The 57,671-nt window shown below is 43.7% G+C and carries 50 protein-coding genes, 1 tRNA gene and 1 pseudogene (1 of these 52 running past the window's edge); 31 read left to right on the top strand and 21 right to left on the bottom strand.

The window, feature by feature from the left end; translation table 11 throughout:
* Nucleotides 1-29, bottom strand: partial view of a DUF885 domain-containing protein gene (locus NO989_RS13525; RefSeq protein ID WP_287498387.1) — the 5' end (the start) only. The gene continues 1,723 nt to the left of window position 1, outside the view; only the first 29 of its 1,752 coding nucleotides appear in the window; its start codon is at nucleotides 27-29; its stop codon lies off the left edge, out of view.
* 38 nt (nucleotides 30-67) lie between these two features.
* Entirely contained in the window at nucleotides 68-403 is a 336-nt protein-coding gene (locus tag NO989_RS13520; RefSeq protein ID WP_061438894.1) for a DUF1820 family protein, read from the bottom strand.
* A gap of 189 nt (nucleotides 404-592) precedes the next feature.
* On the opposite strand from NO989_RS13520, the gene NO989_RS13515 reads away from it, so the two are divergent.
* Entirely contained in the window at nucleotides 593-2,230 is a 1,638-nt protein-coding gene (locus tag NO989_RS13515; RefSeq protein ID WP_014947750.1) for a M28 family metallopeptidase, read from the top strand.
* A 257-nt stretch (nucleotides 2,231-2,487) separates the two neighbouring features.
* Here NO989_RS13515 and slmA read toward each other — a convergent pair whose 3' ends face one another.
* Nucleotides 2,488-3,075, bottom strand: a complete 588-nt coding sequence (slmA, locus tag NO989_RS13510; protein ID WP_012516568.1) for a nucleoid occlusion factor SlmA — start codon at nucleotides 3,073-3,075, stop codon at nucleotides 2,488-2,490.
* Nucleotides 3,076-3,190: 115 nt separating this feature from the next.
* Nucleotides 3,191-4,420, bottom strand: coding sequence for a bifunctional phosphopantothenoylcysteine decarboxylase/phosphopantothenate--cysteine ligase CoaBC (gene coaBC / locus NO989_RS13505; RefSeq protein ID WP_371342731.1), 1,230 nt, complete (start codon nucleotides 4,418-4,420; stop codon nucleotides 3,191-3,193).
* Nucleotides 4,421-4,629: 209 nt separating this feature from the next.
* Here coaBC and radC point away from each other — a divergent pair, with 209 nt between their 5' ends.
* The 9 genes from radC to mutM all read left to right on the top strand — a co-directional run bounded on the left by radC (nucleotide 4,630) and on the right by mutM (nucleotide 11,667).
* Nucleotides 4,630-5,307: a DNA repair protein RadC gene (gene radC, locus NO989_RS13500; RefSeq protein WP_014947752.1), complete on the top strand. Its 678-nt coding sequence runs from the start codon at nucleotides 4,630-4,632 to the stop codon at nucleotides 5,305-5,307.
* A gap of 92 nt (nucleotides 5,308-5,399) precedes the next feature.
* Nucleotides 5,400-5,753, top strand: coding sequence for a hypothetical protein (locus NO989_RS13495; RefSeq protein WP_039226972.1), 354 nt, complete (start codon nucleotides 5,400-5,402; stop codon nucleotides 5,751-5,753).
* Nucleotides 5,754-5,847: 94 nt separating this feature from the next.
* Nucleotides 5,848-6,537, top strand: a complete 690-nt coding sequence (locus NO989_RS13490; RefSeq protein ID WP_014947754.1) for a YjbF family lipoprotein — start codon at nucleotides 5,848-5,850, stop codon at nucleotides 6,535-6,537.
* The gene (locus tag NO989_RS13485; RefSeq protein WP_039236677.1) at nucleotides 6,537-7,286 is read left to right on the top strand and encodes a capsule biosynthesis GfcC family protein; all 750 of its coding nucleotides are present in this window, start codon (nucleotides 6,537-6,539) and stop codon (nucleotides 7,284-7,286) included. Before NO989_RS13490 ends, NO989_RS13485 begins: the two co-directional genes overlap by 1 nt.
* The gene (locus NO989_RS13480) at nucleotides 7,283-9,385 is read left to right on the top strand and encodes a YjbH domain-containing protein (RefSeq protein ID WP_278343614.1); all 2,103 of its coding nucleotides are present in this window, start codon (nucleotides 7,283-7,285) and stop codon (nucleotides 9,383-9,385) included. Before NO989_RS13485 ends, NO989_RS13480 begins: the two co-directional genes overlap by 4 nt.
* 337 nt (nucleotides 9,386-9,722) lie before the next feature.
* Complete coding sequence (rpmB, locus tag NO989_RS13475; protein WP_014947757.1) at nucleotides 9,723-9,959, top strand: 50S ribosomal protein L28; 237 nt, start codon at nucleotides 9,723-9,725, stop codon at nucleotides 9,957-9,959.
* 11 nt (nucleotides 9,960-9,970) lie between these two features.
* A complete protein-coding gene (rpmG, locus tag NO989_RS13470) occupies nucleotides 9,971-10,126 on the top strand; it encodes a 50S ribosomal protein L33 (protein ID WP_012516577.1) in 156 nt (51 codons plus the stop codon).
* Between the two features lie 266 nt (nucleotides 10,127-10,392).
* Nucleotides 10,393-10,857 carry a hypothetical protein gene (locus NO989_RS13465; RefSeq protein ID WP_039226967.1) on the top strand — a complete coding sequence of 155 codons (465 nt, stop codon included), beginning with the start codon at nucleotides 10,393-10,395 and terminating at the stop codon, nucleotides 10,855-10,857.
* Nucleotides 10,858-11,667 carry a bifunctional DNA-formamidopyrimidine glycosylase/DNA-(apurinic or apyrimidinic site) lyase gene (gene mutM, locus NO989_RS13460; RefSeq protein WP_014947759.1) on the top strand — a complete coding sequence of 270 codons (810 nt, stop codon included), beginning with the start codon at nucleotides 10,858-10,860 and terminating at the stop codon, nucleotides 11,665-11,667. It abuts the gene before it with no gap.
* Between the two features lie 18 nt (nucleotides 11,668-11,685).
* On the opposite strand, the gene coaD is transcribed toward mutM, so the two are convergent.
* Together coaD and NO989_RS13450 are read right to left on the bottom strand one after the other, a co-directional pair.
* Nucleotides 11,686-12,174 carry a pantetheine-phosphate adenylyltransferase gene (coaD, locus tag NO989_RS13455; protein WP_131138286.1) on the bottom strand — a complete coding sequence of 163 codons (489 nt, stop codon included), beginning with the start codon at nucleotides 12,172-12,174 and terminating at the stop codon, nucleotides 11,686-11,688.
* A 98-nt stretch (nucleotides 12,175-12,272) separates the two neighbouring features.
* Entirely contained in the window at nucleotides 12,273-13,004 is a 732-nt protein-coding gene (locus NO989_RS13450; protein ID WP_371342730.1) for a 3-deoxy-D-manno-octulosonic acid kinase, read from the bottom strand.
* Nucleotides 13,005-13,483: 479 nt separating this feature from the next.
* Here NO989_RS13450 and NO989_RS13445 point away from each other — a divergent pair, with 479 nt between their 5' ends.
* The 7 genes from NO989_RS13445 (at nucleotide 13,484) to glpG (ending at nucleotide 21,280) form a co-directional block, all read left to right on the top strand.
* Nucleotides 13,484-13,957: a hypothetical protein gene (locus tag NO989_RS13445; protein WP_014977891.1), complete on the top strand. Its 474-nt coding sequence runs from the start codon at nucleotides 13,484-13,486 to the stop codon at nucleotides 13,955-13,957.
* Nucleotides 13,954-15,129, top strand: a complete 1,176-nt coding sequence (locus NO989_RS13440; protein ID WP_371342729.1) for a hypothetical protein — start codon at nucleotides 13,954-13,956, stop codon at nucleotides 15,127-15,129. The genes NO989_RS13445 and NO989_RS13440 overlap by 4 nt, the downstream gene beginning before the upstream one ends.
* Nucleotides 15,130-15,138: 9 nt before the next feature.
* The gene (locus NO989_RS13435) at nucleotides 15,139-17,583 is read left to right on the top strand and encodes a putative bifunctional diguanylate cyclase/phosphodiesterase (RefSeq protein ID WP_371342728.1); all 2,445 of its coding nucleotides are present in this window, start codon (nucleotides 15,139-15,141) and stop codon (nucleotides 17,581-17,583) included.
* 163 nt (nucleotides 17,584-17,746) lie between these two features.
* Nucleotides 17,747-18,943, top strand: a complete 1,197-nt coding sequence (locus tag NO989_RS13430) for a glycine C-acetyltransferase (RefSeq protein WP_371342727.1) — start codon at nucleotides 17,747-17,749, stop codon at nucleotides 18,941-18,943.
* Nucleotides 18,940-19,965, top strand: a complete 1,026-nt coding sequence (tdh, locus tag NO989_RS13425) for an L-threonine 3-dehydrogenase (RefSeq protein ID WP_014947766.1) — start codon at nucleotides 18,940-18,942, stop codon at nucleotides 19,963-19,965. The genes NO989_RS13430 and tdh overlap by 4 nt, the downstream gene beginning before the upstream one ends.
* The gene (gene glpE, locus NO989_RS13420; protein ID WP_014947767.1) at nucleotides 19,965-20,276 is read left to right on the top strand and encodes a thiosulfate sulfurtransferase GlpE; all 312 of its coding nucleotides are present in this window, start codon (nucleotides 19,965-19,967) and stop codon (nucleotides 20,274-20,276) included. Before tdh ends, glpE begins: the two co-directional genes overlap by 1 nt.
* A 140-nt stretch (nucleotides 20,277-20,416) precedes the next feature.
* Entirely contained in the window at nucleotides 20,417-21,280 is an 864-nt protein-coding gene (gene glpG / locus NO989_RS13415) for a rhomboid family intramembrane serine protease GlpG (RefSeq protein WP_371342726.1), read from the top strand.
* Between the two features lie 55 nt (nucleotides 21,281-21,335).
* On the opposite strand, the gene NO989_RS13410 is transcribed toward glpG, so the two are convergent.
* Nucleotides 21,336-21,749: a flagellar basal body-associated protein FliL gene (locus NO989_RS13410; protein ID WP_014977897.1), complete on the bottom strand. Its 414-nt coding sequence runs from the start codon at nucleotides 21,747-21,749 to the stop codon at nucleotides 21,336-21,338.
* 148 nt (nucleotides 21,750-21,897) lie between these two features.
* Between NO989_RS13410 and NO989_RS13405 the strand changes: the two genes are divergently transcribed.
* Both NO989_RS13405 and ubiA read left to right on the top strand, forming a co-directional pair.
* A complete protein-coding gene (locus NO989_RS13405; RefSeq protein ID WP_371342725.1) occupies nucleotides 21,898-22,467 on the top strand; it encodes a chorismate lyase in 570 nt (189 codons plus the stop codon).
* On the top strand, nucleotides 22,464-23,321 hold the full coding sequence (ubiA, locus tag NO989_RS13400) for a 4-hydroxybenzoate octaprenyltransferase (RefSeq protein ID WP_371342724.1): 858 nt from the start codon (nucleotides 22,464-22,466) through the stop codon (nucleotides 23,319-23,321). Before NO989_RS13405 ends, ubiA begins: the two co-directional genes overlap by 4 nt.
* Before the next feature lie 101 nt (nucleotides 23,322-23,422).
* On the opposite strand, the gene NO989_RS13395 is transcribed toward ubiA, so the two are convergent.
* On the bottom strand, nucleotides 23,423-23,674 hold the full coding sequence (locus tag NO989_RS13395; RefSeq protein WP_014947772.1) for an accessory factor UbiK family protein: 252 nt from the start codon (nucleotides 23,672-23,674) through the stop codon (nucleotides 23,423-23,425).
* Nucleotides 23,675-23,786: 112 nt separating this feature from the next.
* On the opposite strand from NO989_RS13395, the gene rep reads away from it, so the two are divergent.
* On the top strand, nucleotides 23,787-25,802 hold the full coding sequence (gene rep, locus NO989_RS13390; RefSeq protein WP_039226949.1) for a DNA helicase Rep: 2,016 nt from the start codon (nucleotides 23,787-23,789) through the stop codon (nucleotides 25,800-25,802).
* Between the two features lie 45 nt (nucleotides 25,803-25,847).
* Here rep and NO989_RS13385 read toward each other — a convergent pair whose 3' ends face one another.
* Together NO989_RS13385 and NO989_RS13380 are read right to left on the bottom strand one after the other, a co-directional pair.
* Nucleotides 25,848-28,448 carry an EAL domain-containing protein gene (locus NO989_RS13385; protein WP_014947774.1) on the bottom strand — a complete coding sequence of 867 codons (2,601 nt, stop codon included), beginning with the start codon at nucleotides 28,446-28,448 and terminating at the stop codon, nucleotides 25,848-25,850.
* Nucleotides 28,449-28,551: 103 nt separating this feature from the next.
* A complete protein-coding gene (locus tag NO989_RS13380) occupies nucleotides 28,552-28,959 on the bottom strand; it encodes a cytochrome c5 family protein (protein WP_014947775.1) in 408 nt (135 codons plus the stop codon).
* 264 nt (nucleotides 28,960-29,223) lie between these two features.
* Here NO989_RS13380 and NO989_RS13375 point away from each other — a divergent pair.
* Nucleotides 29,224-29,300: transfer RNA gene (locus NO989_RS13375), tRNA-Arg, on the top strand.
* Between the two features lie 17 nt (nucleotides 29,301-29,317).
* Here the strand turns inward: NO989_RS13375 and NO989_RS13370 are convergent.
* The gene (locus NO989_RS13370) at nucleotides 29,318-30,511 is read right to left on the bottom strand and encodes a type II toxin-antitoxin system HipA family toxin (RefSeq protein WP_049587545.1); all 1,194 of its coding nucleotides are present in this window, start codon (nucleotides 30,509-30,511) and stop codon (nucleotides 29,318-29,320) included.
* On the bottom strand, nucleotides 30,501-30,791 hold the full coding sequence (locus NO989_RS13365) for a helix-turn-helix domain-containing protein (protein ID WP_371342723.1): 291 nt from the start codon (nucleotides 30,789-30,791) through the stop codon (nucleotides 30,501-30,503). The genes NO989_RS13370 and NO989_RS13365 overlap by 11 nt, the downstream gene beginning before the upstream one ends.
* A 303-nt stretch (nucleotides 30,792-31,094) precedes the next feature.
* On the opposite strand from NO989_RS13365, the gene nhaC reads away from it, so the two are divergent.
* The 3 genes from nhaC to NO989_RS13350 all read left to right on the top strand — a co-directional run bounded on the left by nhaC (nucleotide 31,095) and on the right by NO989_RS13350 (nucleotide 35,149).
* Nucleotides 31,095-32,507: a Na+/H+ antiporter NhaC gene (gene nhaC / locus NO989_RS13360; protein ID WP_371342722.1), complete on the top strand. Its 1,413-nt coding sequence runs from the start codon at nucleotides 31,095-31,097 to the stop codon at nucleotides 32,505-32,507.
* Nucleotides 32,508-32,610: 103 nt separating this feature from the next.
* Nucleotides 32,611-34,380, top strand: coding sequence for a BCCT family transporter (locus NO989_RS13355; RefSeq protein ID WP_371342721.1), 1,770 nt, complete (start codon nucleotides 32,611-32,613; stop codon nucleotides 34,378-34,380).
* 139 nt (nucleotides 34,381-34,519) lie between these two features.
* The gene (locus NO989_RS13350) at nucleotides 34,520-35,149 is read left to right on the top strand and encodes a hypothetical protein (RefSeq protein ID WP_371342720.1); all 630 of its coding nucleotides are present in this window, start codon (nucleotides 34,520-34,522) and stop codon (nucleotides 35,147-35,149) included.
* A 136-nt stretch (nucleotides 35,150-35,285) separates the two neighbouring features.
* On the opposite strand, the gene NO989_RS13345 is transcribed toward NO989_RS13350, so the two are convergent.
* Nucleotides 35,286-35,534, bottom strand: coding sequence for a DUF2960 family protein (locus NO989_RS13345; RefSeq protein ID WP_014947779.1), 249 nt, complete (start codon nucleotides 35,532-35,534; stop codon nucleotides 35,286-35,288).
* 89 nt (nucleotides 35,535-35,623) lie between these two features.
* Between NO989_RS13345 and NO989_RS13340 the strand changes: the two are divergent.
* The 6 genes and pseudogenes from NO989_RS13340 to NO989_RS13315 form a co-directional block, all read left to right on the top strand.
* Nucleotides 35,624-35,806: pseudogene (locus NO989_RS13340) on the top strand (hypothetical protein); the annotation flags it as partial.
* Between the two features lie 169 nt (nucleotides 35,807-35,975).
* Nucleotides 35,976-37,568, top strand: a complete 1,593-nt coding sequence (gene dptF, locus NO989_RS13335) for a DNA phosphorothioation-dependent restriction protein DptF (RefSeq protein ID WP_371342719.1) — start codon at nucleotides 35,976-35,978, stop codon at nucleotides 37,566-37,568.
* Nucleotides 37,569-37,572: 4 nt separating this feature from the next.
* The gene (gene dptG, locus NO989_RS13330) at nucleotides 37,573-38,877 is read left to right on the top strand and encodes a DNA phosphorothioation-dependent restriction protein DptG (RefSeq protein ID WP_371342718.1); all 1,305 of its coding nucleotides are present in this window, start codon (nucleotides 37,573-37,575) and stop codon (nucleotides 38,875-38,877) included.
* Nucleotides 38,858-43,960, top strand: coding sequence for a DNA phosphorothioation-dependent restriction protein DptH (gene dptH, locus NO989_RS13325; protein WP_371342717.1), 5,103 nt, complete (start codon nucleotides 38,858-38,860; stop codon nucleotides 43,958-43,960). Before dptG ends, dptH begins: the two co-directional genes overlap by 20 nt.
* A 158-nt stretch (nucleotides 43,961-44,118) precedes the next feature.
* The gene (locus tag NO989_RS13320) at nucleotides 44,119-44,670 is read left to right on the top strand and encodes a hypothetical protein (protein ID WP_371342716.1); all 552 of its coding nucleotides are present in this window, start codon (nucleotides 44,119-44,121) and stop codon (nucleotides 44,668-44,670) included.
* A complete protein-coding gene (locus NO989_RS13315) occupies nucleotides 44,670-45,830 on the top strand; it encodes a DGQHR domain-containing protein (RefSeq protein WP_371342715.1) in 1,161 nt (386 codons plus the stop codon). The genes NO989_RS13320 and NO989_RS13315 overlap by 1 nt, the downstream gene beginning before the upstream one ends.
* Before the next feature lie 13 nt (nucleotides 45,831-45,843).
* Here the strand turns inward: NO989_RS13315 and NO989_RS13310 are convergent, their stop codons facing one another.
* The 8 genes from NO989_RS13310 to NO989_RS13275 form a co-directional block, all read right to left on the bottom strand.
* The gene (locus NO989_RS13310) at nucleotides 45,844-46,155 is read right to left on the bottom strand and encodes a DndE family protein (protein ID WP_371342714.1); all 312 of its coding nucleotides are present in this window, start codon (nucleotides 46,153-46,155) and stop codon (nucleotides 45,844-45,846) included.
* Nucleotides 46,155-48,146 (bottom strand): DNA sulfur modification protein DndD, encoded by a 1,992-nt coding sequence (dndD, locus tag NO989_RS13305; protein ID WP_371342713.1) that lies wholly within the window; start codon nucleotides 48,144-48,146, stop codon nucleotides 46,155-46,157. The genes NO989_RS13310 and dndD overlap by 1 nt, the downstream gene beginning before the upstream one ends.
* Nucleotides 48,143-49,768, bottom strand: a complete 1,626-nt coding sequence (locus tag NO989_RS13300) for a DNA phosphorothioation system sulfurtransferase DndC (RefSeq protein ID WP_371342712.1) — start codon at nucleotides 49,766-49,768, stop codon at nucleotides 48,143-48,145. Before NO989_RS13300 ends, dndD begins: the two co-directional genes overlap by 4 nt.
* Nucleotides 49,765-50,850 carry a DNA sulfur modification protein DndB gene (gene dndB, locus NO989_RS13295; RefSeq protein ID WP_371342711.1) on the bottom strand — a complete coding sequence of 362 codons (1,086 nt, stop codon included), beginning with the start codon at nucleotides 50,848-50,850 and terminating at the stop codon, nucleotides 49,765-49,767. Before dndB ends, NO989_RS13300 begins: the two co-directional genes overlap by 4 nt.
* 150 nt (nucleotides 50,851-51,000) lie before the next feature.
* A complete protein-coding gene (locus NO989_RS13290; RefSeq protein ID WP_371342710.1) occupies nucleotides 51,001-52,869 on the bottom strand; it encodes a DNA phosphorothioation-associated putative methyltransferase in 1,869 nt (622 codons plus the stop codon).
* Nucleotides 52,869-53,549 (bottom strand): hypothetical protein, encoded by a 681-nt coding sequence (locus NO989_RS13285; protein WP_371342709.1) that lies wholly within the window; start codon nucleotides 53,547-53,549, stop codon nucleotides 52,869-52,871. Before NO989_RS13285 ends, NO989_RS13290 begins: the two co-directional genes overlap by 1 nt.
* A gap of 20 nt (nucleotides 53,550-53,569) precedes the next feature.
* On the bottom strand, nucleotides 53,570-54,649 hold the full coding sequence (locus NO989_RS13280; protein WP_371342708.1) for an HNH endonuclease domain-containing protein: 1,080 nt from the start codon (nucleotides 54,647-54,649) through the stop codon (nucleotides 53,570-53,572).
* Entirely contained in the window at nucleotides 54,636-55,265 is a 630-nt protein-coding gene (locus tag NO989_RS13275; protein WP_371342707.1) for a class I SAM-dependent methyltransferase, read from the bottom strand. The genes NO989_RS13280 and NO989_RS13275 overlap by 14 nt, the downstream gene beginning before the upstream one ends.
* 191 nt (nucleotides 55,266-55,456) lie before the next feature.
* Here NO989_RS13275 and NO989_RS13270 point away from each other — a divergent pair, with 191 nt between their 5' ends.
* Nucleotides 55,457-57,550: a TonB-dependent siderophore receptor gene (locus NO989_RS13270; protein ID WP_014947783.1), complete on the top strand. Its 2,094-nt coding sequence runs from the start codon at nucleotides 55,457-55,459 to the stop codon at nucleotides 57,548-57,550.
* Nucleotides 57,551-57,671 lie beyond the last annotated feature (121 nt).

Genomic DNA, 57,671 nt, shown 5'->3' with positions numbered 1-57,671 from the left:
AATAATGCTGCTAAAACATAGCGATACATAAGGGTCTCCGGCAACCTTCACCGGAATGACCCGGCGGTTACTCTTTCGTTGGTGTATATATTGGACTAGGGAAAGCAGTTACTTTATCAGATTTATTTTCTAATTTAGTAATTTTGGCTGAACCTTTTTTATTTACGGCGTCAATGCGCAAAATGTTGTGCATCGGTACATAAGTTTTTGTTACTTCAGAAAATTCGGTTTTCAACCTTTCATGACTAGGGTCTACAACAACACTTGTGTGAGTATCCCACACAAAGTCACCTATCTCGATAAAGCCAAACAAAGCGCCCTGCATAAGACTTTTCACGTATAACTCATAGCGCTCACCGTTGCTGATGAACTGAACGCGGTAAAGAATGTCGTCTTTTGACATAGATGCTGCTCTTCACTAAAAAAATATAAAAACACCCGGAAGCTGAGCCGGTATGTGGCTGGCAATTTTACCTTGCTCATAAAATGCGAGCAACGGTAGGAAACACATGGTAAACGTTAGTAGTTTAATGGTATTCCGCCTATCAACTGCGTTACCATGATGCATACTTAGTTATATGGTGAAATTAGAATGATAAAAAAACTCCTTATAGGTAGTGCAATGACAGCAATGACCTTTGCTGCTACTGCCCATAACCACGCATCGACAGACAATGCTTTTAACCCTGATACACAGCGAATCAAATCGCACCTGTTTTTCCTAGCAGATGATTTGCTTGAAGGTCGTGACACGGGCTCTCGTGGCCATGAAATTGCGGCGCTATATATTGCGACCGAATTTGCTAAATATGGTTTGAAGCCAGCGGGTACAGACGGCTACATGCAAAACGTAGCGTTTCGCAAAGCGAATCTGGTTCAAGAGTCTCCCAAGTTTACTTTCACGCAAAACGGCGAAACCGTCGATTTTGACTACCCGAAAGAATATCTAGCTAGCCCGAGCTTGCTTAGCACCGAGGCTAATGTAAAAGGTGAAATGGTCTTTGTGGGCTACGGCATTGTGGCAGACGAGCTATCTCACAACGATTACAAAGACTTAGATGTAAAAGGTAAGGTTGTTGTAGCGCTTGCTGGTAAGCCAAGTGACTTTCCATCAGAAGAGGGCGCTCACTTTGCGTCTGGCTATCAAAAGCAAAAGTATGCGGTAGACAATGGCGCTATTGGCATGATCACTATCACAACGCCTAAAAATGAAAAGGTACGCCCTTATCAAAGCCGTTTGAACTACATCCATACGCCGCGTATGGCATGGTTAGACGACAGTGGTCAGCCTGCAAACAGCTTTTCTCAGCTTAAAGGTGGCGCTTACATGAGTGAAGGCGCTGCGCGTAAGTTATTTGAAGGCGCAGAAAAGAGCCTTGATGACGTTTATGCACAGCTTGAAGCCGACAAAGTACCGCAAGGCTTTGCGTTAAACGGTGTGGTTGATATCAGTAAGACGAGCGTACACGACACCATCACTAGCCCAAATGTTGTGGGTGTACTTGAAGGTTCTGACCCAGAGCTTAAAAACGAGTATGTGGTTTTCTCTGCTCACTCTGACCATATTGGTTTTGCCAAGACCGTGAAGAAAGACAACATTAACAATGGTGCCATGGACAATGCGTCTGGTACGTCAGTGATGTTAGAAACTGCACGCCTGTTTAGCGAAATGGAAGAAAAGCCAAAGCGCTCAATTCTGTTCGTATCGGTAACGGGTGAAGAGAAGGGCCTGCTAGGTGCAGACTATTTTGCTCGTAATCCAACTGTACCGGTTACTTCAATGGTGGCGAACGTAAATCTAGATATGCCAATTTTGACTTACGAGTTTGCAGACGTTATTGCGTTTGGCGCGAACCACAGTGATTTGCAAGAGTCAGTGGAAAAAGCGGCGGCGAATGCCAACATTGAACTAAGCCCTGACCCATGGCCTGAGCAAGCGTTATTCACTCGCTCAGATCACTATGCGTTTGTAAAGCAAGGTGTGCCTTCAGTGTTTATGGTGCCGGGTCTGAAGTCTAAAGATCCTAACGTAGATGGCAGCAAGGTGTTTGGTCAGTTCTTATCTACGCACTACCATAAGCCTAGCGACGACATTAACCAGCCATTCAACTGGAATGCGGCAGAGACTTTCACCAAGGTTAACGCGCAAATTGGTTGGACACTAGCAAACCAAAAGAACAAGCCTAAGTGGAACGACGGCGATTTCTTTGGAAACACGTTTAGCAAGTAAGTCCATATTTATTAAACGTTAAAAAGCAGCATTTTTATGCTGCTTTTTTTGTGCCTGTAGCTTACGAATAGTAAGTGAAGTAATGAATTATGTGCATGTTGGAACGCTGAGAGCTGAACTCGACAGCTGTCTGATTTAATTGAACTTTTTGCATTAATTTTGAAAAGTGTCAACGCTATTTAGGATGGGGCAAAAGCAATAAAAAAGGCGCTTGAAAGCGCCTTAGTCGTAACCCTTCGTCGTAACTTAATTGGGTTCTAAACAAACATTTGCTTGAAAGCAGCCCATTGTTCATTGAACTGCTCTGTTGGCTTACGCGTAAATCCACTACGGATAAAGCCATTAATACGGCCATCGGTGTAGCAAATCATCATGTTGGCGATAATCGCTTCATCTGCAGAAAGGGTTTTACCTTCCCGTAGCTTGCGCTCTCTTAGCACTTGCTTAAGCTGCGTTTCTAAACGCTCGAAAAGCTTTGCTATGCGCGCGCGCAACCGGTCTTGTTCACCCATTAACGCATCACCATTTAATATTCGAGTAATGCCCGGGTTCTTCTCAGCAAAGCCCAAAATAAGATGAAGAATAAGCTGACAACGCGTAAGCGAGTCTTTCTCTTCATTCACAATCTTATTGATGCGCGTGAAAAGTGTTTCTTCAATAAACTCGATAAGCCCTTCAAACATTCGCGCTTTACTTGGAAAGTGACGGTAAAGTGCCGCTTCAGACACTCCCACTTTTTCCGCTAATTTAGCAGTAGTGATACGTTGACCTGGGCTGGTTTCTAACATTCCAGCAAGTGCTTGCAGAATTTGAGCTCTGCGATTTGTTTTTTTGACAGCAGGCATGACGAAAGTATTTCCTCCGCTACCGAGTTATAGCAACTCGGGCTCCATGTTAAGTTGGCTTACACCAAAGCGTTTATATTTATCGTTTTTATTATCGACACTTAATAAGCATCTGTTAGTTTTTATTGTTTAAAGTGTAGCGCTCTGCAATAAGTGCAAGTAATTGACCCGCTAACTCGTTTTTACTGGTTGCAGGTAATCGTTTATCACCATCTTGCCATATTACGTGCAGTGCATTTTTATCACTGTTAAACCCCAGACCCTCGGCAGTAATATCGTTAGCCGCAATCATGTCTAGCTTCTTTTTGGCTAGCTTCGAACGCGCATAATCTTCTACATTTTGGCTTTCGGCCGCAAAGCCCACACAAAATGGTCTGTCTTGGCTGGTGGATATAGTTGCTAGAATATCAGGGTTTTTAACAAAAGTAAGTGTTAACTCATCACCGGTTTTCTTAATTTTATTATCGGCAACGCTCACGGCCTTGTAATCTGCTACAGCAGCCGTACTAATAAATATATCTGTGGAGGCTTTAAGCGTTTGACAAGTATTAAGCATTTCCTCTGCGGTAGTGACATTAATACGGTCACAGCGTTCGGGCGTTTCAAGCGACACAGGACCTGCCACTAAGGTTACATTTGCCCCCGCGAGTGCTGCTGCCTGAGCGATGGCAAACCCCATCTTTCCTGAGCTGTGATTTGAAATATATCGTACAGGGTCCAAAGGCTCTCTGGTTGGTCCCGCTGTTATCGTAATATTCTTTCCCGATAACGCCTTTAGCGACGAAGAAAGGGATAAAGCGTCTCTCTCTGCGTCATTTATTACATTGGCAATATCAACAGGCTCAACCATTCGACCTGAACCCACATCGCCACAGGCTTGTTCACCACTTGCCGGGCCAATAAAGGTTACGCCGTGCTCTTTTAAAATATCGATGTTGCGCTTTGTTGCTACCGCTTTCCACATTTGTTGATTCATGGCAGGAGCAATAAAGAGTTTCGCTGTTGTTGCAAGGTACAGTGTAGTCAGCAAGTCATCTGCCATACCGTGAGCAAGCTTAGCAATGGTGTTTGCGGTTGCGGGTGCAACAAGTAGGATATCAGCCCACTTTGCCAATTCAATATGCCCCATTGCGGCTTCAGCAGCAGGATCAAGCAGCTGGCGATGCACTGGATTTCCTGACACAGCCTGAAGTGATAGTGAACTAACGAACTCTGCGGCAGAGTCTGTTAGAACCACACGCACGTTTGCGCCTAACGCAGTAAGCTTGCGCACAAGATCGGGTGCTTTATAAGCGGCAATCCCGCCAGTAACACCTAGCAAAATATTTTTATTAGCAATAGACATAGAAGAACACAAAATCTCGAAATTAGCGTTAGCCTACCATGGTGACAAAAAATCGGATAGCTGAACGAAAGTAGGTCTTGTTTCGACAGTGGCATGTAAACAGTGCCTACAGGTGTCAAAAATCAATAATAAACCCGCCTTTTATACAGTCGTTTCTTTGTCACCATTCATCTATAAACAACCTTTTATAGAATAGTCGGGCTAGATGAATGTCGATAAAAGTATGGCCAAAGAATGAAAGGCCAAGAGAAAAATTATTGCAGCACGGGGCTGAAAGCTTAAGTGATGCTGAACTCATCGCTGTCTTGCTGGGAAAAGGTGTGAAAGGAAAAAGCGCTGTGTCTGTAGCACATGAACTTCTCAACGAGCTAGGCTGCTTAAGGGGTGTGGTAACAGCAACGAAAGAACGGTTTGCCAAAATAACGGGAGTTGGACCGTGCAAGTATGCGCAGTTTCAGGCGGGCTTTGAAATATTTAAACGCAATTTGGAAATAAAGCTGAAGCGTCAGGACGTTTTTAATAATGTAGATGATACTAAACGTTATCTACAGGCAAAGCTAAGAGACTGTGAACGTGAGAAGTTCGCGCTTTTAATGCTTGATAGCCAACATCAGCTTATTGCTTTTCGCACTATGTTTAACGGTACGATAAACAGTGCAGCGGTCTATCCAAGAGAATTGATCAAACAAGTAATGATCGATAATGCAGCCGCGATCATTTTGGTTCATAATCATCCTTCAGGCGTTGCTGAGCCTAGTCATGCGGATATACGATTAACCGCAGAGATCAAAAGCGCAATGGCGTCGATCGATGTGCCAGTTTTAGATCATTTTGTGGTTGGTGATAAAGAAACTGTTTCATTCGCACAGCGAGGCTTGTTAAGATAAGAAATCTAAGTCATTTGTCGATTATAATCTAGTCAAATGGTTGAAAATGATTTAGCATAGGATTTAGTGGGTTATTTTATTAAAGGACTGTTATGAAAAAGTCAATCATTGCATTATTTGCAGCTGCAACTATGGTTGCAGGCGTTAACGCACAAGACGGCCAAGGTGGTGATGGTACCACTGGTGCTGGTGGCGTAAGCGGCGGTATGATCGCGTCTGGTGTTGTTGTTGCGGGTATCGTTGCGGGTGTTGTAAACAACAACTCTGCTGATGCACCAGGAAATGGCGGTACTGATCCAGGTCAACCTACTTGTGAAGGTGACGACCAAATCGTTGATGGTGTGTGCGTAGGTACAACCGAAACTGTTACTGTAACTACCTCTGGTTCTGTAACAAAAACCATCACCGTACCTGTTACATTTACTTACGCACCGACCGTACAGTAAATTTAAGAGTATTCGAAAAAGCCGCTTTTTTTAGCGGCTTTTTTTATTTTTATAGCAAAGTTCATTTGTTTTTAGTTTTTGTCGGCGCATTTTAATGAAACTACACACTTTATTTGCCCTTTCGGGTGTTGTTTGCCTTTTTCTTTCCGGATGTTCCACCACGTCACTAGCGTATTACAACACGCTGAAGCTCGCGCTAAAAGATAGAACAGTTAGTTATACCGTTGAAGAGATTGCTGCTAGTAAAGCTGATCTTATGCAAATTAAAGCGGGCGGAAGAGATGCAGCCTCGCTTGCCCTTGCGTATATCGATGGTGAAAAGTACCGATGGGTATCTGGTGATAAAGTCATCTTCACCATGCACCATGGCATTATCGTTAAAACTGAAGGTTTGGATCACGACCTATACTACACGGGAAATCTTCAGCACAACCCGCTTGCCACCAACAATGTTCTACCATTCAATTGGAAACGCAAAGTTGATATTGCTTCCATAGGTTACGGTGTGCCGGTTGACTCATCTTGGCGAATAGAAGGGGAAGAAACTCGCGAATATTTAGGTTTTTCTGTTCCGGTAATTAAGGTTATCGAAACCGTAGAATTTTCTGAATACACGCCATTTATCGACGTAGGGTTGTCGTGGGAAAACACGTATTTCTTGCACAAATACTCGAAGGAACTTCTGGCCTCAAAGCAGCAGTTCAGCCCTGAAGGAGACGTTTACGATATGGTTTATTTAAGCCGAGTAGTACGTGAGATGAAGACACAAGGAGCAACGCAATAATGAAGTATATCTATACGCTTTTTATTGCCCTAGGCCTTACTGCAGCTACCAAGTTATATGCAAATGATAACCTTGTTAGTGTCATGATAAACAAGCAAACCTATCAGTTCGACAGGCCAATACGACTATCAAGCGTACTGTCCATTGTCGCTGATAATGGTGATTGGTACTGGCCTTCAGCTTCAGCCTTTGATTTAGCTAACCCTAAAGCTGAAGAAGAGAAAGAGATAGCGCTATCTCAAATTAGCGGACTGCTCAATCAATTTGATGCCGATTCTGAAACACATAAAGCCCTTCAAAATCTCTATGATCAGGTAAGCTCATGGACGGTGTCTACACGCATAGACATGCCAATTTCCTACAATCGAGCAAGGTTGTTTTTTGAAGACAACCCTATGTTTCAGCCAGGTAAATATTGGATTCGACTAAATGGAAGACCTGACGTTGTGCATTTCTCTGGCGCTGTTGTAAAGCCTGGTGCGTACAAGCATCAAAGCGATACGTCGGTTTATACGGCTGTTCACACGGTGAAAAAAGCGGTTGATGCCGACAGAAGTCATGTCTACGTAATTGATCCAATGGGAAATATTGAAGAAAAAGGTATTGCTTATTGGAATTTAGATTTTGGGCAGCTTATGCCGGGCAGCCAAGTCTATGTTCCTATCTCATCAGAACTCTTTAGCAATAAACTTAAGCAATTAAATGAGCGCGTAGCCGCTTTAGCAGTACATAGGGTTTTACCTCAATGAGTGCGCCACTACTTTCTAAGAAAAAAACACTCGCGCTTGTAATTGGCAGCGCGCTTTCTTCTACCGCTTTTGCTGATACTCAAGTTCGCGTTACTCCTTCGCAGATGGTGCAGGGCGGAAATGGTCTTATTCAAACACCAACGGCTCGTATGCGAGACGAAGGTGGAATGGCCATTAACTATACCGACAACGGCGAATATCGCTTCTGGTCAGTTAACATTCAGCTTTATGATTGGATGGAAGCAACTGCCCGTTATACTGACGTGCGCACAAGACTTTACAGTCAAGTTGAATCATTCAGTGGTGATCAAACGCTGAAAGATAAAGGCTTAGACGTTAAATTCAGGTTGTGGAAAGAAAGCTACTATCTGCCAGATATCAGTGTCGGCTTCAGAGACTTTGGTGGAACAGGCTTTTTTGAAAGTGAATACGTCAACGCCAGTAAATCTATCGGTCCATTCGACTTTCACCTTGGCTTAGGCTGGGGATACCTTGGTACAGCCGATGACATCAGCAACCCGTTTTGCGAGCTTAAAGACAGCTTCTGTGAACGCCCAGGGGGCTTCTCTGGCCGCGGTGGTAAGGTAGACTACGACCAGTTTTTTAAAGGAACAACCGCATTTTTCGGTGGTGTGGAATACCAAACACCATGGGAGCCGCTAACGCTAAAGCTTGAGTTCGAAGGGAATGACTATTCGCGTGACAGAGCTGGACAGCTAGAGCAAGATTCTCGATGGAATGTTGGTGCAGTGTATCGTTATAAAGACTTCGATTTCACGTTGAACTATCAACGAGGTAATACTGTTGGTTTCGGCGTTACGTATCGCTTTAATATGAATACGGCTTCGCAAATAAAGTTCGATGAACCACCTAAGAACCTGATGGGTAGAAAGGTGCCACAAGACGTGAAAGATGTTGATAAATCCCGTCTTTACAACGACCTTTACCGGTCGGGGGGCTTTGTACTGTCTGATGCTGAAATTAAAGAGGACAGCGCTACGTTTTACGGTACACAGGTTGCCTATCGTGACCAGGATGAAGCTATTGAGCGAATTGGTCGCGTGGCGGCCTCAGAGCTTCCAGATTCCGTAAAAACCTATCATGTAGTAGACAATCGCGCAGGTCTTCCTTTAGTAGACACGCAGGTGGATGCCGAGGCCTTTATTGCTGCAGCGCGTTACGAATCTCTTGACGCAGATATCACTGAAACCTACGTCAGAACATCACCCTCAAAAGAAGTGCTCGACGCCTATGATCCTGCCAATACATCTGGCTTCTACTACAGCGCAGATTTCTTCTTTACCCAATCATTCGGTAACCCAGAAGATTTCTACCTGTATCAAACCGGATTATTGCTAAACGGCGGTTATGCCTTTAACGAAAACTTCGCAATCATGAGCAGCGCCAGGGTTACGCTTCTAGATAACTTCGACAAGTTTAACTACTTGGTAGACAATGAAGAAGTGTCGCTACCTCGCGTGCGTACTCGAGTTCGTGAATATGTGTCAGCAAACGATGTATGGCTAGATACAACATTCTTACATTACAAAGACACCATTGCAGAAGACCTCTATGCTCAAGCGTACGCGGGTTATCTAGAAACCATGTTTGCTGGTGTAGGCGGTGAAATACTGTATCGTCCCGTTGATAGTAATCTAGCTTACGGACTTGATATCGCTTACGTAAAACAGCGCGATCCTTACAGTCAAACAGGTCTGGAAGACTACACAGCGGTCACTGGACACGCCAGTGTCTATTGGCAGCCAGAATTCTTAGACGACACGCAAATTACCGTAAGTGCTGGACAATTCTTAGCCAAAGATAAAGGCGTGAATATCGATTATGCGAAGCGTTTCGATAGCGGTATCATTGTTGGTGCATATGCGGCATTCACTGATGTATCGTCAGAAGAATACGGCGAGGGAAGCTTCACCAAAGGCTTCTACATTTCCATACCTACAGATCTGTTCTTGTTAGAACCTACCAAAGGTCGCGGATTATTCCCATGGGTGCCGATTTCTCGTGATGGCGGTCAAATGCTGCGTCGACCCACTCGTTTGATTGACATGACTGAAATAAGGTCACCATTTTTTGATTAAATAGAAATACGCCGCGTTCGCGTGGCGTTTATTCTCGTGCGGATATCTTAGATGCTGCAATGCGAATATAAAATTAAAGCGTAGATTGCGTATTTATTCATAGCCTAACCGCTTAGGGAAAAGTACAATACGGGCCGTGAAAAATGAGAGCTGGTAGTTTTTCGAGCAAAAAAAAGCCAAAAAGTAACCTTTTTGTACTTTCTTATTGAAATGATCCTGCCTTTGCTGTATAAAATGCGCCCTCTAATTTATAGTAATACGTCATTTGACCCAACCACTGTTTGAGCGCTTGGGATTAACTGACGCGACAGTTATCGTTGTTCTGGAGACAAATACAATGTCAAGAGTATGCCAAGTAACAGGTAAGCGTCCAACGGTTGGTAATAACCGTTCACACGCAAGAAATGCGACTCGTCGTCGCTTTTTGCCAAACCTTCAAACACACCGTTTTTGGGTTGAGAGCGAAAACCGTTTTGTAAAACTACGTTTGTCTGCAAAAGGCATGCGTATCATCGACAAGAAAGGTATTGATTCAGTACTAACTGACATCCGTACCCGTGGTGAGAAAATCTAAGGAAGCCGACAATGCGTGATAAAATTAAACTAGTTTCTTCAGCAGGTACAGGTTTCTTCTACACTACTGATAAAAACAAGCGTAACATGCCTGGCAAAATGGAGATCAAAAAGTATGATCCCGTTGTGCGTAAGCACGTTATGTTCAAAGAGGCCAAAATCAAGTAATTAGCTTGCTTTTGTCTCCACGAAAACCCAGCCCTTGCTGGGTTTTTTGCTTTTTGAAGAAGATATTTCTACTTCATCACGTCACGATCCCACCGGATCCCATATTCGACTGTCCACGATCCCTTGAGTTTGTCTTGCGATCACTGCTTTCTCCCACTTACTTTTTTCCAGCAGGTCCTAGGTTTTCTTTGAATTGAATTAGCTTATATATTGGCTAGGTATTACTATATTCCTAATATCAGGACTCATATTTAACGGAAAGTCAGGTGGCTAGAATTTCTCAGCGAGCAATGAATAACGTGGTCATTATTGCCATGCTTATCATGATTGCACTGTTCAACTTAGACAGTCTTGTACCTAAGAAGGATGTTGTTCAATCTCGTAGCCTGTTACCTGAAGACGCTTATGTGTTAAAAATAGAGCACGATGGCCATAGCTTAGAGCGAGTTGGGCAGCAGTGGCGCCAGTCAGGTCAAAATACAGTCCTCGCCATCAAGCCGGATGTTCAGTTTTCACATTGGCAACGGGCAAGGCTTGAGCCGGCCACTGACGTACCCGAAGCGATTACCAACGTACAGCCTTACATCGTCGTAGTATGGCTCGCAGGCAATAATAACGGCAATGTTTACGCCATCTATCCGAATACATCACCTGTTGTGATCAAATTTGAAAATAATTGGTACACATTAACCAACACCGAACTTGATAATCTTTTACCTTGGATACTGTAAATGCCTGAACTACCAGAAGTTGAAGTAAGCCGTTTGGGCGTTTCTCCACATCTTATTGGCAATACCATTACGCAGGTGGTGGTGCGTGAGCGAAGAATGCGCTGGCCCATTCCACAAGAGGTAGCGAACGTTGAAGGTCAGAGCGTTATTGCTGTAAAACGCCGCGCTAAATATCTACTTATTGAAACAGCCAAAGGCACGTTAATTTTGCATTTAGGCATGTCGGGTAAATTACGCGTTATCGATGCGTCGACACCAATTATTAAGCATGACCACGTAGACATTGTTTTAAACACCGGTAAGTGCTTACGTTTTAACGACCCACGGCGCTTTGGTGCTGTGTTATTTCAGGCCCCTGATATGCAAATAGCCATGCTTGATAACTTGGGCCCAGAGCCGCTTACAGACGACTTTGACGATAAGCGCTTATTTAAACTATCGCGCAATAGAAAAGGCCCCGTTAAAAACTTCATTATGGATAACGCCATTGTGGTAGGTGTAGGAAACATCTACGCGAACGAAGCACTGTTTTTAGCTGGTATAGACCCGCGAAGAGCCGCAGGAAACATTAGCGCTGCTCGCTATCAGTCGCTAACTGCAACCATTAAGCAAGTATTGGCCAAAGCCATTGAACAAGGCGGCACAACATTAAAAGACTTTGCGCAAACTGACGGTAAGCCTGGGTATTTTGCACAGCACTTGAATGTGTATGGGAGAAAAGGCGAGCCTTGTGAAGTGTGTGGAAAAGCCATCGAAAGTAAGGTTATTGGGCAGCGAAATACCTTTTTCTGTACTCACTGCCAACGCTAATACACTTACTATTGGTGCTTAACCTTTCTTGCTCAGCCGGTCTTTTAAAGCTTTCTCAACTACTGGGTGGCAAAAGCCACTCACTGCACCGCGGTGAAGAGCGACTTCTTTTACTAGGGTGGACGAGATAAATGAATTCTCCTCAGCAGGAGTAAGAAAGACACTTTCTAGTTTGGGGTTTAAACGGCGATTCATATTTGCGAGTTGAAACTCGTATTCGAAATCAGAAACTGCGCGTAAACCACGAATGAGAATTGTGGCATTTTGTTCGTCAGCAAAATCAGCCAATAAACCAGTAAACCCCACTACTTCAACATTTGGTAAGTCAGCAGTGACTTTTTTTATCATTTCTACGCGCTCTTCTAACGTAAACAGTGGCTTTTTACTTGGGTTAGAAGCAATCGCTACAATCACATGAGAAAATAACTGAGATGCGCGTTCAATAAGGTCGGCATGACCGTTAGTGATCGGGTCGAAAGTACCAGGGTAAAGTGCTCTAGTGTGCATAAAGTCGAATCTTTTCGTTGTAGAGGGTTTATGTGTTCAACGTGGCTAATGTAACACATTATTAGCTTATACCAATCCGCTTACCACATGTGCTTTTATTACTTCACTGCCTCGCGGTAACCATTCATACACGCTGACCAGTCGCTCTCTTGCCAGTGAAAGACAGGGTTCTTCGCTTTCTCTTTATGTAAAGAACGCAACAGACGGTCTAAATTACCTTGTTTCCAGCTGTTACCTTGACGCTGCTCGCAGCGATCGAAATCAATAAGCCATATTTGCTTATCGCTATCAATCATGATGTTTCGAACGTTGGCATCATGATGGTACACCTGACAATTGTGCATAGCTGCCAGCGCTCGGCCAACCTCATACCACTCACCTTTATCCAGTGGTTTATCGCACAGTGCGTGGTGTAAATCTTTGCTATTTGGAATACTTAAAGTAATTAAATCGCCGCGGTAAATCAGGCCTCGGCGGTGTATACGCGCCGCAACAGGAACAGGCACAAGAAGACCTTGTGCTCGCATATATTCGAGCAGCCTGAACTCTTCAAACGGGCGAGAACGCCCAACACCAATAAACAGATATTGGTCGCTCAGCACTTTGCCCACCAAGCCACCACGTTTGAAATGGCGTAAAACCCAGCGCTGACCCTCATGCTCAATGAAAATGGTTGTACCACGTCCCTTGGCTTGACCTGTTATTTTGTCTTGAAGCTGCCAAAAGTCGGAGGTAAACATCTCCGCGTTGGGATGACTGACTAAAGTGTCGTCGAAAATAAAGTGGTGCCCAGCACCTATGTCTCGTCGTATTGTCGCCATGTCGCCCACAACTTATGGTAAATTCTTTATTCTAATGATTTATTTTGGTTTTTCAGCAACGACCGCGTTTCAGAGGTAAAAAAGTCTGTTTACGCGCTCATAGTTTTTACGTACTAAGATTATTTGTTGAAATAATGAATCTAATTCAACGTCTTAAGTATAAAAACCTAAGTCGTTATGCTCATACGCGAGTATCGTTGACCATATTCATCATTTTGTAGTGAGCGTGTTAAATTGCGGCGGCCCGGAGAGTTCTATCTGAAAAATAAGCATTTATTTGGCGCGAAAAGGTAATACTCGAGCAAATAGGCTTCACCTAGCGCGTGCTAAAAGATACGAACAATAGGAAAAAATACAGTTGATAGACCAGGGCACCATCACAAGCTAATTGTCGCTTAATTTACTTAATTGTAAGGTAAAACTATCAACTATTATCTACACTTAGCGTTGCGAAGTGTTCCTTTGAAATAACAGGGAGTCGTTACTGAATGAAAAAGCCCGCTTTGCGATGGCTATCCACTGTTCTTGCTTACACTCAATTTAGACTGGTGCTATTACTGAATATCGCACTGTTTTCAGGCATGCCTGCGGCACACGCAGCAGAACTAAACGTCATGGTTAATGAGAGTGTCATGGTTTCAGAGCTAAACCGCTCTGAGCTTCGTCAGATATTTACCGGCCATCGCCAATATTGGAGCGATGGTACTAAAATCACGGTATTTGTATTGCAAGATAACGATGAGCTCCACAAGCAGTTTTGTCGTGAAGTACTTCAGATGTTCCCTTATCAATTATCTCGCTTATGGGATCAAATCACCTATTCTGGGCAGGGCGTTACACCCGTTAGGGTCACGTCTTACCAAGCGTTGATAGAGGCGTTAGAAAGTACCACAGGCGCTATCGGCTATGTTGAACATACCGAAATTGTGAAATTAAGACGCGTAGAGGTAGGAACAGAATGAATAAATACATCGCTCTCGCGTTTGGCATGATAAGTATGCCTGTCCTTGCTTCACAAGGAGATTTTTCGTGGCATGGTTATGTCTCTCAAGGTGTTACTCAGTCACATGGAAGTAACTTTATTACTGACGATAACGCAATAACAGGTGAGCTCACCGAAGTTGGGCTAAATGGTTACTATCGAATAGCGGAAAACATCTCTGTTGCCGGCCAAATTAACTATTTAGACGGCGGGAATCGCTTTGAGCAGGGTGCTCGTTTAGATTATTTGTTTATTGACTGGAAATTGCCTGACTTGCCCGGTAAATGGCAAGGACAAGTCCACATTGGTCGCTTCAAAAATCGCCACTGGCTGTACTCAGTGACCAGAGATGTGCCACAAACACGTTACACGTCTGTTCTTCCCCAGTCTGTGTACTTTGACGGGTTTCGCGACGTTGCTTTGGGAAGCAACGGTATCCAAACCAGTTTCTCACACTACGGTACTCGGAATATCTGGGAATTAAACTGGAGTTACGGTCGCTCTAATATTAACGACTCCCAGCGAGATTTTTTACTCGGCGACGAAGCAAAAGGCGACATCAAGCAAGACTTTGTCCATCAAGCCAGCGTGTTCTGGCAACCGGCTACCATGACATGGAAACTAGGTGCCAGTTGGTTGAATTCTGATTTCAGATACACACCTTCTCAGGATGACAACCGAGTAGCTGGCGGAGCAGATATAGAGCGTATTATGTTGTCTGCGCAATACTTTGCAGAAAATTGGGAAGTGTCAGCGGAGCTAGTTAGGGAAGTTCAGGATAATAAAGGGCTATTCTTCCCTGGTTTTGCCTTTAAACGCACGGGCGAAGGCGGTTTTGTTCAGTTTAGGTATTTGTTTAATAACAATGTAAGTGGTCTTATTGGCTACGACACATACATTAACGACAGGTCAGATCGAGACGGAAGGCAATTAGAGGCTATGACAGGCGGCGTGATCCCCGCCTACTTTGGCTATCAAGATACGTATACCCTAGGCTTGCGTTGGGACATTGCACCGAAGTGGCGACTTCAAGGTGAGTATCATTGGGTTGAAGGTGCGACAAGGGTAGTGAGCTTACTGAACTTAGATGTAGCGTCTCATGCCGATAAGCATTGGGAAATGTGGTCAGTGCAATTGATGTATTGGTTTTAAGGGCATTAGATGAAGGTTCAGGTATCTTTCACCACTAAAACCATCACAATTCTATTGGCTATGGTATTAACTGTGGCTGTAGTTATATCAACGGTTCTTATTCAGGAGTCTGACGCTCGAATTCTGCTCCAGCAACGGGAAAACCAAGTCAGTAATCAACGACGGGTTCAGCTTTTTGAAGACATTCTGCACGGCAGAATGATCACGCTTATTGATATCATCAGCCATAAGAGTGGAGGCAACGCAGATAGCCTTGAATCGCTACAACAAACGCTTAGCGGTCTTAGTGAATACCTGACCCTTAACTTTCAAGTTGAATCGCTGTATTTGTTTGACGAACACGGCGTTGTTGGCAACCCGCTACAGCCAGTAAATAAAACCATTGAAAAGCTAGTGAATACCACTCGGGCGTCGTTTGAAAGCCGCTCTCTATTGTCCTGCGATTCGGTATGCACGCACTACATTTCAATTCCAATTATGGCAAACGGTGAAACCTTGCCTGTCATCGTTGTGTCCACGTCGATGAGAGAACTGCTATACCTGTTTAGTCGCGCTACCGATGTGCACAAAGTTGCTGTCGTCCAACACAAAGAAACCTCATCTGAGCTGTCAGAATTAAGGGTGGCAAGCCAAGTGTCTGCGGCTAATCGACAGTACTTTCAATCTCTATTTGATGCGTTACCCGATAATTGGCGAGTTGACGATTTAGTTATTAGAGGCATGAACGTTGCGTTGGACAATCAGCAGTTGCTGGTTAGTTTATTGCCTTTTAATCACGCATCAGGTGATCATCCTTACTTGCTTATTGTACAAGACGTGTCGGCCATGGTGCGTCAAAACGAACAATACCAGTACATCGTTATTTCTAGCGCTGTTGCGCTATTTTTTATCTTCTCTTCGCTGCTTTACCTTTTTCTAAATCAATACAGAATACGCTTGTTAGATGTAAGCGAACGTTTGCCTATGCTGGCCGAACACAAGTTTAGCGAGTTTTACACCATTGCAGCTAAACGAAGGAAGTCGCCTATTTTCAAATTCACAGATGAATTGGACGTAGTTGAAGACGCGGCAAATAATCTGGCGCGCCAGCTAGAAAGCTTTGACGGACAAATGGCTATTAACACCGCGAAGCTTGAAAAAATGGCGATGTTCGATGTGTTAACCGGACTTCCCAACCGTAATATGCTGACGTTTCAAATAGAAAAGCAGCTAGCTAGTTCAATTCGCGACGATAGGTTAGTGGCACTGATGTTCATGGACCTTGATGACTTTAAAAAGGTTAACGACAGTCACGGTCATGACGTCGGCGATAAACTCTTAAAAGCTGCTGCTATGCGTATTTCTAAGCCGATCAGAGAGTCGGATATTGCATCTCGATTTGGCGGTGATGAGTTTGTTATTTTACTTTCAAATATCGAAAGCAAAAAGCACGTAGATACGGTAGCCAAAAAGCTGATAGAAGAGTTTAAAGAGCCAATCATTGTAGATGGTGTAACCTTTTACGTTTCTATCAGTATCGGTATTGCTATTACCAACCACTCTCGCGCCACGCCAGTAGAACTGCTGCGTCATGCTGATATTGCGATGTACGAAGCCAAAGCCAAAAAAGGGGCGGAGTATCGCGTGTATGACGCCACCATGAACCTTAAAGTAATGCAGAAGGTTGAGCTGGAGTCAGAGGCGCGTGAAGCCCTTAGAGACAACCAGTTTAGCTTAGCGCTTCAGCCCCAAATTGAGATGCACACGGGAAGGCTGGTGGGCTTTGAAGCGCTATTGCGTTGGCAACACCCTAAAAAGGGTAATATTTCCCCAGCCGATTTCATACCGCTTCTTGAAAACACGTCATTCATGCTTGAGCTTGATTACTGGGTAATTACGCGCTCAACTTATTTAATCAGAGAGCTTAAAAATAGCGGCTACCCCGACGTGAAGATGGCGATTAATTTATCTGCGGGTCAGTTCTTAGACCCGAGTTTGCCTGAATTCTTGCAGCAGCAAATTATCAAAAATGACATAGCGCCCGACCAAGTTTGCTTAGAGTTAACCGAAACGGTATTGGTATCAGATATCAAGCGTGCAACCACCATCATGCAAAATATTCGCGACATGGGGTGCATGCTGGCTATCGACGATTTCGGCACGGGCTATTCGTCGTTGAGTTACCTTAAATCGTTACCCGCCGACTACATCAAAATTGACCGCTCGTTTGTGGCAAATATCGCCAGCAGTGCTGACGATAGAAACATTGTTCACTCTACGATTTCTATGGTGCGCAACATGGGAATGCAAGTGGTGGCAGAAGGAATTGAAACCAGTGAACAGTACGAGTTGCTGTGTCATTTCGACTGCAACCTGGGTCAAGGCTACCTTATCAGCAGACCTATTCCTGAGGTTAACATTTGGGACGTGTTAAGCGACAAAGTAGAGTTTGGTTTTTGGAAAGAATCCGCCTAGGGCGACTTTACCGTTTCAAAAGGTACACGCTTCATCAATGTAGTGTGCTGAATAATTTACAAACTTAGTCGACAAACCCATTAAATACAGCGCAAGGGTGTGTACCCTTTACCGCGCTTTCATTAAACTAACGGTTTTAATATACCTACACTCGGAGAATGGCATGTCTGCGGCATTTATTTCTCATTTGCAATCGCAAATTGAAGCCACGAAAGAAGATGGTTTGTACAAAAAAGAGCGTGTTATCACGTCGCAACAACAAGCGGATATCGGTGTTGCTAACGGCGAGCACGTAATTAACTTTTGTGCCAACAACTACCTTGGTCTTGCAAACAATGAAAGCTTGATTGAAGCAGCAAAGAAAGGCCTGGATAGCCATGGTTTTGGTGTAGCATCTGTACGATTCATTTGCGGTACACAAGACATTCACAAGCAGCTGGAAGCCTCTATCAGCGACTTCCTCGGTACAGAAGACACCATTTTGTACCCATCGTGCTTCGACGCGAACGGCGGTTTATTTGAAACGCTATTGGGCCCTGAAGATGCCATTATTTCTGATGCGTTAAACCACGCCAGTATCATTGACGGTGTGCGCCTGTGTAAAGCTAAGCGTTATCGCTACGCCAATAACGATATGGCAGCATTAGAAGAGCAGTTAAAGCAAGCTGATGCCGATGGCGCGCGTTTCAAAATTATTGCCACCGACGGTGTGTTTTCAATGGACGGCGTGATTGCCGATTTAGCCTCTATTTGCGACCTGGCCGACAAGTATGACGCCATGGTAATGGTAGACGATTGTCACGCAACGGGCTTCCTTGGCGAAAACGGCAAAGGCAGCCATGAGTATTGTGGCGTTATGGGTCGTGTAGACATCATCACCGGTACTCTAGGTAAAGCACTAGGCGGCGCGTCTGGCGGTTACACCTCGGGCAAAAAAGAAGTCGTAGAGTGGTTACGTCAACGCTCGCGTCCTTATCTTTTCTCAAACTCGGTTGCGCCACCTATCGTTTCAGCATCGCTTAAAGTGTTTGAAATGATGAAAGAAGGTGACGAGCTTCGCGCTAATCTATGGCGCAACGCCAATCATTTCCGTACGCTTATGGAAGAGGCGGGCTTCACATTAGCTGGTAAAGATCACGCTATTATTCCTGTTATGCTAGGCGATGCCCGTTTAGCTAGCGAAATGGCAGACAAGATGCTTGAGAAAGGCATTTATGTTATCGGTTTCTCTTACCCTGTTGTGCCGAAAGGTCAGGCCCGCATTCGTACGCAAATGTCAGCAGGTCATAGCCTTGAACATGTTGATAAAGCGGTAGATGCATTTATTGAAGTTGGCCGTGAATTGGGAGTAATTTCATGAAGTCGCTAGTTAAAGCGAAAGCAGAAAAAGGCATTTGGCTACAAGACACGCCAGAGCCTGAAGTAGGACACAATGACCTACTGATTAAAATTCGCAAAACCGCCATTTGCGGCACCGACATGCACATTTACAACTGGGACGAATGGTCACAGAAAACCATTCCGGTACCTATGGTTGTAGGCCACGAGTATGTGGGCGAAGTCGTAGGTATGGGCCAAGAAGTGAAAGGGTTCAAGGTTGGCGACCGTGTTTCGGGCGAAGGCCATATTACCTGTGGCCATTGCCGTAACTGTCGTGCAGGTCGTGTACATTTGTGTCGCAACACTGAAGGCGTAGGGGTAAACCGCCCGGGCGCTTTTGCTGAATACTTGGTAATTCCTGCATTTAACGCGTTTAAAATTCCAGACAACATTAGTGACGACCTTGCGTCTATCTTTGACCCGTTTGGCAACGCTGTTCACACTGCACTAAGTTTCGACTTGGTGGGTGAAGACGTGCTGATAACTGGTGCCGGCCCAATAGGTATTATGGCTGCTGCAGTTGCAAAGCATGTAGGTGCTCGTCATGTCGTGGTTACCGATATTAATCCTTACCGTCTTGAGCTTGCTAAAAAAATGGGTGCAACCCGCGCCGTTGACGTAAGCAAGGAAGACTTGAAAGACGTAATGAACGAACTTGGTATGACAGAGGGCTTCGATGTGGGTCTGGAAATGTCTGGTGTGCCGGTGGCTTTCAGAGACATGCTGAACAAAATGAACCATGGCGGCAAAATTGCCATGCTGGGAATACCTCCACAAGATGTTGCCATCGATTGGAACCAGGTTATTTTCAAAGGCTTGGTGATAAAAGGTATTTACGGCCGTGAAATGTTCGAAACGTGGTACAAAATGGCGAGCTTGCTGCAGAGTGGCTTAGATCTATCGCCTATCATCACACACACCTTTTCTATTGATGACTTTCAGAAAGGGTTTGATACCATGGGGTCTGGACACTCAGGTAAAGTTATTCTGGACTGGCAATAATGACAACATTCTCACACATTAGCGTAAACGACGTTGCAAACTTTCAAGGTGACGTAACCATTGTGGATATTCGCGATCCTCAATCGTTTGCTAATGGACATATGCCTAACGCAGCGCAGCTGAACAACGACAACTTTGCAGCGTTTATCGACCAAACGCCCAAAGATATCCCAGTGGTTGTAGTGTGCTACCACGGCGTAAGCAGCCAGCAGGCGGCCCAAGTGATTGCACAGCAAGGCTTTGAAACCGTTTATAGTATGGACGGTGGCTTCGAAGCATGGCGACTGGCAAATCCGGTAGTCACGGCATAGCGATTTGATAAAGGTGCACAATGTGCACCTTTATTTTTTGCAGCTACTGCAGTATTTCAGTATAAAGAGGTTATATACCGCGCCCTTGGTATATGTCATATCGCATTCATATTCTTCTGCTTCGGGGTAACAACTAGCTTATGGCTCATCCTTTAATTGCGTTCAATCAGCAAAGTCCTGCACATCTTCTCGCCAATTATTTAACCAGTCAGCACATTCAGGCCGCTGTAGTACAGCACGATAAAGAGTTCGTAGTGGTATTAGATAATCACGATCATCTCGACCGCGCAAAAATTATTGCAGATGGCTTTTTGGCAAACCCTACCGATCCGAAGTACCAGCAAGCAGCATGGGATAATGGCAAGAACGTACGGCTGGCGCCTTCGGGTAATGGCTTTTCCATGGGTAATATCATTGCCGATGCTGTGAAAGCGCCTTTTACCTCGGTGGTATTTATTCTGTGTGTTGCGGTTTATTTACTGTCGTTGTTTGGGCTGTTTGCCCCTATCGCACAGCATTTATTGATGCAGCCATTTTCCATTTTGTCGCAAAATCACGAATGGTGGCGATTACTAGGCCCTGCGTTCATTCACTTTTCGGCGCTACACATTATATTTAACCTACTGTGGTGGGGCATGTTGGGAGCTAAAATTGAACGCATCCTTGGCATGAGCATGCTGCTTATTGTGTTCTTAGTGTCGGCCACTATTTCGAACGCCGCACAAGCGCTATTTAGTGACCCTGTGCAAGGCAATCTGTTCTTGTTTGGCGGCTTGTCTGGTGTGGTGTATGCCGTAATGGGCTTTGTGTGGTGGCTAGGCTGGTTGCGACCAAGTTGGGGCTTGTCGCTGCCAAATTCAATTGTAGGCTTTATGTTGGTGTGGTTGGTACTAGGTTATGCCGATATTTTGTGGGTAAACATGGCGAATGCTGCGCATACAGCCGGGCTTATTTCTGGATGTTTGCTCGCCGGAGCCTTAAGTCTTGGGTCGGGTAAACGCTAGTGGCGTTTTATGTAGCTAAAAGGCGTACGTTAGCCTTTTAGCCCGTTATCTACTTTTAACCGCCTTGGTATAAGTATTTGGTGAAGATAACGTTCTTCACCACTTCGCCGCCTGTCTCTTGCTTCATGTGCTCTTGCAACGCTTTAAGAATAGCGCGGCGAATATCTTCACGACCAGTTAGTGATTTAACCTTCTCTGCCGGTTGCTGGCCGAATATTTCAATGGCAGTAGAGCGCAGTAACGGCATGTGGTGTTCAGCAATTTCAAGCTGGTTAACATCGTGGATCATCAATTCAACCGACACGCGTACATAGCCTAGCTTTTGTGCGCTATCGCTAATGTAGTTGGTAACAATCTCTGGCTCTAAGCCCAAATAAGCATAGTTGGCCTTGTCTTGCGCCACTGCTGCGTTACAACCAAGAACGAAAAAACTAACCGCAAATACGCGTAAAACTAAAGACTTAAGCATAGTGAAGTCCGAAACACCAAAGTAATAAATTCACTTGGTAGTGTAGCAAAACTCTGATTAAACACACTACTGCAAAAGTTTAACCGAGTGAAAATAATTGAACATGACGTGTTATCATACTAACAGATTCATTATTCGGGCTTTTCGTGTGAGTTTTAATGCCACTTTTCCAGTGGGTTTGGCGGTTGACTGGCAAGCACCTTCTGGCATCACAATTCCTAATGCACAGCTAAAAAACTGGCTGTTAGACACTGGGTCGTTAACCGAGCGAGTGCAGTCTTTAAGCAACCACTTTTCTCTAGAGCTTATTGGCCAGCACGAGCAGATTCCTCACGACAATGAACTGTCGTTGTTACTCGACAACGGTGAAACCCATTATCAAGCGAGAGAAATTCTCCTATGTGGCGATGATAAGCCGTGGGTGTTTGCACGTTCTATCATCCCTCAAGCCTTTGTTGATAGCGAGCTTTCAGATCTTGGCCGGGAGCCTTTGGGAAAACGCCTGTTTAATGATAAGCGCTTTACACGCTCAGAGTTTCAACTGTGTACAGTGCCAGCTTCGCAGTTTGGTATTAACAGTAATCAAACCTTGTGGGGCAGGCGCTCGTTGTTTACGTTAGGCAACTACAGCATGATAGTAGCAGAGGTATTTCTTCCTTCCTCACCGGCCTATAGCCGCTCTGCTAAAAACGAAAAGGAAAGCGAAAAACAGTTATGAAGCACAATTGGAACGCCTATGCGCGACTTATGCGCCTTGATAAACCAGTCGGTATTTACTTGCTGCTGTGGCCTACGCTGTGGGCGCTTCTTATGGCTGCACAAGGTTTACCGCCTTTAGGCATTACGCTCATTTTTGTGGCAGGCGTAGTTGTCATGCGTTCAGCCGGGTGTGTGATTAACGATTATGCAGACAGAAAAGTAGACGGTAGCGTAAAGCGCACTGCCCAGCGTCCTCTTGCAACCGGAGAAGTATCGGCTAAACAAGCGCTACAACTTTTTGCAGCGCTTATCGCTTTAGCATTTGTCTTAGTGTTATTTCTCAACTGGCAAACCATAGCGTTGTCGGTGGTAGCCTTACTCCTGGCAGCAAGCTACCCCTTTATGAAGCGTTACACCAATTTACCGCAGGTGGTATTGGGTGCCGCGTTTGGTTGGGCCATTCCTATGGCATTTATGGCTGTGATAGAAACAGTACCAGCGTACGGCTGGTGGTTGTTTATTGCTAACTTACTATGGACGGTAGCTTACGACACCATGTACGCCATGGTAGACCGCGATGACGACCTACAAATAGGCATCAAGTCTACGGCCATATTGTTCGGCACAAACGACGTGCTCATAGTCATGCTGCTACAGGCCGCTGCCCTTGCCATTTTGTGGTGTATAGGCTGTGCTATTAACGCAACTTGGCCATACTACATAGCCGTGCTGTTTTCGGCTCTGCTATGCGTGCGCCAGTATCAGCTTATTAAACGCCGTCAGCGTGAAGGCTGCTTCACCGCGTTTATTGAAAATCACTATATTGGTTTAGCCATCACGCTAGGAACGGCACTGCATTTTTATTTGGTGTAACAGTAAAAGTAACTAGCCCAATACAAACCATTGTTTATGGTATTCAGCCACAAAAAAAGCGCCATAAAGGCGCTTTTTGAGTTTCTGTAAGCTTTGAACGCCTACTTTTCCGCTAGCTTCACTTCAAGTTCAGCAATGCGGCTTTCCATAGCGTCTAGCTTTTCACGAGTGCGAATAAGCACTTGGCTTTGAATATCGAACTCTTCACGAGTCACTAAATCAAGCTTAGACAGCTGCGACTGCAATACCGCCTTTACTCGACCTTCGGCTTCTTCAGCCATGTTTTTAACGCCAGGTGGAACGGCATCAGCAATTTGTTTCGCTAAATCTTCGAGTTTCTTCGGATCCAACATGGAATTCCCTTATAATGCGCAGCTCAAATTATGAAAGCTATTCTATCGGTATCGACACGACATGCAATGAAAACTGTGTCGCGCCAAAAATGTACGTTGTTCTAGGTATTAAATGAAACTAAATGAAGCTCAAGAGTCTGCCGTAACCTTTGTGTCTGGCCCATGTTTGGTGCTGGCGGGGGCGGGTAGTGGTAAAACGCGCGTAATTACCAATAAGATTGCTCATTTAGTTAGAAACTGCGATATGCCAGCTCGCTATATTGCAGCGGTAACCTTTACCAACAAAGCAGCACGTGAAATGAAAGAACGTGTAGCGCAGACCTTGGGCAAGCCGGAGGCGCGCGGGCTAAAAGTGTCGACCTTCCACACCATGGGCTTAACCATTATTAAAGCGCATGTGAAAGATCTTGGCTTAAAGCCAGGTTTCTCGCTATTCGACGATAAAGACTCGTTCGCGTTGCTTAACGACCTAACGTCCGACACCCTCGATGGTGATAAAGATCAGCTTCAGCTTTTACAAAGCTGCATCTCGAACTGGAAAAACGATCTTATCTTGCCTGATGCTTTATTAAAATCAGCAACCAGCACGGGTGAGAGAGAGTTTGCAGAAGCCTACAAGCGTTACCAAGACAACCTTAAGGCATATAACGCGCTAGACTTCGACGACCTAATTTTATTACCTACATTACTTTTAAAAAGTAGCGAAGCAATAAGAGCCAAATGGCAGAGCAAAATTCGCTACTTGCTGGTAGATGAGTACCAAGATACCAATACCAGTCAGTACGAGTTGGTAAAGCTATTAGTAGGTGAGCGTGCGCGCTTTACCGTGGTGGGCGACGATGACCAGTCTATCTATTCATGGCGTGGCGCTAAGCCGCAGAATTTGCACCTGTTACAGCAAGATTTTCCGCGCTTAAACGTCATTAAGCTGCAGCAAAATTATCGCTCGTCAGGCCGTATTCTGCATTGCGCAAATATTCTTATTCAGAACAATCCGCATTTGTTCGATAAAACCCTGTTCTCAGAGCTGCAGTACGGCGAGCCGCTGAAAGTGATAGAGGCGAAGAACGAAGAGCATGAAGGTGAGCGCGTGGTGGCAGAACTGCTGGCGCATAAGTTCATGAACCGCACCCAGTTTAAAGACTACGCCATTTTGTATCGTGGGAATCACCAAAGCCGTATTTTTGAAAAGCTGTTAATGAGTAACCGCATTCCGTACAAAATAAGCGGCGGTATGTCGTTCTTTGGCCGTGCCGAAGTGAAAGACATCATGGCGTATTTACGGTTGTTAGTGAACCAAGACGACGATAACGCTTTGCTTCGCATTATTAATACGCCAGGGCGCGGTATAGGCCGCGCTACGCTGGAAAAACTGGGTAACTTTGCTAATAGTTTGGGCGTGTCTATGTTCGAAGCGGCAACGCACCCTAACTTAAACAGCGTGCTGCCCGACAAAGCTTTTCACTCTGTTTCCACCTTTGCCCGCTGGGTAGTGGAGTTGTCGGATAATGCAGAGCGTGGCAACACCGCTGATGCAGTGCGCACCATGATACGCACTATGGGCTACGAAGAATGGCTATATGAAACCAGCGCCAGCCCCAAAGCCGCCGAAATGGCCATGGCCAACGTAAGTACCTTATTCGGTTGGGTTAACGATATGCTGGAAGGTAATGACCTAGACCAACCCATGACCTTAACCGAAGTGGTGAACCGTCTGATATTGCGCGACATGATGGAGCGCGGCGAAGACGACGGGGAAGGGGATCAAGTTCAGTTAATGACGCTGCACGCTTCAAAAGGTTTGGAATTCCCTATTGTATTTTTAGTGGGTATGGAAGAAGGCTTATTGCCGCACCAAAGCAGCATTGACGAAGACAACGTAGAAGAAGAGCGCCGACTTGCTTATGTGGGAATTACTCGCGCCCAGCGCGAGCTTATATTCAGCCTTGCTAAAGAGCGTCGACAATTTGGTGAAGTGATTAACCCAGAGCCAAGCCGCTTTTTATTCGAACTGCCGCCAGACGATGTACAGTGGGAAAATCAGAAACCGAAGGCGACAAAAGAAGAGCGCCAGCAAAAGGCGCAGGTGGGAATTGCTAACCTACGAGATATACTAGGGAAAAAGTAGCCTGCTAATTAAGGTGAGCTTACGCTAGCAAGTAAGTACTAACTATCAGCTTGCTAGCGACGTCATATCCAGCACTTTGGCGTGCTTCAATACTTTGCCTTGGCCATAAATGCATTCAATTTCGTTAAGTGCATCTAGCTGCGCCTGTGAGTCTACGCCTTCAGCAATAACCTGAAACTTCAAGTGCTCTGAAATAAGCATAACAGACTGAATAAGTTTTAAGTTTCGTTGAGAACGAGGCAGTGACTTAACAAAGCGATGATCAATTTTGATGAAGTCGAAGGGGTAAGCAAACAAATAACTCAATGAAGCTAATCCGCTTCCAAAGTTATCCAGCACCAAAGTTACGCCCGCACGTTTTAACTTCTTAATAGCAGGAAGAATGAACTGAGAGCGACGATTTAAGTCGTTTTCATCAAACTCAAATACCAGCTGGCTAGGCGTAATACCTGATGTTTCAATCACATTAATCATCTGGTTTACCATAGATGCCTGTAGCAAATGATTAATTGAAACGTTAACCGCTATTTTATTTATCGGGTCGTCGGTATTTTTATAGTGGTTTAACAGCTCGCAGGCTTTGGTTAGCTGGAACAAGTCTAAATCTAGCGTAAGGCCACTATGTTCTGCCACTTGTCTAAACTGCTCTCTGGCAATCTTGCCGTAGGCAGGGTGCGACCAGCGAATGTACATCTCTTTATACAGCGTGCTGTCGTCATTAAGCTTTATAACGGGCTGTAGGAAGTAATCGAACTCTTCTTCGCGCAGTGCACGTCTGAATTCATTTTCAAGCTCAAGCTCTTCAATAAGCCTGTCGCGCATGCTCTTGTCGAACATAACAAAGCGTCCGCGGCCTAGCGTTTTCGCTTGATACATAGCGGCATCAGCATCACGAAGCACTTCATCTGCGGCGCGATAGTAGGTTTCTAAGTGCGCAATACCAATACTTGCACCTGAATACATCTCCCGACCATCAAGCAAGAACGGTTCGGAAATAGATGAAATTATACGGCTAGCCACTTCTTCTACGTCTGCTTCATCTTCAAAGTTATCAAGCAGTACAACAAACTCATCGCCGCCTAAGCGCGCTAACAGGTCGTGACCACGAATACATAGCGCAATACGTCTAGCTACTTCAATTAAGAACTCATCGCCGGCGTGATGACCTAGGGTATCGTTAATAACTTTGAAGCGGTCTAGGTCGATAAACAGCACCGCAAACATGTTTTCGCTGTAACGCTGCTTACTGGCTATAGCCAGCTCTAGGCGACTAGTGAACATTGCGCGGTTAGGTAAATCAGTTAACGAGTCGTGATGCGCGTCGTGAATAAGCTTAAGCTCAATCTCTTTACGCTCTTCAATTTGTTGCTTTAAGAACTTGTTAGCACGATTTAGCTCGGCTGTGCGTTCTTTAACGCGCTCTTCAAGCTCAACGTTATAGCGCTGCATCGACTCGGTATTGCGCTTACGCTCAATGGCTACCGCGATATGATGTGATACAAAGCGCAAAAGCTCTTGGTCGCGAGAATTGTATTTAGCGTGTTTACCGTAGGTTTGTACAGCAATAACACCTGCTATTTCTCCATCTACAACAAGCGGCGAACCTAACCACGAGTTCGCACTGTTTAGCATGGTTTGCGCAACCGACACATCCAAATCGCCAGACTCTGCAAGCTCCAATACTCTGGGTGGGTTAACCAGCTCAGCTTGCCCCGTTCGCAATACGAATTCAGTTAGACCAAGCCCCAAAGGCCTTGAACTTATGTTTTTTTCTTGTGCGTCACTAAAATACGGGAATGCGAGTAGCTCTTTTTCCTTATCAAGAATGGCAATGTAACAGTTAGGTGCGCTAATTAGCCTGGCTAAAATTTCGTGCAGACTGGAGTAAAACACATCCATATCGCCTTCAAGGTTAGCCGCCAGCTCAGATATCTCGAATAAAGCCTGCTGTAGCGACTCTACTTTTTGGCGCTCTAATATTTCTTCTTGAAGGTCGTCGTTAATTTTTCGCAGTTGGCGGGTGCGTTCGCGGATGGTGCGTTCAGTGAGCTCACGGTTTTTTACTCTATCAACCGTGGTAACAATGTGTTGAGAAACGAACAGCAGTACTTCTAAATCTTCTTGCGTATAGTGCACCCCCTCATCATAAGTTTGCACTACCATGGCACCTATGACTTGGCTTCCTCGTTTAAGGGGCACGCCCAGCAGCTCAAACGGCTGTGAGCCAACTAGCTTTATATCATGCTGAGAGGCAAAGTTTTCTTCATCGTCACGTTTGTAAAATAGATGATCGCCGGTTTTGAGAATGTAACCGGTCATGCCGTCCATTAACGATTCAGCGGGGAGCTGGCGAACGGTTTGTTCGTCGAATTCGTCAATGAAGTAAGCGAAATCGACAACGTTACTGTCGGGTTCGTAAAAGGCGACAAAGAAGTTATCGGCATTCATAAAATCGGCAATGATTTCATGAATAGCGGAATAAAGGCGATTAAGGTGACTTACAGAACTGGCAAGTTCAGAAATGTCGAAAAGCGCCTTCTGAACACGTTCAGCGCGCTTGTACTTGTCAGTGAGTTGCTGAAGCTGCGGTATAAGTTCGCGCAGTTCTTCTTCCGTCAACTCATGTTGCGTCGAATCTTGTGACATTCCGCTCGCCAGTAAAAAAGTAACGTTTCCCCAAAGAGTTAAATTACCCGATTAGAGGGTAAAACGCTACTTTTTCCATCAAGTTGTTACGATTTAGCGGGTATTAGATACCTTCAATCATATACTCGATTGCAGCTTTAATTTCGTCATCAGAACAGTTACCGCATGTACCACGAGGAGGCATAGCGTTAATACCGTTTAATGCGTTTTGCCATACGCCATCAAGACCGCGCTCGTCTAGACGTGGTTGCCAGTCTGCTGCAACGTGAACTTTAGGAGCTCCTAAAACGCCAGCTGAGTGACATGCAACACATGCAGAGTTGTAAACGTCTTCACCAGACTTTGCACCGCCAGCTGCGCCAGCACTTCCTTCAGCCGCTGCGCCTGCAACGTGTACCTGACCTACCGGCTTAATGCGATCGGCAATTTCATCGTTACTCATTTCTTGTGCTTGTGCTGCAAAAACAGTTAGCGCAGTAGCAGCAACAGTTAACCAAGTCTTTAATTTCACATCTGTCTCCAGGCAATGATGAATTTGTTTAAAATATAACTGGCCAGATTATAACGGTTAATTGGGGTTGAACAACTATTTGAAGCCAATTACCCATAAAAAGTAAGGATTTTTAACACTTGTTCCAAGCCACCTAAAGAGATTTTAATAAATGAGTTGAAGCCAACCCACCGCGTAAGTATTATTACGCCCCGTTTGCAGCGTACATTTAACTGCGAATTTTTCCTTTGCGAACGTACACGGTTATTACAACCGTAGCATGATCCGCCCTTAGCTCAGCTGGATAGAGCGCGGCCCTCCGGAGGCCGAGGTCAGAGGTTCGAATCCTCTAGGGCGGGCCAATACCCTTTCTGATTACCTATGAAGGAATAATCCCCTTAAGCGTTTCTATATCGGTATCGGGTACACCAGCCTTGGTAAAATAAGATATCCATTCATTAGTTAACGCTTGCACACTAGAAATGATTGTTTTGGCTTTCGCTTGAGAAAGTCCAAACCTTTTAGATTGAGACAGCGCATTTTCGAGCGTTCCTTCTCTGCCGTGAACCCCTATTCCAATTCCATGTTGGCGGGAGTTGTTTATCGGCAATACGTCGTAGGCTGGAGATAAGCGCCATTTTTTATCTGAGAAGGAATACAAGAAAGCGTGATTTCTGGAATGGTCATCAGTGTTACCCATTAAGATATTAAAAACCATGCGTGTGTACAGTTCATGTGCATCTCTCGGCTCTGCTCCATGCTTCATTATAAACTCTGCCAAAGCACCATAACTATAATTCTCAGTTAGTGCCTGCTTCGTCAACTTTTCTTGGCTAATTAGGGAATTAGCACTCAAGAAATGGTGTGTTGGTCTATCAGCGTTACAGTCGAATCGCTCTACTAATAATATTTCTTCTTGTTGGTTGTTCACTATAGATGTGGCTGCAACTCTAACATCCAGTTCTTCTAGCATTGTCATTGTTGCATGTTCTACTAAACATACGTTGTATAAATCATCTGGACGGTTGAATTTCGCTAAGTAATTTATACCACTATCTTCAATCAGTGTTTTAGGTCGGGCGCCACCCATACTGGACCCGTATTCAAATGCTTTTTTGACTTCCTTAGGAATGTCCTCATTTTTAAGAATTGCCCTTTTCCCCTGCAATAAAATGGGGATATCGCCAAGCGTATTCTTATTCTTCTTTGGCTTACTTGCACTTCTAGATAAGCTAAAAGTAAGTGCGCCAACACCCATCCCAGAACCCGCCAGAACGAGCTCTAGGTCATTGCTAGGCTTAGTTGAGTGCAGTGACAAAATAAGCTTTTTACCCCAGCTATCTGCTCCAGCATCTAAGATAGCGCCAAACATCCCTTTATTTACTCTGGTAATAAACTGATCGCTAAGTAGGGGGAGGTGAACTGGATCTAGGGGGAATGCATCATCCCTTTGTAGGTAGCTTTGTCCATATCGAAACTTCCCGATATTGGTCTTTGGGTCTAACTCAACAACGCCACATATAACCGGGTTATTTTCGAGTCCGTCAACAAAAACATAAGCTCTAGAAGTCATTAGGTAACTCCTTTTCTAAGAGTGAGCTTTTTCTCAAGGGGTTATTGCTTACTAATTCGTACTCCTTTTCGATGGTTTCAATAAGTGGGTCAAGCACTTCGAGTTGATTCAATATTGTAAGCAATGTATCCGAATTTATGCCTTTTCCTCGCTCTAACCTGCTAACAGTATTTTTGCTAATACCGGTTCTAAGCGCTAACTCTTCTTGATCCATAGAAGCGGCTCTCGCTTGCTTTACGAGGTTACCAAGTAGTTTTTTCGTATATTCAACCTTGTCCATAAAACACCAAAAATAGCCATTAGTGACGTGATTATTTAAGTATGGCTATTTATTATGAAGTGTCAATTAATTAGCCATAAATGGCGTTTAAAGTTTTAAAGCGCCATTTATGGCGTATTAAGAGGAAATTGTTGGTTAGGTTTTCTCATTTAGGCAGCACTTGTTGGCTGAACGGGCCATTGCTTTCTAAAGCACTGGGCTTATTTCAAGCCTATTCAACTTCAAAGTCATTCCAACGCATAGCAAAGTCGTTATACTGTTTTTCACTACATTTATTTTTTCTACCGTATCAACGAGCCCTTCATGTCGCCTCAGACTTTACGTAACCCTAGTTTTGCTCAGTCACTGGTTTGTTTTAGCGTTATTGTCGCTCTAATAGCAGGAGGGTTGTTTGGCCTAGGTATTAGCCTACACGCACTTATATTTATGTGCTTACTGTGGGTGGGTATTAACGCGTTTAGTTTGGGATACACATACCTACAAATCCGCGATTTAATGACCAGCGCATTAACCCGGGCCATGCCAGCAATCTATATTTTTATCCTCATTGGTATGGTTATCGCCAGCTTTATGCAAAGCGGCACTATCTCAACGCTAATTTTTTACGGTTTAAGTTGGCTAAACCCCAGTATCTTCCTTGCGGTGGGATTAATTTTGTGTGCGGTAATGTCGGTAGCTACAGGCACATCGTGGGGTACGGTGGGCACTATGGGTGTAGTGCTGATGGGTATTGGCGCTGCCATGAACATACCACTGCCCATTGTGGCAGGCATGGTGGTATGTGGCGCGACGTTTGGCGATAAAATGTCCCCGGTGTCTGATACCACCAACCTCGCATCCATGAGCGCGGGTACCAACCTGTATCGGCATATGTACGCCATGCTGCTAACTACACTGCCTAGCTTTCTTCTAACTTTAGTAATTTTCTTGGTAATTGGCTTTAGCTACGCAAACCAAAACTTAAATGTTAACGAAATAATTGAAATAAAAGCAGCACTCGCCAGTCACTATAACCTTGCACCCTATATAACACTGTTACCGCTGGTGTTGCTTACGGTAATGAGCATCAAGAAAGTGCCGGCTGAAGTAACCATGTCGTGCAGTATTCTTCTTGCCGTTATCATCGCTATTTTCTATCAAGACACCAATACCATTAGCGTGCTCAACGCGTTGTGGGAAAACACCCCTCAAAATACGGGTATCGCAAATTTAGATGCCTTACTAGGACGAGGCGGTATTAGCAGTATGAGCTGGACGTTGCTCCTCGCCTTAATGGCAATCGCATTGGGCGGCATACTGCACGGTGCCGGCTTTCTAGCTGCGTTACTGACAGGCATTATTGAACGGGTAAAACGCACAGCAACCCTAATTGCCGTGACCATTGCGTCTGGTTTTCTAGGCAATGTGGCCATGGGCGAGGCCTATATCTCCATCATTTTGAATTGCCAGCTGTTTAAACCGAAATATAAACAGCAGAACCTTGACCCCGCTGTGCTATCTCGGTCGGTAGAAGAAGGTGCCACTATGACCACAGGCCTTATTCCGTGGACAACGGCTGGTGCGTTTTACTCTGCCACCCTTGGCGTTGACGTGCTCGATTATGTGCCCTATGCGTTCTTCAACTATCTAAACGGCGTTGTTGCGGTAACCATGGCCGCATTGGGCATGGGCATGCTAACAACCAAAGCACGAATGAATAAACGCACACCGATTTGAAGCAGCCCAATAGCTAACACAATTCTGATAAACTGTTTTTTAAGATCGCCCGTTTAAAGCCAAACGTATAAAGCATCTATAAAAACAAAACAAAGGATCGTGTATGAGTAGTAATACCCGAGATGCGGCCTCCTCCAAGGCCATTATTAAACAGGAAGGCGCGTTTAGCGTAATCGACAAGCCCACTTTTTTTGGCTCTCTTATTCTTCTTCTCTCTGTCACCATTCCCCTAATTATTTGGCCGGACCAAGGCGCACAGTGGGTGGCAGCCGCAAAAGACTTCGTAACCAGTAAACTTGGTGTTTTATATCTCTTGCTTGGTGTTGGCGCTGGTGGGTTCATGGTGTACATCATGTTCAGCGATATCGGCCAAATAAAACTGGGCGAGCCTGAAGAAAAGCCTGAGTTCTCGCCCGTATCTTGGGCAGCTATGCTGTTTTGTGCCGGTATTGGGGCGTCTATCTTGTACTGGTCAATGATTGAGTGGGTGTATTACTACCAAGCGCCGCCGTTTCACATAGAAGGCGAAACCCCCGAAGCCGCAAAATGGGCTGCAGCCTACGGTATCTTCCACTGGGGCCCGCTTGCCTGGGCAATTTACCTCATTCCCGCCGTACCTATTGCGTACTTCTACTATGTGCGCAATCACAGCGTACTTAAAATCTCTGAAGCACTCATGCCGGTTATTGGCGAGAAAATGGCTCACGGCTGGCTGGGTAAAATTATCGACATCAGCTTTATCTTCGGAATGTTAGGCGGCGGGGCGACCACGTTAGGTTTGGCTGCGCCTATGATCAACGAAGGGGTGCACGAACTATTCGGCGTACCTAAATCGCTTACTACCCAAGTTCTGGTGCTTGTAACCTGTACAGCTATCTTTGGCTACAGCGCGTATGTAGGTTTAAAGAAGGGCATTAAGCTGCTGTCAGACATTAACTTTTGGCTGGCCATAGGGTTGCTACTATTTATATTTGTTGTGGGACCTACGTTGTTTATGGCCAATACCGGCCTAGATGCTTTGGGCCGAGTACTTAGCAACATCATTAAAATGGCTACCTGGCTAGAGCCTTTTGCTGAATTTAATGGCTTTCAAAACACGCATTTCCCTCAAGACTGGACCATATTCTACTGGGCATGGTGGCTGGTATTTGCACCAAGCGTAGGGCTATTTATCGCGCGTATTTCAAGGGGGCGAACCATTCGCACTATGGTGGCGGGCTCCATGTTCTTCGGCACCATGGGCTGCTTTTTATTCTTCATGGTAATGGGGAATTATGGCTTGTATTTGCAGCTTTCGGGTGAGCTAGACGTGGTGAGTATTCTTAACCAAGAAAGCCCTACGGCCGCGATTTTCGCCATGCTACACACGCTGCCATTGGACTACATAGTCATTTTTGTATTCACCTTGTTAGCGCTAATCTTTACCGCAACTACCTTCGACTCCATTTCTTACATTCTGGCAGCTGTAGTGCAAAAAGAAGTAGACGAAGAGCCATTGCGGTGGAACCGTTTGTTCTGGGCTTTCGCGTTATCGTTTATGCCTATAGTGCTTATGTTTGTAGGTGGATTAGAAACGCTTCAAACGGCGTCGATAATAGGGGGCGTTCCGCTATTGGCTGTAGCCTTAATGTTATGTATTGCCATAGTGCGGGCGGCCAATTACGACATGCGTTACCAGCCCGATTACTCGGTAAAAGAAATCAATATAGGGGAATTCCCCGACGACGACCCGTGGAGCGAAGAAGGCACATGGGATATTGATGAAGAGGGCGAAGAGAGTGATGGCGAAACACCTATTGCCGCAAAGCCTAAACAAAGACCGCCAAAAGGCCACGTTGAGGGCGACCCGCACAGTAGACCGTCGCGGTTGTAGCTTTTATCGTATCTGAATGAAACAAACGCCGCACAAGGGCGGCGTTTGTATTAGCTGAGCACAATTAGCGTACCCTAAAAAAGCGACTGTGGTACTGTAATCACCGTTTGCACCCTTTCAACTTTACGTATGTAGCAGAATGTCAGTTAAGAATTATCAGAAATTCTATCAGCCACTAAACGCGGTACATTCGGCTGATTTTAATCGCTGCATTTACTGCGGCTGCGAAGCTGCACGGCAAGACTTTATTCCACCCATAAAATTCATTCACGACTGGCAAGACGGACATCTACAGGCCGACTTTGTTACCGTACCTTCATGCAACGAATGCACTGACCTTTTAAAAAATGAAAACAACGCCACGCTAGAACCCAGAATAACGGTGTTAAAAAAGCGGTTGGCGGAAAAGTACAAAAAGGCAATTGGGGTATTTAACCACTGGAGCAAGGAAGAGATTGAAGAAATGGACGCGGCATTTCAAATAAGCCTAAAAGGCGGCATGCGATTAGGCAAAGAAACCCTTTCCCGTCTTCAATTTGCAGGGTTCGATTATGAAGTGAATGGGAGTATTACGCGGGTGGCAAAACCTCAACGCGAGGTGTTTAAAGTGTTCGACGAAGAGTTTAGCAGCTTTAGAGAAGCGCTAGCCTTTGCCAGCGCGACATACAAAATCAAGAAAAGCCGACTAAGTCAGCTTTATTTCGATAATGACGAAAGCTTTGATAGGGCGATTGAGGCTTTTCATGGGCTGGTTAGGGGTAACCCATAAAGCGCTGATTGGTGGCTTTGCACTCCGGGGGCAGAGGTTCGAACACTATCAAGCCCTCCATTTTTTAAGGTTTGGCCGTTAATCCCCAAAAGCAAAGTAGTTCAAAGGCCTAGTATGTGTTGAAAGGGCGGAACCATCATTCTTGCCCGTTTTTTAAAAAATACAAATCAGAAAACCCCATTTTTGCAAATTCGGTATCTCTGAAGTTTCTTACGGTTTTTTTGTCTTTACTGATAGCGGCAAGTTGCTGTTCAGTTTGCAGGAACTGGGAAAGATCTATTCCCTCAGCTTCGGCCACGGCTTCATGCATATTTTGATGGCGGCTGTAAGAAAAATTTATCTCTTTTGCCACACCTTTAAACTTATAACGTACTTTATGGGCCATGTTCTACTCAAGTTGGTCGATGTAATTCAAAAACTGGTTAACCGGTATTATAAACTCAATTAGCGCCAATGATTAGCGTGTTAAAAAAGCGGGTGGCAAAACCACAGCGTGAGGTGTCCGATGAAGAATTCAGTCGTTTTAAAGAAGCGCTAGTCTTTGCCAGTGCGACATACCAAATAAAGAAAAGCTGACTAAGCCAGCTTTATTTCGACAATGATGAAAGCTCTGATAGGGCGATTGAGGGTTTTCACAGTCTCATCGAAAATAAGTGATAGATAGTAGGAGTAACGTTATTTGATGTAAGAAAAATGCTTATATTCAAGTGGTTTACTTAAATACTTAAGATTGGCTAATTATACCAATCTGTTGACGAATTCCATTGTCTTGCTGAAACTATTAATGTTAACTTACTAGACTAAAGACTAACTATAAGGATGTAGGATGCGTTTTATTGACGTTTTAAGCGTATTGTCTAAATCTTCCCCTTACGCAGTTTCTACTGAAAATAAATATCCAGATCTGAATAACTTGTTAGACAAGGTCAAAAAGGATCTGTACGTAACTATGCCAATTGAGCAAAAAGTTAAAGAGGTCATATCTTTATTAAATGATCGACCTCGACAAGTCTTTTTCTTATGCGGTAGCAGTGGAGATGGTAAGTCTGAGTTGTTGGTTAATACTATCGATCAAGCTGAGGAGCATGTTCGCTTCCATCTCGATGCAACCCACAGTTTTGATCCACATGAAAATGCCGTCCAAACCCTCGATAAACTATTTGACGAATTTGAGCAAGGTAAGTTTTCTTTAGTCGTGGGTATTAATGTCGGCATGTTGGGCAATTACGAGCAAGAAGGGCGAAATACGCTTTTTAAGTCAGCAATCAAGGCTTTCCAGCATAATAAGACAGAAGTGGCTGGTTTTACCTTTGTTAGCTTTGAAGATTATCCGAAATTTGAGATTACCCCAAACGGAGTCCAAGCCGATTTTGCTCGCAAGGTTATGGCTCGCATTACGTCACCTGATTCATTATTGTTCAAAATCTATCAGCGAGAGAGCGCTAACCAACTAGATGCCGAAAGCCAACGCATGGTAATAAATTACCGCCTAATGTGCTTGCCTGAAGTGCAGGACGTAATCGTTGAGTTGCTGTTTAAAGCCCGTTTGGTGCGAGACCAATTTCTTACTGCAAGGGGTCTTTTAGATTTTGTCTATCATTTGCTTACTGGTGCTGGCTATTTGTTCGATAACTTATTTAGCGGTGGCGACAATGAGCTGGCTGATAAGTTAGTTGAGTTTGACCCAGCATTACTACGCACAAAAGTGATTGACCGCTTTTTAATGGCGGAAGATCTTAAATTGGAAAATAGGCAATTTGATTTGTTCTGCACTGAAGTCGCAGAAAAATATGATCTTCCTAGCCTTTCGAATCCAAAGTCATATATCAGATTATTTTACATACTTAAAAATAGTGAATTGGAAGCTAATTTCACTAAACAGTTTCAGCGAGACTTTGTACAACACCTACTTAGCGATTATCTCGATGTTTATCGTGTGCATGTTTTTTTTGAAGACACGCTAACGTGTCGGGAAAAGCTCAAAGTTTTTTATAATAAAAAGTTGATATCAGCGCTTCGCTTGTATATCAACCGTAATGCACCGCAACTTTCTAACAAGCAGTTTCTGGTAGCGCAACTTGAAAACTACAAAATAGCGGCACAGCTCGATATAAAGCCTGATATCGCAGCAATTAAAGCCAATAAGTCGATTAAACCAAATACTTTTTTTGCTCATCTAAAAGTCGGGGGGGAATTGTTAGCCGTTGAGGTCAACATTAACCTGTTTGAGTTGCTCGATCGGATTAATGCCGGATATCGGCCGAGCAAGAATGACCGCAGTGCAGTTATTCTGCTTAATGAAGTTGCCAGTAAAATCGCCCTTATTGCCCGCGAGTCCAGCGAATTACTGATCAGTTCAGAGTCTGCGCAATATAAGTTCAGCCAGGATGACGACTATATTGAAGCAGAGGAGTTATAACAAGATGCCACTAGCTCAGAATTTAGAGCCTCAAATTAATAGTGCGGCAACCTATTTCCCCATCTCTGCCCGCAGCGATAAAAGTAACGAATTTGATTGGGAAATAGTGAACCGCTTCTTTGTCAGCGAGTTATTTTCAATTTCTGCAAATGACAAAAAACTCGCGCAGTTTCAACTGCGCTGTAGAGAACATTTTATAAATAAACTAAGCGACCCAGCAATGTGGGATGTGGTTGAGAAAATTTACTTCTCCAAATACAGCATTAAAAATATTGCTCCGGAAATGCAGATATTTAGCGGCAGTTGGTCTGAAGATGCGAATCCGGCGCCAGCAAACCGTATCGTCAATGTACTAATGACCTTACTCGATACTTTGCATTTGAAGCCACCTGCCGATGCGAAGCTAAACTTTATTGAAAAAGAAATTCGCACTGCTTTTCAAGCCGAATTTAAGCCAGAAAAATCTGCGATTAAGGGACAAGCGTTATTACCTTACCTACCACCACTGGCAGAGGTTTTTAGGGCTGATTTACACTACTTGCTGAGCAAACAACATTACTTTCTGGCCCACCTTTCTCACCTTTTGCGTTTTTACGTTTTTATTTACACCTGCCAGATAGCATTGTCGATAAACAGCTGGAAGGATGGTGAGCCGCAAAAGCTCAAAGACTGTTATTTTATACTAGATAACGAAAAGGCCAGCAAAGAGCGCAGCATGCTGCGTGAGCGTGGCTGTAAGCAGGTTGAGAAAGGTATAGAGTCTTTATTTCCGGTGCTGGCAATGAACGAGTCTTTACAAGAAAAAGAACCGGGTATACTTCCGCTATGGGCCTTGTACCCAGAACTAACCGATGATGTTCTAAGCAGATTGGTAAAGTATGCAGTGGCTTTCGCAGCAGACAGAGATCTTAATTTTGATCCAGCAAATATCACAACAGTAGATGAAGCCATATTAGCACTACTCGATTTATCAAAACGGCAGTTTAATAAGGGTGAGACACGCTCTGCCGCCGGTAATAAATTTATCAATTTCACCAAGTCAGCGTTATGCAGCAACTTTACTCGCACTCGGGGCAGTGCAGGCAAAGTATTTGTAATTGATCAGGAATACTTATTATTACTCACCAACTTGGCTATTGGCGAGCAAGGTAAACTGCGTTTACACGAGTTAATTATTGAATTTCAAATGCGTGGTGTCTTTTTCGACCGGGAAAGCCAAACAGCCTTGGTAGAGTTTTATGAGCGGCTGGGTAATGTTGAGCGATTAAGTGATAGTGGGGATGCAGTGTATGTCAAAGCGACAATATGAGGATTTTTTGGTAGCACGCTTTTGTAACTGGGCGGTGCAAAATCTGCGTATTGGTGAACGTATTCATTTTCGCTCCCCGGATGACGCAAATAGTTTACTGCTGTATGAGGCCTTTATCAGGCAGACAGTGGCAGAGCTTGAGGTCGTGGTTGAGCAAAAATCCAGATACTTGCCGTACTTGCAGATCGGTAGTTATCAGGTTATTCCAGTTTTACATGCAGAGCGTGGCGTGGGTTTTACCGATAGCTATATTTCAACACTGCGAGACTTGGTTTCTACCTCACAGGGACAATTAAAAAACAGCATTTTGCTTATTATCCATAACTCGTCGCTGGACACACTTAATAACTCATCGCGCAATCTTTGTCTGGCCGAGCATGATGTATGGAATCCTGCTGTAATCCGTGACGCGCTAAAAGATATGATTGAGCCTCACGCTGCAAGTCGAACAATTTCAGAAGCACTATTGGATCATCAGTTCGATTCGATCCTTGCCGACGGCGCGACCATGTTTGGTTTTCGTGATCTTTACAATGCTGTGCAAGATGGTCATATCGAATTTAAAGAGCTTAACTTGCTGAACGACCCGGCAATTGGCGGCTGGGATAATGCTGCTGCCATTGACAAACGTCTGACTGAAAATAAAAAGCTAAAAGAGCAAATTGAGCACTTAGTAGAGCAGTATCCGTCCGAACTACATGAGAAGTTGAAAGAGCTGGATTTCAGTGAAAAGTTTATCAAGCAACATTTCTCTGATGGCGACCTGGTAAGCTGGCGCAGTACGCTGGATTACGGCGAATGCAAAATAGAGCAACAGAAAAACAGAGAAAATCTGTTGGAGCTGGAGAGCGAAAGCGTCGATTTCGGCCATAAGGTTTACCCAGGAGCGAAAGCTGATAGCGGCGCAGGCGCCAGAGAGCGATACTTTATCATTGAAATCCTCGAAGCTGAGCTGAATTTCAAACTGAATTTAAGTTTTATTAATGGTCAAATCAAAGATGACCAGGTCAAACTTAGGCCGCAAGATAAAAACATCTCTGTTACGGTAAATAAGCGCTCGAACAAGCGCAATGTGATTGAGGTCTCTGGCAGTTTTAGTGGTAGCCCCACCTTTTTTAGTCTTGAATTAAAGCGCAGCAAACCACAAGAAAATTACCGTTATCGAGTACTGTTGTTACCTGCAGGCGCTTTTTTTGTACCGGGTTTTGCGACTAACTTTATGTTAGTACCAGCTAAAAGAAAAATTGTCCTGCAAACCGATGTTACAGCTATGCAGCTGGCCGAGAGTGGCTCTGCGGTAACGATGACAGAAAATGGACAAGAGTTTGATGTAAACGCAACGGGTTCGATAGATTATGAAACTCTGGTTAATGCCACTGACCGTTTACACTTCAACATTCGAAGCGGCGAACACCTTTTACAGTTTGATGTCGAAGGGGCGGTGTCATCAGACTCCCTGTCTTTGCCATTGCTTTTAGACAAAGATCTACATACGCGCTTATTTAACAACGATTTCTATGGCGTGTTTAACCCATTAAACGGGAAGGTATCGCTGGATGGTAAAGAGTTAAAACCGCGTACTGAGCATCGAAAGTTACTGAAAGCTGAGGCTGAATTATTACAACAGCAATTGTTGTCGGACGCCGTCGCAGGGCGCACTGCTATCTACGTAGACGATTTAGCTAAGCCGTATCCAGATTTATTCGCCGACTACACTAACTTATTTACTTATCTCAACACCAAGCGGACGCTACTAAGTCTGTCCGCTTTTGGAGGGGACATTGCAGCCATTATCAAGCGGCTGGTAAATAACTACATTTCGGCGCTACAACAAATTCAAACCACACGGTTGTTAAGTGTCGAAGAACAAATACTGATCAATATTGGCTTTGCCAAGATTGAAAACGAAGAATATTTAACACCGTACCACCCTTTAAACCTAGCTTATTTCGCCTCGCTAAGCGATGCAATGAAGGCGGATGACACTAAATCCTTTAAAACGCTGCCATCTCCAACAATGCGTCGGTTAAATGCCGAGGGTTTATTGCCATTTAACTGGCATAATTACCATGACTTTAGCTACAGCCAGGTCGTTAAAGAAAACCCGATGTGGCTGCAGGTGGTACCGTCCAGACAAACACAGCTGGACTACATTCAACGACTGGTAAGGGATAAAACTAAAGAGTTTGTTGAGGCGTTTTCTACGTTATTTGCCAGCGGCGAAAAAGACACTCTATTAATTAACTCCGTTAATAATGGCCACAACAAAGAAATGTTATTGGGGCTGGTAGAGTACTTTAAAAAAAGCAAACCTGAGCAAACCAGCCGGATCCATATCAACTTGTATGATGAGCAGCTACAGCATACTTACTTTGATGAAGTTGCTGATGCGGAAACCTTAGCCGAAGTAAAGCAGCTATGTGAACTTACAGCTAACAAAGACGATGCTGATAGCGCTATTGATATGTTGCGCCGGCGAATTACTTACAGCAAATTCCGGTTACCAAAGGCTGGCGACAGCTTTAATTATGCCCATTTAAGTTTTGTCAGAAACAACACTCCAGTAATGAAATCACCGGTAGACATTATGGCCGAGAAGAGCGGCATTGCCTGCCATGGTTTACTTGCGGGTGAGACATCTTACGATGAACAATCCGATTACTTCACTACTGCTGGCCTGGCAAAAATTAACCTGGACGACGCACTGCAACTGCGAGTGATGCAAAAGTATAGTGCCCTGTGTAAAGCCGCCTGGTTGGGGGAAAAATACAGCGAAACCAGTAGTCTGGCACTTAAAGTGTCAAATCAACTGCAGCAACTGTTAGGAGCGGTGTATGAAGACAGTATCTGGACCACCATCATTGATCCTAAAGTTACCCTGAAGTTTTTCAAAAGCCAAAAGGATGCGGTATTAATTCATTACTCGGATAACTACACCAATTCTGCAAACTATGACGCCATCACAGTCACCAAACGGCGCGATTTTTATGATCAAATTCTGGCACAAGGTAACCAGGGATTGATTGATGAGTTTAATGCTTTTAACGGTGAATGGCTCTTAAAAATGCTCACCCTACCCGACAATGAACGGAGGGAGAAAAAAAGCATTATCGCCGCTTACAAATACGTTAATTGCCTGCTTTATCATAGCGATATTACCTGGGTGCCACTTAGCGTAGCTGAGATGCTACGTGTAGCTGGTAACATTGGCTTGAAAATGAGTGACGCTGACTTTAGCCGTTATTCACAGGGCGTGCGCCAGGGCGCCATTTCGGACGATGTGTTGTTCGTTGGCTTTAAACAGCAGCAAATGTATTTGCTACCGCTTGAAGTTAAAGTAGGTAAAAAGCAAAAACACGACAAGGGTGTACGCCAGGCCAAAGAGCTAAAACGCTATCTAGTTGAGCAGCTATTTGGCCGGTCAGATTTAGCCGGCCATTTATACCGAGGTTTATTTATCCGGCAAATTTTTATGCAGGTAGATAAGTACGAGTTGTATCAGGTATATGCAAAACCGTATTTCTCCAAATTAAAGGACGAGTGCGAATGGTGGTTACAGGGAGATTACACCCTGGCAAATATTGACGGATACCCTGAAGGGTTTGTGTTGGCCTTTATCGAAGGGGATTACTGCAATGAGCAGTACGATCTAGAGCGAAACATTCTCCAGATAAAATTGCCCAGTGGCTATCAAGCGAAGTTTGTTAGCACGCCAATGCAAACCTTGCTGGCCGACTGCAATAGCAAAGCGTTGGGTTTTATTGATGACAAATTCATTCTGCAAGGCGAAAGCTCGCCAGTTGCTATAGAGTGGACTACAGAAGCTGTTGATGAGGATGAAGACGAGAAGCCGCAAGTAAACGTCGAATCAGACAACGTTATTGTCTATCCGTATAGCCACATGCCAGAATCAACCCTAAGCAACCAAGTTGCTCAGACAGAGTCTAACTATGTGCCTTTGGCGGATAAACTAAACAACAGCCGGGTGTTAATTGGCCATTCGCCTAAAACGCAAGATGCTATTTACTGGGAATTTGGCCATAAAGATCTGGCTAACCGCCATCTGATAATTTTCGGTAACTCTGGCCAGGGTAAAACCTACTGTATTCAGGGTTTGCTGATGGAGTTGGCGAAGCATTCCATTAACTCTATGGTGGTTGACTACACCAATGGCTTCTTGCCTGAGCATCTAGAGTCGGAATTTATTGACAGTGTAAAACCTAGAACAGATTTAATTGCCGATAAACCATTAAAATTAAACCCATTTGAAAAACAGAAGAACATCGTAGCGGGAACTGAGTTGACCGATAAAGCTTACGACGTCGCAACACGGGTAGCATCGGTATTTAAATCAGTATATTCCAGCATTGGCGATCAGCAGTTGCCAACCTTAATCCGGGTTATTGAAGAGGGACTAGAAACCTATGGCGAGCAGTATAACTTTGAGCATATGCTGCAAGCCTTGGAGAATTACGATCAAACCGGTGTTAAGGTCGCTAACAAGCTGTTGCCATTGGTCAAAGCTAATATCTTTGCTTTTGACGACACAGATGGCTGGAACGACATTTACCAATCGAAAGACTCAGTGTGTCGGCTTATTCAAATGGCGCGTCTATCGCGTAATGTTTGGTTGGCGGCGGTGGAGTTTATTTTGTGGGATCTGTACTCCTACGCTTGTTTGCATGGAGATAAAAACTCACCTTTGCCAATAGTACTGGACGAAGTACAAAACCTGGACCATCGTCTAGAGAGTCCTCTCGGCAAAATGCTCACAGAAGGCCGCAAATACGGGATTTCGCTGATTCTTGCAACCCAAACCATGAGTAACCTTGGTAAAGACGAACAAGATCGGTTATTCCAGGCCTCGCATAAGTTGTTCTTTGCACCCGCTATGACAGAAGTGCAAACCTACGCCAAGTTATTAGAGCAGGCAGTACCGGGTTCTGATAAAAAATACTGGCTGACGGAGTTATCAAAGCTGAAAAAGGGAGAGTGTATATCTGTAGGTATGCATGCTAATTCAAGCGGTGTATTAGTGCAGTCGGCTAAGCACTTAAAAGTGGGTAAATTAGGTACTAGATAGACTGTAGGGAAATAATAAAACAAGCTGTTACGGTTGTAGGATATTATTAACTTTAGTCAGAATCTAATAATTGTTGTGTTGAATAAGGAAGCAATGAAACCTATTGCACAAAGGGTACCTTAATGCGAGATTTTTTTTGTAACATCTATGAGTTGTTTATGCGCTTTTTAAATTATATGTGTAATTTCATAGTAGATTCGGCATCCCCTTGGCTGTTGCAGTTTTTGCTTGTTTCAAAAGAGTTCATGATAACAATAATGTTTTCGCTTTCTCCTATTTTATTATCAGCCCTAGTTCAGGCTACATGGAGCAATGAGAGTTATATTGATTCATTCAAGTCGAATTTTAGGAGTGGTGAAGTATTCATCTACACTGCAGCTTTTCTCGCTCCATATATTGTTAATAGACTTGGTGATGGTGTGAAGGGTTTATTCAAGGAATTACTATTTTATATTTTTTGCGCTGTTCTTTTAGCCGGTGCATTTTTATTTATAACGCTAAGAATTGAGGCCGTTATAGGCCAGAACATGAAGATAAGTGAGCAAACACTAAATTTTGTAAGTTATTCAGTCGTCATATTAACGTCTCTTATATGGTATTACAGCATATGGCCAAATCATAAATTAGCAATGCGTAATATTCAAAAGAAAAGTGCTGAGGAGATGGAACAGTTGCAAGATGAATTAGATAAGAAGTTAGGGCGGAACTGATGAAAAAAATAGAAACTTCTTACTTGAGTGTTAGGCAGCCGATTGGTGATTTCTACTGCTGTGTCATGAATGCAAGTGATTTATATGACATATCATTTACTGACGTGAGAACAATGGAAAATGAGTCTGAAGACGGTGTTGGTACATATTTAGGAATTCAACGAAGTCTTAATAAATCTCGAGTTAAAAAGATTAAAGAATATGTGAGATCAGTTGATGCAACATTTCCCAACTCAATCATTATTGCGGTTCCCGAGAAGTTTGTTTCTCTAGGCCAAAGGCTTTTAACAATTGAATATGATGAAGATAAATCAGGGAAAATAGCTAAAATCTTGGATGGTCAGCATAGGTTGGCTGGGTTTGATGGCACGAATGGAAAATATACCAACAGAGAAGGTGATCAAGAAAACTTTGAGCTACTGGTCACGATATTTGTTGAGGCCGATCTCCATACCCAAGCCCAAGTTTTTACAATGGTGAATCAGAGTCAGACTAAAGTTAATAAAAGCTTAGTTTATGATTTAGAATCACTGGCGCTTGCAAGGAGTCCATATAGGACGGCACATCAAATAGCGGTGCTGTTGAATGGTAAGAGTGATTCTCCGTTTCACAAACGTATTAAAAGGTTGGGAGTTAAAACACAAGGGATAGAAGGTGAATTATTGACTCAAGCTGCATTTGTCGAAAACCTTATTAAACTTATCTCGAAGAAGGCCAGCTTCGACAGGGATATACTCTTGGGCAGAAAGAAAAAGTTCCTGGGCTTAAAGGAAAAGAATTTACCAGACTGTCAACACTCTGATTTCAGACGGTTGGTTTTTAGAAATAGCTTTATAGAGGAGGATGATGCAGCAATTGCCGCGAATGTGTTTAATTTTTTCAGTGCTATTAATCAACGGTGGCCGTTGGCATGGTCTCGAGATAATAAAGATTCAGTTTTAAATAAAACAATTGGTCTGATTGCATCATTCAGGTTATTGAGAGATATATTTAATAAGTTGGTAGATTCGGGGGAAGCTAATTTTGGAGATGTTGTTGCGCAGAGCGTATATTTAAAATTACTTAGCGATGTAGATCTTGATGACGAGTTTTTTGAAAAAATAGATGCCGTTTCAAAGTCATCTGGCTTCATCTATAAGAAAATGAATCAATATATTTGATTTGCACTCAAGATCATTGCGGAAATATCCCTTTTTCGACGTGTTTGGCCCAAGCAATCAATAACTCTTTTTCTGTAAATTCCGCATAGCGCTGTTTCAACAATAACTCTGTTGCCAGCTGGGTCATGCCCAGCCAGGTGACTTTATCTAGCTTTAACGTACCGTTTAACTGGACCTGTTGGCTTTTGTCGTAAATAAAGCCAGCTTCAATAGACTTAAAAAAGGCGATGCGCGCTGCTACATTAGGCGTAATGCCAGTTATTTCTCTCTGCTTTTTAAGCTCATCTTCCACGGCTTTATTTAGCCACATGGTATTCGGTAGCATTACACTGCCTCCTGTATTTTATCTTGCCAGAAGTAGCCTTCTTTCACCGTTGAGCTACGAGTTTTCTGGTCAAACTCAATCTCAAAGGCATGAGAGATTTTAGATGCTAAGGCTTGGTAGAAATCCTCATCTACCTCGGTGTCGGTAGACAGTAAAATAACTTGCTCGCTGGCCTCTGGGAAGTAGTTACGCACCAGCTTGCCGCGGTGGATAGAATCTAATCGACCAAGAGGAGTATCGACTACTACCGGTAATACCCGACCAGATAATTTGCCCAACGCTTCTAAGATGGCAAAAGCAAATATTTGCTTTTCACCAGCAGATAGTGATTTACGGTTAATAGTAACACCAGCGCTATCGACCAGATTTACATCAAAAGTGTCAACGTCAATTTTGGCGGAAAACTTTAGATCTTCCTTTCTGGCCAATTTGCGGTAAGCATCAATAAACAGCTGCTCTAACTGGGTGACTCTGAGTTTGATCAGCTCTTCTTTAAACTCTGCTAAAGCATTTTGGCTCTTGTCAACTCGTAGTGTTGCTTTATCTGCTGAATGGTTGGTTTTCAATGCGGCGTAGAGTTTTTCTAAGCGCTTGGCACAGTCAAGCTCGATTTGTTTATGTGTTTTAGCATTTAACATTAGGTTGATATATTTTCGGCTCAGGTCATCACGTTCCTGCTCTAGCTCGCGTAAGCTTTGATATAGTTTATTCAATGCTTCCGCATCAGGAGCGCGCTCGATACGGACTGACAACTGGTCTAACTCTGCCTGCACCTTCACCAATTCTTCGTTTAGCCTATCAACGTTCAACTTTGCTACCCTGGCATCTGCTGTTTGTGCTTCCAGTAATGCAAAATCGCCGTCAGCGATATCTAATTTAGGCGTTTGCAATGCCGTCTTATTGATAATTGGACCGAAGTAACGTTGCATTTCGTTATAGGCTTCGTCGCCTTGCTTTTCTAGATTCGTAGATAAGTGTTCACGTAATCCGTCTAGATGATCAACTAGCTCATTGCTAAAAGCTCTGGCTTGTTTAATTTTTTGATCTGACTTAAGTTGACCTAATAAGGCTTGCATAGACTTCGGAGCTAACGCTAGAGGGTAAGTACCATTAACTTCACTTTTAAGTTCTGCTTGTAAATCTTGCTTTTTCTTCACCAGCGCATCTAATTTTGCATTTGCAATAGCTCTATTAGATGCCCATGTACCATCATTTTCATGAATAATAAGTTCTTTTTTAGCGATATCTCGCTTTAATTCGGCAAGGCGGCCACAGAATTGTTCAGCGTTTTCTTGAAACTTTTTACTTTCCTTAGTTGCTGCGAGCTTTTCAATTTCGGCTGCTTCTATCTTTTTAAGAGTGTCTTGATCTGCGGCTTTGCTACCCTTATCTTTCAGGTAAATTTCCAGATCGTTACTAAGGCGATTAAGAATATCGATGCCTAACAATCGCTGTACGGCTTCTTTCAAATAAGTACCAGTATCATCTTCTGCTAGTTCAGCTATTTTTTCGCCATCAAAAAAGAATAAATCACCGATACCAGGCGGCACAATTTCATTTAAAAAAGACTGAACTTGATCAGTGGTAAGTGTGTTATCAGGTGTACCATTTACGATTAATGTTAGTTGCTCGTCAGAGTTTTTTTGCCAGCAGCGGCTAATTTCATATTGTTTGTGCTCACCTTGATGGGTATAGGTGAATACTAAGGTTACCTTCGCAAACGTGCTTTCATCCGAAGATAATGCAGTTCTATTTATTTGTTCTGCCAGATACGTTTGATAATCCTTTTTACTGATGGCATCACTAACAGCACGCTTACCGAGTAGCGCCAAACGTATAGCCGTTAGGATTGACGTTTTACCAGCACCGTTGAGTCCGCCAAATAATATTACCGATTGATGGAAAACGCCCGCTTTGCGAGGAGATAAATCAATGTGTTCCAATCCGTTGAAGACTCTAAAGTTTTCTAGTATCAGCCGCTTAAAAATCATTTAATACCTTCCCTCTCAAGCAGAGTATTAATTAGCTTCAGCTCTTGCTCTAGCTGCTTAACATGGTTACTTTGGCGCATCTGGCTTTGCCGTAATTCTAAATTGTTCGCAATAATATCGTCCGCGCTTTCCCAGTCCTGTTGGATAAGCTTGCCAATCTTGCTAAAAATACCACTTCGGCGTACTAGGCCGCTCATAGATGTTTCTAGATCGATAAGCTTTTTCAGCATTTGTGGTGAGACACCGTGCTTTGGCGCTATTTCGTTTAATAGCTCGCCTTCTGCATTACCAAATTGGTTTGTGTCATCGACACTCCAATCTAATGTCAAGCCAAGCTCTGCAAAAACAATTTTTGGCAGAGAGTCATCCCAATCTGGCTCATTAGGATCGTTTAACCATTCATGGCGCACAGCGTGAAGCTCCGGAACAGTAATCAATTCAAGGTCTTTTTGTTTAGCTGATAGCTGCTTTTGCATTCTAAGTAGCAGCGTCATTGCCATCTTTCGATACTTAAGCTTATAAGGACCTGTGGTGTAATCGTCTGTCAGGATCTTTTCACCATCTTCGCGCAGTGTTTTAAATGCTAATCGACCATCCCGGCGAATATGGCTTCTATACTTTTTCTTTAGTTTTGGAGAAGTACTGCGTGAAAGAATGTTTCTAAACTTTAGCAATGGGAGCATCCAAGTTTCACCATTTTGAACAAGGCTTTCCATTGCTCTGTCTTTTGTTACCACTGTACACGTCCAACAACCAAAACGGGAGTTTCCACAGGATGGGGTAGTTTCGTCAATTACCATCGGACATTCGCCCTGGCCTGATGAATCTTTATATAGATTCCACAAAACTAGGTTTTTGCCGCCCCAGGGGGTTTCCCATTCAAGCTCGTATTTATCGAACCACTTATTCTTTACACCATAAGGAGTATCTTGTTGTTCTAAATGGCAGAAGCGTAATATTTTCCAAACGTCATCGACGCCCCACATATCTATAGGTGTATATATAAACGCATTGGAAAGAGTTGTATGTTTTGCGAGATCAGACCCATCGATTTTATGCTTTGCAATTACTTGGGCTCTTGAAGCACTCTCCTGCGAACGAGAACCCAAGACTACAATGACTTCTTCATACTGGCTAACTTTATCTGTGATAAAGGAACTGACTGGATCGATTTTCATTCGCTCTGTACACCAGCGAAAGCTTCGGGTAGGTGCGGGATATCCTTTGCCTAATAAATTCGCCCAAAAAGTTTCGTTAGTTTTAGGAACGACTTTATGCGAAGTGATGGGTAACTTATCGCGTGCCGCGCCTCGCTGAATCGCCTCAAGAGAGCGGTTCACATGGTTTACTACAATAGGTGTTTCAACCAATGTATCAGATGCAACGACAAACACGTGTTTGTGGCGTTCTTCGGGCTTTAAGCCCAATAGCGCTAGGTAAACAAGTACCATTACAGCAGAAGAGTCTTTACCCCCACTGTAGCCAATAACCCATGGCCTAGTGTCTTGTAGATAAACGCGCTGTACGTTGGCTACGTAGTCTTTGAGTGGCAGACCAGAAAACTCTTCCTGCTCGATAAACTCAATATAGTCTTCGAGATCGAATTGCTTGGCTAATGTCATGAATCTAATAAATCTTTTTCTTTTTGAAGGTCATCTTGAGATAACTCAAGCCCTAGTTGGCGTTTAATTTCTAGTGCTGTAAGAAATATATTTGAGCTAGCCTTGGATAGCTTGCCGTGCATCATTGCGCGTTTAACCCATTCAGGGTTAGATTTTCGCCAGTTGACAGAATTAAGCTTTTCTAATGTTGCTACTCTTTCTTTTTCAGCAAAGTCTAAGAGTTGGTTCCCAACAATCGCAATGGCTTGAAGAGCGATACCGTGTGCTGTTAAATATTCCTGACGAAACTCACCGACAGCAAGCTTTTTATCCTGCACTAATTGCCATTCGGCCATATTATCATTAATGCAGTTCCAAAACTGCAAAGCGAATTCTTTTTCGTCGTCTGAAATATCGTCCTTGGGGCCTTTTCCTAGCAATACTCTTGTTGCATGCTTTATTGCACTCAGAGCGAAAATCTTATTACTCTTTACTGGAATGCTTCCTTTTTCCATCTCAGTAAAACCAATGAAAGGTTTAGCATTATTCGCGAGGTATTTTGCTACACGCGCGCCTGGATCTCTATCATCATAAAGCGTTGAAAGCGACGAGGAAGGTCGGATTGCGTGCTGGTTTAAATCAGCAAACATTTGTTGGCTTCTACTTAACCCTTCATCGATGTAAAACACAATGGCGATATTGTCCTGGCCGAGTTCTGGCTTATGTTTGATAGCTTCTTCAATTGCAGCTCTGCGGTGTTGCCCATCATTAATTAAAATGCTTGTGTTCATCGAGACTTTTAGCGTACCAATATTTGGTGCGTTCTCTTGCTCTATAAATGAAACTTCACTGCCTACTGATGCTGTGAGTGCTGAAAAAACATAGTCATCTGGATTATCAACCAAATATCTACTCATCTCTGGAATTCGAGTTTTATTCAGTGTGCGCTGAGCGCGTAACTCTGGCGGAACTTCTTCTTCATCGTAAATGAAGATTTTCGGTATGATACGAAGAGGGCAAGTTGCAATATAAAATGGTCTTCCGGCTTGAACGCCACGGACTGCTGGAAAGGAATAGCAGAAGTCATTATCTAAAGTGTTCAAAATTTACCCTCCTTGATAGTTACGTAAAAATTTTACGTAATTTTATGTGAAAGTAAATAATTTGTCTGTTTTTACGTAAAATTTAATTGTTGAGCGCTGAAAGTATATACCTTTGGGAAAAGAGGGATGAGCTGGACTTTGGGTTAGATTTTAACAGATATAATCTGATTTGTTACTCAATACAGCGTCGGAATGCTCGTCGATATAGTCAAAAAAGTCCACATCTTGATCGGCCATTTTGATTTTAACTCGCTCTTTCAAAGTAGGAGAGTTACTTTCCTCAAAATTGGCATAACCGAGAAGTGTTAGTTTACCTGAATTTATATGGATTTTAATTAGCTGGATGTCTTCTAGTTCACCATAAAGTTGCAATGCTGAGCTTACATACACTCTCAATAGTGGCGAAAGTAAGTCTAAGTATTGCTTATGAAAAGTTAAAGAGTGCGGTTTCTCGAATTCCTTTGCTAATACGCTTTTAGGCAAGTTGTTATGAGCTTCTAAGCATTCGGCTTCTATCATCTCGACATCTGCTATTTGAAACAGAAGTTCTTTAGCTAACGTTTGTGCATTCTTGTTAGTGTCGAAGAAGGCTTTTATGTCACGTTTGGTTTGCTCTGGCTGATATTTGTAGGGCTTTCTTTGACCAAAGTGGCCTACAGCGAAGTAAACCAGCAAGTCTTCCGTTCGCATTTGTTGTGCAATATTAAAGTCATCACTGCCATAAAAGTTCAGACATAGCCGAAACGCTTTTTTCATAGTGCCAACTAACTCTATTAACTCGTCAGCTTTACTAAACTCGTCTTTCGCGGGGGGGCGACCTAACAGCAAGCAAGTTTTCCAGTATTCTTCAAAAAGCTCACTGTGTTTGGTGAATAAAAGCTGTGTATTGGCTTCTTTAATATCGACAGGCTTAGATTTCTGCTCCCAAGTTCGCGTTCGCTTATGCCTATTCTGCAGATAATCTTGTTCTAGATACTTATCTTTGAATACGAAATATATTCCAGGGGCTACTGCAATGGCTGACTCATCTAAGCTCAGCTCAATGAATATTTTTAGTTCGCTTTGAGTAAAGTATTTTTGAAAGGTATTTCGGCTAGTGATAATGCCATCTTTGTATGGCGTAAATTTAGCGAGATAGCTTTCGTTTGCCAGCATGGCCGAGATAACAAGAAGCTTATCGGTAAGAGACCAAGCGCCTTGAATAGCTTCCATGCGCTCGTTTCTTTCTTCAATAACATTTATCACGAAGCCAATGTTAACTAAGTCTGCATTTACTTTATCTGCGTCTGGTAAAAAGTTTGGGTCCCATCCTAGGGCATCTAGCCCATGCGCTTCAAGCTCTCGAAGGTCATCACCTCTGCCACAGCCATAATCAAATATAGAGTACTGCCCTTCTAAGAAACCATGCTTCGCTAACACTTTCATTGGGGCTGATAGCTCGTAACGTACTATTGCAGTTTTATCGCGCTCTATTTTCTTTTTATCGTTATTTTGCAGTAGTGCGGAGTTGCGAAATAAACGCCCGTCTACAAGTTCGTAGCCATGCGCATTTATCAAAGCCTCCCATGATGCTTGAAATCCAATATGGCGAGAGTTTTCATAAAGGCCTGCTTGCTCACCCTCTTCGGTAATCTGTTTAAATTCTTCATACTGTGGGTGATCTGGTAATACCATAGTTTCTTTGCGGTGAAGAATCGGTGGATTATCGTAATTCGAGTAGTCCGTTACTTTGTGTGATAGCTTTTGCAGGTCTACAGTTACACTTTGCTTCAATGCCGGATAAGACTCTTTTTCAAAGGAAGGATAGTGCAGTAGGCTTAATGAAAACTGTTTCCTAGATAATTTTATTAAATTCCACTGTTCCCTTGGAATTTTAAGTGCCTTACCTATAGCCAGAACAACGTTTCGTAATTTGTCGGGTAATTGCGGCAATGTGCTCTTATGAACATAAATGGCGTCTGGAAGCTTCTTCCCAATTTTCAATTCACCAACTAGTGTTTTAAATATAGCTGCGTCCATTACAAATCCTCTGCCAGTATTGCGGCTTGATCACCAAATGCCTTTTTACCAGGGTAACGTCTACCATTTTCGCTTTCACACATAATCTGTAAATGTTTAAGCGGTTCGGTTAAATGAATACTGACATGAACTGGCCTGTGATTATCATAATAGTAAATACGATCGTAATTTAGCCTTTGCGTGATGAAACGTACGATATCGGAAGTTGCCATACCTTCTACAAAAAAATCACATGCAGCTCCACCTCTACTACATATTTGTTTACCCACACTATTAGTTTCGTGAGATGAGTGCTGGTCGAGTGTTGGTGCAGTGCCGGTGGGTGATAGTTTCTGTATAAACTTTTTCAGAGGGAAAGAAGTGAACCCATAAGTAATTATTGGTTTTCCTAGTATGCGGTTGATAGGTAAAAGTACTTCACCGACCAATTCTTCTAGTGCGAGTATCGAGCTATCAATAATAGGCTCATTAGATTCTAAAAAGTCATGCTTGCTTTTGTACCAGTTTAATAAGCTTTGACCTAGCGGGTGGGCAAGTACCGAATGTCCAGCAGGTAAAGAGTAGAAGAATGCTCGACCTAGTTTTTCATAGGCAATACCACCTCGCTCGCGTAGGTGCATCAAATTACTGTCACTGATTTTAAGTATCGCTTTGGTATCTCGAGAGCAGTACATTTTCATAGGCAATTCGTCTACATAACCTAGTTATAAACCCAGTTCTGTGCGAAACCCAACTGTGTAGCCAATCTATACTGTCCCTCAATTGTGGTTTTCAGACGTGTCTGAAACGTACAGTCATCGAAGAGCTCCGTTGTTGTCGAAAGGCCCAAGTCCAAAAGTAACTCTGATTCTAGCTTTGGCCATTCGAAGTTACTTTTTGAGTTAACTTTCATCGCTTGATACTGGATTGCTGTAAACCGATCCAAATATCTTTCAATAGATGGCAGCCTATTTCCTTTGCTGCTATTCACAGGGCCGATAGTAGGTACAATGTTCCAGATTCTGTCATGGCATACGTAAGTCCAAGGTAAAAAGTGATCTAGCGAAATATTACCTTTACGAAGTTTAGTTTCAGAATATATACACTTGGGGTCGTCATTGAGTAAAGCGTATTGCTCCCAATATCGTTTTTGAGTAGCCAAAGAGTTACGGTTTTTGGGTGGACATGATTTGTTTATGATGCCAGGAATATTAGGGTTATTCTTCTGCAGATATTCGATCCAAAAGAACTCTATATACTGTAAGAGTAGCTGGCCATTTCGCTTTATATACGTTGACCACTCAGGGTGCACTCTTACAGATTTTCTATCAATACTGATATTGTAAACTGGTTGACGTGAATCATAGCGATTGGCTGCCATTTCAAATATCATTTTATTTTTTTGATAATCCGGCTTTCCTCGTAGGTCTTCATCGAAAAAAGGGTGTAGCAGCCTATATTGTACATAAGCCGCTAACTTTGAAATCGAAGTTGCATCTAAGTCTTTCTCTAATTGCTTCCTGAGATTTTTCTCGAATTCTGGAGAGGTAAACGGAATATCGTCTTCATATTTGAAGCCTTGGTTCTTAAATATTTCAGCAATTTTATCTTGTGAACCCAAAGACAATTTAAAAAACTGATTAGGGTACCAAGCCAGTACCAGCATATCTGTCGTCAAGTCCGATATTTCTATATGGCTTTCATCATCTCTTATTCTACTTACCAGTGATTTTAGAAAAAGGAATTTGTAGGAGTTCGTAGTATTTCTTAATAGCGAAATGAAGTCGTTAGTTTTGCTCACTAATAGAGCTCCCTAAGATCATAGTTTCCCAGTTTATCGATTTTCTATTTAAGGAATCCTCTAATGGCACTTTAGAGCTATCTAAAAGGCTTAAACTATTGGCTTTCGCAATTTTCTTAATTTCATCCTTTGACACTTCAAACATTTCCCTTTCATCAAATGATGGCCCATGCCTTAAAGTAATAATCATTGCTCCATTTTCTGAAAGCAATTCTGCTAACCTTTTTAATGCGGGTTGCCTTTCATCTTTAGGCAAGTGCATCCATACCGCTGAAAGCAATATTAGGTCGTATGTTTTTGGCGCTTGGGGTAGGGCGGTAAGCGCAGGTAAGCTGGCGTTACACCATGTAACACTGTTATGTGAATTGGCTTGTGCTAGGTTTCTTAGCTCATTTGCAGGCTCTACAGCTATTACTTTCCATCCTTTTTCGGCTAACCAATTTGCATCGCGGCCACTGCCAGCGCCTACGTCTAACGCAAAGCCTACTTCAGCTTGCTGTAAAGATGCTTTCCAATCAGTGTGCACACTTTCAGCATCAACCGAATTGTATAAGTCGAAGTAATGCTGCGCTTTTTCACTGTAATGCTTAATGGTGTTTTTTGTACTGCTAGTCAAAATGTCGATGCCTCCCTGATCTGAGGTACAGATTATCGCATTCCCACAAACGCAGCTACCTTTACAACTTTGTAAAATCTCTTTTTATAAACTTAAATAGCAATAATTATCATTTAAATTAGCTTTAATTTATCTTATACTCCCCCGCCGTAAAGTTCTTAACCCTTCATAACCAAATAACAGAGAAAACCATGAAACTAAGCAGTTTATTTGCACTAACGCCTATCGCGTTTGCTTTGTCGGTAAATGCGCAAACAACTCAAAGCGATACAGTAGAAGTTAAAGAAGCAGACGTAGAAAAAATTCGTATTGTAGGTGTTCGCCAAAACCGTGTTAGCCGCGGTGCAACTGGCTTAACCATGGAAATCAGTGAAACTCCTCAGTCTATCAGTATTCTTTCTGAAGACCTTATGCAGTCGTTCGGTGCGTTCAACATTAACGACGCACTAAAGCTAGCACCAGGTATCAATGTAGAAGAGTGGGAAACTAACCGTACTAACTACACCGCACGTGGTTTTGAAATTAAAAACACCCAGATTGATGGTGTAGGCCTGCCTAACGACTGGGGTATTGTTACCGGATCGGTTGAAGCTTACGGCTACGAAGAAATTGAAGTTATTCGTGGTGCGAACGGCCTGCTTACTGGTGTAGGTAACGCGTCAGGCACCATCAACTATGTGCGCAAGCGTCCTACTAACGAAGAAGGCGGCGAAGTGGGTGCAAGCATTGGCTCTTACAACTTCAAGCGCGTTCAAGGCGATTACTCTATGCTGCTTACAGAAGACGGCAGCTGGGCGGCGCGTGTAGTAGGTAGCTTTGAAGATAAAGAGTCTCACCTAGATGGTTTAGAAAACGATCGCGGCTTTGTATACGGCGTTATTGATGGTCAGCTAACTGATAACGCTACGATAACCTTCGGTTTGTCATACCAAGATGCCAATACCGACGGCAACACGTGGGGCGGGCTAGTATTCAACTATACCGACGGTACGCAAGCTGAGTGGGATATTAATGACACCACTACGCAAGAATGGACCAAGTGGGATACTGAAACCACTAACGCCTTTGTTGAGCTAGACTATGAGTTCGACAACGATTGGCAATTGCTACTTAGCTATAACTTCCGTGGCTACGAAGATGAAAGTAAGCTGTTTTATGCTTACGGTGCCATTGATAAAGAGACTGGCCTTGGCTTAGTTGGCTGGCCAGGTCGTTACGATTCTGAAATTGACTCTCACCTGTTAGAAGGCCGTGTATTCGGTGATTTCGAGCTGTTTGGTCGCAGCCATGAAGTTAACTTTGGTGTAAGTCACGCTACTAGCGACGACGTGTCTTTTGTTCATGCGTTTGACTACGCTACTACTCCTGCATACGGCCCAACACCTGCATTCCCGTACGGTTTGGATGCGATTGCTGAGCCAGAGTGGTTAGGTGTGTCTGAGTACTCAAATATTGAGCAAACACTAACGCGTTACTTCGGCTCTGCTCGATTCAGCGTAACAGACGCAATGCACATCATTGCTGGTTTTAACGCGATCGACTTCGAGCGTACGGGCCAAAACGCAGGCGCGGTTATCGATAACTCAGAAAGCGAAGCCAGCCCTTATGTTGGTGCGACTTACGCGGTAACAGAAGATGTTAATGCTTACGTGAGCTACTCTGACGTGTACCAGCCACAAGAACAGTATGACGTAAACGGCCAATACCTTGACCCAACTAAAGGTAAGAACTTTGAAGCGGGCTTCAAGGCACAGTGGTTCGACGACAGACTACTAACAACATTCGCTTATTTCACCGCTGAACAAGATAACTTGGCAGCGTATGCAGGTACTAACCCTGAAACTCTTCAGTACTACTACAAAGGCGTATCGGTAGAGTCTGACGGTTTTGAAATTGAGCTAGCGGGTCAGTTAACTGATGATCTGCGCATTAACGCGTCTTACACCAACATTGATGTAGAAGACGAGCAAGGTAACGACGCTAACCTATGGGCACCACGTGATGTAGTGACGTTCCAACTAGGTTACACCGTACCGCAAGCGCCAGAAATTGAAGTAGGTTTTGGCGGTAGATGGCAGTCTGAAATCAGCAACGTTGACTACAATGTTAAGCAGGGCGCTTACTTCTTAGGCAATGTTTATGCTTCACATGCGTTTACAGAAGATTTCACCGTTCGCATGAACATCAACAATATCTTCGACAAGAAGTACATTAACAGCCTACATACGGTTGGTTACTACGGTGCGGGAATCAACGCTCAGTTGAGTGCATCATATACGTTCTAATATGAACCAAAACATGAATGACAAAAATGCGGCTTAGGCCGCATTTCAGACTGTTGAAAAAGCCCTAGACGAAAGTCTGGGGCTTTGATCTAATAGGCATAGTGAAATTCGGAGTGTTCAC

It is taken from the genome of Alteromonas sp. DY56-G5 (genome assembly GCF_041414725.1).
GTDB classification, from domain to species: Bacteria; Pseudomonadota; Gammaproteobacteria; order Enterobacterales; family Alteromonadaceae; genus Alteromonas; species Alteromonas macleodii.
This window is presented reverse-complemented; position numbering and strand designations above follow the sequence as displayed.

Bases quoted from the DNA above. Each gene is read 5' to 3' on its own strand.
- NO989_RS13520 (WP_061438894.1), bottom strand. From the start codon at position 403: ATGTCAAAAGACGACATTCTTTACCGCGTTCAGTTCATCAGCAACGGT.
- NO989_RS13515 (WP_014947750.1), top strand. From the start codon at position 593: ATGATAAAAAAACTCCTTATAGGTAGTGCAATGACAGCAATGACCTTT.
- slmA (WP_012516568.1), bottom strand. From the start codon at position 3,075: ATGCCTGCTGTCAAAAAAACAAATCGCAGAGCTCAAATTCTGCAAGCA.
- coaBC (WP_371342731.1), bottom strand. From the start codon at position 4,420: ATGTCTATTGCTAATAAAAATATTTTGCTAGGTGTTACTGGCGGGATT.
- radC (WP_014947752.1), top strand. From the start codon at position 4,630: ATGTCGATAAAAGTATGGCCAAAGAATGAAAGGCCAAGAGAAAAATTA.
- NO989_RS13495 (WP_039226972.1), top strand. From the start codon at position 5,400: ATGAAAAAGTCAATCATTGCATTATTTGCAGCTGCAACTATGGTTGCA.
- NO989_RS13490 (WP_014947754.1), top strand. From the start codon at position 5,848: ATGAAACTACACACTTTATTTGCCCTTTCGGGTGTTGTTTGCCTTTTT.
- NO989_RS13485 (WP_039236677.1), top strand. From the start codon at position 6,537: ATGAAGTATATCTATACGCTTTTTATTGCCCTAGGCCTTACTGCAGCT.
- NO989_RS13480 (WP_278343614.1), top strand. From the start codon at position 7,283: ATGAGTGCGCCACTACTTTCTAAGAAAAAAACACTCGCGCTTGTAATT.
- rpmB (WP_014947757.1), top strand. From the start codon at position 9,723: ATGTCAAGAGTATGCCAAGTAACAGGTAAGCGTCCAACGGTTGGTAAT.
- rpmG (WP_012516577.1), top strand. From the start codon at position 9,971: ATGCGTGATAAAATTAAACTAGTTTCTTCAGCAGGTACAGGTTTCTTC.
- mutM (WP_014947759.1), top strand. From the start codon at position 10,858: ATGCCTGAACTACCAGAAGTTGAAGTAAGCCGTTTGGGCGTTTCTCCA.
- coaD (WP_131138286.1), bottom strand. From the start codon at position 12,174: ATGCACACTAGAGCACTTTACCCTGGTACTTTCGACCCGATCACTAAC.
- NO989_RS13445 (WP_014977891.1), top strand. From the start codon at position 13,484: ATGAAAAAGCCCGCTTTGCGATGGCTATCCACTGTTCTTGCTTACACT.
- NO989_RS13440 (WP_371342729.1), top strand. From the start codon at position 13,954: ATGAATAAATACATCGCTCTCGCGTTTGGCATGATAAGTATGCCTGTC.
- NO989_RS13435 (WP_371342728.1), top strand. From the start codon at position 15,139: ATGAAGGTTCAGGTATCTTTCACCACTAAAACCATCACAATTCTATTG.
- NO989_RS13430 (WP_371342727.1), top strand. From the start codon at position 17,747: ATGTCTGCGGCATTTATTTCTCATTTGCAATCGCAAATTGAAGCCACG.
- tdh (WP_014947766.1), top strand. From the start codon at position 18,940: ATGAAGTCGCTAGTTAAAGCGAAAGCAGAAAAAGGCATTTGGCTACAA.
- glpE (WP_014947767.1), top strand. From the start codon at position 19,965: ATGACAACATTCTCACACATTAGCGTAAACGACGTTGCAAACTTTCAA.
- glpG (WP_371342726.1), top strand. From the start codon at position 20,417: ATGGCTCATCCTTTAATTGCGTTCAATCAGCAAAGTCCTGCACATCTT.
- NO989_RS13410 (WP_014977897.1), bottom strand. From the start codon at position 21,749: ATGCTTAAGTCTTTAGTTTTACGCGTATTTGCGGTTAGTTTTTTCGTT.
- ubiA (WP_371342724.1), top strand. From the start codon at position 22,464: ATGAAGCACAATTGGAACGCCTATGCGCGACTTATGCGCCTTGATAAA.
- NO989_RS13395 (WP_014947772.1), bottom strand. From the start codon at position 23,674: ATGTTGGATCCGAAGAAACTCGAAGATTTAGCGAAACAAATTGCTGAT.
- rep (WP_039226949.1), top strand. From the start codon at position 23,787: ATGAAACTAAATGAAGCTCAAGAGTCTGCCGTAACCTTTGTGTCTGGC.
- NO989_RS13385 (WP_014947774.1), bottom strand. From the start codon at position 28,448: ATGTCACAAGATTCGACGCAACATGAGTTGACGGAAGAAGAACTGCGC.
- NO989_RS13370 (WP_049587545.1), bottom strand. From the start codon at position 30,511: ATGACTTCTAGAGCTTATGTTTTTGTTGACGGACTCGAAAATAACCCG.
- NO989_RS13365 (WP_371342723.1), bottom strand. From the start codon at position 30,791: ATGGACAAGGTTGAATATACGAAAAAACTACTTGGTAACCTCGTAAAG.
- nhaC (WP_371342722.1), top strand. From the start codon at position 31,095: ATGTCGCCTCAGACTTTACGTAACCCTAGTTTTGCTCAGTCACTGGTT.
- NO989_RS13355 (WP_371342721.1), top strand. From the start codon at position 32,611: ATGAGTAGTAATACCCGAGATGCGGCCTCCTCCAAGGCCATTATTAAA.
- NO989_RS13350 (WP_371342720.1), top strand. From the start codon at position 34,520: ATGTCAGTTAAGAATTATCAGAAATTCTATCAGCCACTAAACGCGGTA.
- NO989_RS13345 (WP_014947779.1), bottom strand. From the start codon at position 35,534: ATGGCCCATAAAGTACGTTATAAGTTTAAAGGTGTGGCAAAAGAGATA.
- dptF (WP_371342719.1), top strand. From the start codon at position 35,976: ATGCGTTTTATTGACGTTTTAAGCGTATTGTCTAAATCTTCCCCTTAC.
- dptG (WP_371342718.1), top strand. From the start codon at position 37,573: ATGCCACTAGCTCAGAATTTAGAGCCTCAAATTAATAGTGCGGCAACC.
- dptH (WP_371342717.1), top strand. From the start codon at position 38,858: ATGTCAAAGCGACAATATGAGGATTTTTTGGTAGCACGCTTTTGTAAC.
- NO989_RS13320 (WP_371342716.1), top strand. From the start codon at position 44,119: ATGCGCTTTTTAAATTATATGTGTAATTTCATAGTAGATTCGGCATCC.
- NO989_RS13315 (WP_371342715.1), top strand. From the start codon at position 44,670: ATGAAAAAAATAGAAACTTCTTACTTGAGTGTTAGGCAGCCGATTGGT.
- NO989_RS13310 (WP_371342714.1), bottom strand. From the start codon at position 46,155: ATGCTACCGAATACCATGTGGCTAAATAAAGCCGTGGAAGATGAGCTT.
- dndD (WP_371342713.1), bottom strand. From the start codon at position 48,146: ATGATTTTTAAGCGGCTGATACTAGAAAACTTTAGAGTCTTCAACGGA.
- NO989_RS13300 (WP_371342712.1), bottom strand. From the start codon at position 49,768: ATGACATTAGCCAAGCAATTCGATCTCGAAGACTATATTGAGTTTATC.
- NO989_RS13290 (WP_371342710.1), bottom strand. From the start codon at position 52,869: ATGGACGCAGCTATATTTAAAACACTAGTTGGTGAATTGAAAATTGGG.
- NO989_RS13285 (WP_371342709.1), bottom strand. From the start codon at position 53,549: ATGAAAATGTACTGCTCTCGAGATACCAAAGCGATACTTAAAATCAGT.
- NO989_RS13270 (WP_014947783.1), top strand. From the start codon at position 55,457: ATGAAACTAAGCAGTTTATTTGCACTAACGCCTATCGCGTTTGCTTTG.